Annotated in this window: 47 protein-coding genes and 1 riboswitch (2 of these 48 cut by a window edge); of the genes, 17 read left to right on the top strand and 30 right to left on the bottom strand. The window is 71.1% G+C overall.

The features are described 5' to 3' along the window. On the bottom strand, positions 1-1,422 hold the 5' portion of the coding sequence (locus DEJ47_RS29250) for a cobalamin biosynthesis protein CobG (protein WP_223828540.1). Its footprint begins 114 nt before the window's first position; the window shows 1,422 of its 1,536 coding nt (coding positions 1-1,422); its start codon is at positions 1,420-1,422; the stop codon falls past the left edge of the window. A gap of 117 nt (positions 1,423-1,539) precedes the next feature. Beyond that, a riboswitch (cobalamin riboswitch) is annotated at positions 1,540-1,678 on the top strand. 33 nt (positions 1,679-1,711) lie between these two features. Here DEJ47_RS29250 and cobN point away from each other — a divergent pair. Further along, entirely contained in the window at positions 1,712-5,341 is a 3,630-nt protein-coding gene (gene cobN, locus DEJ47_RS29245; RefSeq protein ID WP_150173224.1) for a cobaltochelatase subunit CobN, read from the top strand. A 45-nt stretch (positions 5,342-5,386) separates the two neighbouring features. Here the strand turns inward: cobN and DEJ47_RS29240 are convergent, their stop codons facing one another. Further along, a complete protein-coding gene (locus DEJ47_RS29240; protein ID WP_150173222.1) occupies positions 5,387-6,643 on the bottom strand; it encodes an amidohydrolase in 1,257 nt (418 codons plus the stop codon). A 104-nt stretch (positions 6,644-6,747) separates the two neighbouring features. Here DEJ47_RS29240 and DEJ47_RS29235 point away from each other — a divergent pair, with 104 nt between their 5' ends. Further along, positions 6,748-7,404 carry a histidine phosphatase family protein gene (locus DEJ47_RS29235; RefSeq protein WP_150173219.1) on the top strand — a complete coding sequence of 219 codons (657 nt, stop codon included), beginning with the start codon at positions 6,748-6,750 and terminating at the stop codon, positions 7,402-7,404. Between the two features lies 1 nt (position 7,405). Here the strand turns inward: DEJ47_RS29235 and DEJ47_RS29230 are convergent, their stop codons facing one another. After that, entirely contained in the window at positions 7,406-7,603 is a 198-nt protein-coding gene (locus DEJ47_RS29230; RefSeq protein WP_150173217.1) for a hypothetical protein, read from the bottom strand. Between the two features lie 192 nt (positions 7,604-7,795). On the opposite strand from DEJ47_RS29230, the gene DEJ47_RS29225 reads away from it, so the two are divergent. Further along, positions 7,796-7,999 (top strand): hypothetical protein, encoded by a 204-nt coding sequence (locus DEJ47_RS29225; RefSeq protein ID WP_150173215.1) that lies wholly within the window; start codon positions 7,796-7,798, stop codon positions 7,997-7,999. Positions 8,000-8,091: 92 nt separating this feature from the next. Here DEJ47_RS29225 and DEJ47_RS29220 read toward each other — a convergent pair whose 3' ends face one another. The 5 genes from DEJ47_RS29220 to DEJ47_RS29200 form a co-directional block, all read right to left on the bottom strand. Further along, entirely contained in the window at positions 8,092-8,289 is a 198-nt protein-coding gene (locus DEJ47_RS29220; protein ID WP_150173213.1) for a hypothetical protein, read from the bottom strand. 145 nt (positions 8,290-8,434) lie between these two features. Next, positions 8,435-9,613, bottom strand: a complete 1,179-nt coding sequence (locus DEJ47_RS29215) for a spore photoproduct lyase family protein (protein WP_150173211.1) — start codon at positions 9,611-9,613, stop codon at positions 8,435-8,437. 35 nt (positions 9,614-9,648) lie between these two features. After that, entirely contained in the window at positions 9,649-10,002 is a 354-nt protein-coding gene (locus tag DEJ47_RS29210) for a DUF3140 domain-containing protein (protein ID WP_150173209.1), read from the bottom strand. Continuing rightward, positions 9,999-10,226 (bottom strand): DUF2945 domain-containing protein, encoded by a 228-nt coding sequence (locus tag DEJ47_RS29205; RefSeq protein WP_150173207.1) that lies wholly within the window; start codon positions 10,224-10,226, stop codon positions 9,999-10,001. Before DEJ47_RS29205 ends, DEJ47_RS29210 begins: the two co-directional genes overlap by 4 nt. A gap of 109 nt (positions 10,227-10,335) precedes the next feature. Continuing rightward, entirely contained in the window at positions 10,336-11,340 is a 1,005-nt protein-coding gene (locus tag DEJ47_RS29200; RefSeq protein ID WP_150173205.1) for a LacI family DNA-binding transcriptional regulator, read from the bottom strand. Between the two features lie 206 nt (positions 11,341-11,546). Here DEJ47_RS29200 and DEJ47_RS29195 point away from each other — a divergent pair, with 206 nt between their 5' ends. Beyond that, positions 11,547-12,491, top strand: a complete 945-nt coding sequence (locus DEJ47_RS29195) for a carbon-nitrogen hydrolase (RefSeq protein WP_150173203.1) — start codon at positions 11,547-11,549, stop codon at positions 12,489-12,491. Between the two features lie 135 nt (positions 12,492-12,626). Here the strand turns inward: DEJ47_RS29195 and tsaD are convergent, their stop codons facing one another. Continuing rightward, positions 12,627-13,715: a tRNA (adenosine(37)-N6)-threonylcarbamoyltransferase complex transferase subunit TsaD gene (gene tsaD, locus DEJ47_RS29190; RefSeq protein WP_150173201.1), complete on the bottom strand. Its 1,089-nt coding sequence runs from the start codon at positions 13,713-13,715 to the stop codon at positions 12,627-12,629. Between the two features lie 61 nt (positions 13,716-13,776). Beyond that, positions 13,777-14,694 carry an alpha/beta fold hydrolase gene (locus tag DEJ47_RS29185; protein WP_223828539.1) on the bottom strand — a complete coding sequence of 306 codons (918 nt, stop codon included), beginning with the start codon at positions 14,692-14,694 and terminating at the stop codon, positions 13,777-13,779. A gap of 174 nt (positions 14,695-14,868) precedes the next feature. Here DEJ47_RS29185 and DEJ47_RS29180 point away from each other — a divergent pair, with 174 nt between their 5' ends. Next, the gene (locus DEJ47_RS29180) at positions 14,869-17,217 is read left to right on the top strand and encodes a PIG-L family deacetylase (RefSeq protein ID WP_150173196.1); all 2,349 of its coding nucleotides are present in this window, start codon (positions 14,869-14,871) and stop codon (positions 17,215-17,217) included. Further along, entirely contained in the window at positions 17,172-18,296 is a 1,125-nt protein-coding gene (locus DEJ47_RS29175; RefSeq protein ID WP_150173194.1) for an acyltransferase family protein, read from the top strand. The genes DEJ47_RS29180 and DEJ47_RS29175 overlap by 46 nt, the downstream gene beginning before the upstream one ends. A 19-nt stretch (positions 18,297-18,315) precedes the next feature. Here the strand turns inward: DEJ47_RS29175 and DEJ47_RS29170 are convergent, their stop codons facing one another. Next, positions 18,316-18,981 (bottom strand): TetR/AcrR family transcriptional regulator, encoded by a 666-nt coding sequence (locus DEJ47_RS29170; RefSeq protein ID WP_150173192.1) that lies wholly within the window; start codon positions 18,979-18,981, stop codon positions 18,316-18,318. A 70-nt stretch (positions 18,982-19,051) separates the two neighbouring features. Here DEJ47_RS29170 and DEJ47_RS29165 point away from each other — a divergent pair, with 70 nt between their 5' ends. After that, positions 19,052-20,626 (top strand): monooxygenase, encoded by a 1,575-nt coding sequence (locus tag DEJ47_RS29165; protein ID WP_150173190.1) that lies wholly within the window; start codon positions 19,052-19,054, stop codon positions 20,624-20,626. Here DEJ47_RS29165 and DEJ47_RS29160 read toward each other — a convergent pair whose 3' ends face one another. Further along, complete coding sequence (locus DEJ47_RS29160) at positions 20,627-21,112, bottom strand: carboxymuconolactone decarboxylase family protein (RefSeq protein WP_150173188.1); 486 nt, start codon at positions 21,110-21,112, stop codon at positions 20,627-20,629. 203 nt (positions 21,113-21,315) lie between these two features. Here DEJ47_RS29160 and DEJ47_RS29155 point away from each other — a divergent pair, with 203 nt between their 5' ends. Next, on the top strand, positions 21,316-22,311 hold the full coding sequence (locus DEJ47_RS29155) for an RNA polymerase sigma-70 factor (protein WP_150173186.1): 996 nt from the start codon (positions 21,316-21,318) through the stop codon (positions 22,309-22,311). A gap of 344 nt (positions 22,312-22,655) precedes the next feature. Here DEJ47_RS29155 and DEJ47_RS29150 read toward each other — a convergent pair whose 3' ends face one another. Genes DEJ47_RS29150 through DEJ47_RS29135 form a run of 4 tightly spaced genes read right to left on the bottom strand, consistent with a single transcriptional unit; the run spans position 22,656 to position 31,665 of the window. Next, a complete protein-coding gene (locus tag DEJ47_RS29150) occupies positions 22,656-25,424 on the bottom strand; it encodes a pPIWI_RE module domain-containing protein (protein ID WP_190415624.1) in 2,769 nt (922 codons plus the stop codon). Between the two features lie 31 nt (positions 25,425-25,455). Next, entirely contained in the window at positions 25,456-28,968 is a 3,513-nt protein-coding gene (locus DEJ47_RS29145; protein WP_150173184.1) for a hypothetical protein, read from the bottom strand. Next, positions 28,961-30,046 (bottom strand): hypothetical protein, encoded by a 1,086-nt coding sequence (locus tag DEJ47_RS29140; protein ID WP_150173182.1) that lies wholly within the window; start codon positions 30,044-30,046, stop codon positions 28,961-28,963. Before DEJ47_RS29140 ends, DEJ47_RS29145 begins: the two co-directional genes overlap by 8 nt. A 56-nt stretch (positions 30,047-30,102) precedes the next feature. Beyond that, the gene (locus tag DEJ47_RS29135; RefSeq protein ID WP_150173180.1) at positions 30,103-31,665 is read right to left on the bottom strand and encodes a PD-(D/E)XK nuclease family protein; all 1,563 of its coding nucleotides are present in this window, start codon (positions 31,663-31,665) and stop codon (positions 30,103-30,105) included. Positions 31,666-31,704: 39 nt separating this feature from the next. Here DEJ47_RS29135 and DEJ47_RS29130 point away from each other — a divergent pair, with 39 nt between their 5' ends. Continuing rightward, the gene (locus DEJ47_RS29130) at positions 31,705-32,607 is read left to right on the top strand and encodes a serine/threonine protein kinase (RefSeq protein WP_150173178.1); all 903 of its coding nucleotides are present in this window, start codon (positions 31,705-31,707) and stop codon (positions 32,605-32,607) included. 30 nt (positions 32,608-32,637) lie between these two features. Here the strand turns inward: DEJ47_RS29130 and DEJ47_RS29125 are convergent, their stop codons facing one another. Then, complete coding sequence (locus tag DEJ47_RS29125) at positions 32,638-35,385, bottom strand: tetratricopeptide repeat protein (protein ID WP_190415622.1); 2,748 nt, start codon at positions 35,383-35,385, stop codon at positions 32,638-32,640. A gap of 258 nt (positions 35,386-35,643) precedes the next feature. Here DEJ47_RS29125 and DEJ47_RS36635 point away from each other — a divergent pair, with 258 nt between their 5' ends. The 4 genes from DEJ47_RS36635 to DEJ47_RS36630 all read left to right on the top strand — a co-directional run bounded on the left by DEJ47_RS36635 (position 35,644) and on the right by DEJ47_RS36630 (position 37,934). Continuing rightward, on the top strand, positions 35,644-35,802 hold the full coding sequence (locus DEJ47_RS36635) for a hypothetical protein (protein WP_157854403.1): 159 nt from the start codon (positions 35,644-35,646) through the stop codon (positions 35,800-35,802). Positions 35,803-36,107: 305 nt separating this feature from the next. After that, positions 36,108-36,875 (top strand): hypothetical protein, encoded by a 768-nt coding sequence (locus tag DEJ47_RS29120; protein WP_150173175.1) that lies wholly within the window; start codon positions 36,108-36,110, stop codon positions 36,873-36,875. Positions 36,876-36,910: 35 nt separating this feature from the next. Continuing rightward, positions 36,911-37,147: a helix-turn-helix domain-containing protein gene (locus DEJ47_RS29115; RefSeq protein WP_150175926.1), complete on the top strand. Its 237-nt coding sequence runs from the start codon at positions 36,911-36,913 to the stop codon at positions 37,145-37,147. A 289-nt stretch (positions 37,148-37,436) separates the two neighbouring features. Then, positions 37,437-37,934: a hypothetical protein gene (locus DEJ47_RS36630; protein ID WP_190415620.1), complete on the top strand. Its 498-nt coding sequence runs from the start codon at positions 37,437-37,439 to the stop codon at positions 37,932-37,934. Positions 37,935-38,495: 561 nt separating this feature from the next. Here DEJ47_RS36630 and DEJ47_RS29105 read toward each other — a convergent pair. The 5 genes from DEJ47_RS29105 to DEJ47_RS29085 form a co-directional block, all read right to left on the bottom strand. Then, on the bottom strand, positions 38,496-38,888 hold the full coding sequence (locus DEJ47_RS29105; RefSeq protein ID WP_150173173.1) for a type II toxin-antitoxin system death-on-curing family toxin: 393 nt from the start codon (positions 38,886-38,888) through the stop codon (positions 38,496-38,498). Then, on the bottom strand, positions 38,885-39,079 hold the full coding sequence (locus DEJ47_RS29100; RefSeq protein ID WP_150173171.1) for a ribbon-helix-helix protein, CopG family: 195 nt from the start codon (positions 39,077-39,079) through the stop codon (positions 38,885-38,887). The genes DEJ47_RS29105 and DEJ47_RS29100 overlap by 4 nt, the downstream gene beginning before the upstream one ends. A 407-nt stretch (positions 39,080-39,486) precedes the next feature. Then, on the bottom strand, positions 39,487-40,860 hold the full coding sequence (locus DEJ47_RS29095; RefSeq protein WP_150173168.1) for a class I SAM-dependent RNA methyltransferase: 1,374 nt from the start codon (positions 40,858-40,860) through the stop codon (positions 39,487-39,489). Between the two features lie 108 nt (positions 40,861-40,968). Further along, on the bottom strand, positions 40,969-43,041 hold the full coding sequence (locus DEJ47_RS29090; RefSeq protein WP_150173166.1) for an APC family permease: 2,073 nt from the start codon (positions 43,039-43,041) through the stop codon (positions 40,969-40,971). A 60-nt stretch (positions 43,042-43,101) separates the two neighbouring features. Beyond that, positions 43,102-45,483: an MMPL family transporter gene (locus DEJ47_RS29085; RefSeq protein ID WP_150173164.1), complete on the bottom strand. Its 2,382-nt coding sequence runs from the start codon at positions 45,481-45,483 to the stop codon at positions 43,102-43,104. 243 nt (positions 45,484-45,726) lie between these two features. Here DEJ47_RS29085 and DEJ47_RS29080 point away from each other — a divergent pair, with 243 nt between their 5' ends. The 4 genes from DEJ47_RS29080 to DEJ47_RS29065 all read left to right on the top strand — a co-directional run bounded on the left by DEJ47_RS29080 (position 45,727) and on the right by DEJ47_RS29065 (position 47,828). Continuing rightward, positions 45,727-46,056: an ArsR/SmtB family transcription factor gene (locus DEJ47_RS29080; RefSeq protein ID WP_150173162.1), complete on the top strand. Its 330-nt coding sequence runs from the start codon at positions 45,727-45,729 to the stop codon at positions 46,054-46,056. Then, positions 46,056-46,295 carry a hypothetical protein gene (locus DEJ47_RS29075; RefSeq protein WP_150173160.1) on the top strand — a complete coding sequence of 80 codons (240 nt, stop codon included), beginning with the start codon at positions 46,056-46,058 and terminating at the stop codon, positions 46,293-46,295. The genes DEJ47_RS29080 and DEJ47_RS29075 overlap by 1 nt, the downstream gene beginning before the upstream one ends. 187 nt (positions 46,296-46,482) lie before the next feature. Next, positions 46,483-47,151 (top strand): potassium channel family protein, encoded by a 669-nt coding sequence (locus tag DEJ47_RS29070; RefSeq protein WP_150173158.1) that lies wholly within the window; start codon positions 46,483-46,485, stop codon positions 47,149-47,151. Then, positions 47,151-47,828 (top strand): potassium channel family protein, encoded by a 678-nt coding sequence (locus tag DEJ47_RS29065; protein WP_150173156.1) that lies wholly within the window; start codon positions 47,151-47,153, stop codon positions 47,826-47,828. Before DEJ47_RS29070 ends, DEJ47_RS29065 begins: the two co-directional genes overlap by 1 nt. Before the next feature lie 153 nt (positions 47,829-47,981). Here the strand turns inward: DEJ47_RS29065 and DEJ47_RS29060 are convergent, their stop codons facing one another. From DEJ47_RS29060 to DEJ47_RS37450, 8 genes are all read right to left on the bottom strand, one after another. Beyond that, complete coding sequence (locus DEJ47_RS29060) at positions 47,982-48,743, bottom strand: DUF3159 domain-containing protein (protein ID WP_150173153.1); 762 nt, start codon at positions 48,741-48,743, stop codon at positions 47,982-47,984. A gap of 3 nt (positions 48,744-48,746) precedes the next feature. Next, positions 48,747-49,145, bottom strand: a complete 399-nt coding sequence (locus tag DEJ47_RS29055) for an OB-fold nucleic acid binding domain-containing protein (protein WP_150173151.1) — start codon at positions 49,143-49,145, stop codon at positions 48,747-48,749. Positions 49,146-49,287: 142 nt separating this feature from the next. Then, entirely contained in the window at positions 49,288-49,971 is a 684-nt protein-coding gene (locus DEJ47_RS29050) for a response regulator (RefSeq protein ID WP_150173149.1), read from the bottom strand. A 53-nt stretch (positions 49,972-50,024) separates the two neighbouring features. Further along, positions 50,025-52,571 carry a sensor histidine kinase gene (locus tag DEJ47_RS29045; RefSeq protein ID WP_150173148.1) on the bottom strand — a complete coding sequence of 849 codons (2,547 nt, stop codon included), beginning with the start codon at positions 52,569-52,571 and terminating at the stop codon, positions 50,025-50,027. A 153-nt stretch (positions 52,572-52,724) separates the two neighbouring features. Beyond that, the gene (locus DEJ47_RS29040) at positions 52,725-53,426 is read right to left on the bottom strand and encodes an ABC transporter ATP-binding protein (RefSeq protein ID WP_150173146.1); all 702 of its coding nucleotides are present in this window, start codon (positions 53,424-53,426) and stop codon (positions 52,725-52,727) included. Between the two features lie 107 nt (positions 53,427-53,533). After that, on the bottom strand, positions 53,534-54,466 hold the full coding sequence (locus tag DEJ47_RS29035) for an ABC transporter ATP-binding protein (protein ID WP_150173144.1): 933 nt from the start codon (positions 54,464-54,466) through the stop codon (positions 53,534-53,536). Continuing rightward, positions 54,456-57,221: a hypothetical protein gene (locus DEJ47_RS29030; RefSeq protein WP_150173142.1), complete on the bottom strand. Its 2,766-nt coding sequence runs from the start codon at positions 57,219-57,221 to the stop codon at positions 54,456-54,458. Before DEJ47_RS29030 ends, DEJ47_RS29035 begins: the two co-directional genes overlap by 11 nt. Beyond that, positions 57,218-57,671, bottom strand: partial view of an FtsX-like permease family protein gene (locus DEJ47_RS37450; RefSeq protein WP_263398908.1) — the final stretch only. It continues 2,798 nt past the right edge of the window; the window shows 454 of its 3,252 coding nt (coding positions 2,799-3,252); its start codon lies beyond the right edge, outside the window; it ends in the stop codon at positions 57,218-57,220. The genes DEJ47_RS29030 and DEJ47_RS37450 overlap by 4 nt, the downstream gene beginning before the upstream one ends.

Genomic DNA, 57,671 nt, shown 5'->3' with positions numbered 1-57,671 from the left:
GCCGTCCCGGGTGGCGAGGACGTCGACCCAGTCGCCGCGCGGGTGCCCGCACCGCCGTTCGCAGCCGGACCAGTGGACGGGCAGCGAGCCGTGGCCGGGCACGGCGTCCGCGCGGACGTCGGCGAGGGACTTGGCGCACCCGGGGCGACCGGTGCAGGCGCCGACGCCGAGCCAGGGCGAGCCGGGGTCGGCGAGGAGCCCGGCACGGTCCAGCGCGGCCAGCCGCTCCCGGGCGGCTCCCTCGTCGCCGAAGCCGGGAATCACGAAGCCGCGCCACGGGGTGACGCGGAGCTCGTCCGCGGGAAGCGGGAGCAGGGCCCGCCATTGCGCAACGGTGACGCGCCCGAGCGGGGCGTACACGGAGACGGCCCGCCCGATGACACCGGGCGGCGGACCCCCCGGCCCCGCGGCCCCCGCCGCGACAGCCCCGACACCGAGCGCCGCCGAACCCCCACCCGCACCACCGGACACCGTCGAGTCACCGGACGCCCCCGGACCAGCGAGCACCGCCGGACCACCCGGACCACGGGGCACCGCCCCGCCACCCGAGCCACCGGACGCCACCGGGGCACCAAAGGCCACCGGACCACCGGACACCGCCGTGCCGTCGAAAGCCACCGGACCACCCGGACCACCGGATGCCCCCGGACCACCGGACACCGCCAGACCCCCCGGCCCCTCGCCCTCCGGCCCGATCCGTGCGGCGTCAACCCTCGCCGCCTCCAGCGCCCCGCCCAGGTCGACGGTCTGCCCGGTCGGGAGTTCGGTCACGCGCCACGCCCCGTTCCCCGCGGCGTCCGCCGCCGCGAGGAACGCCTTCGCCGCGGCGAGCGCCGCGCGCGGGGCGTCGGCCGCGGCGACCCGGAACGACACGCTGCCCATCCCGACCACCGCCGTCCCGCCCGATTCTGCGATCAAGGTCACATCGCCGCCGAGGCCCGCCACGTCTCCCCGTCCGTCGTCCAGGGCGAACAGGAAGCGGCCGGAAAGTCGGGGCGTCCAGTCCTCCGCGCAGAGGAGTCCGTCCAGCTCACGGGCCCACAACTGGACGTCGGCGTGGCCGGTTCCGTCCGTTCCCGCGAGGGGGGACGCCACCACGTTCCGGACGCGTTCGTGGCGCTCGGAGGGGAGCAGGCCCGCGTCCGCGAGCAGCGCGGAGAGTTCGCCGGCGCACGCGTCGCCGAGGCCGCGCAGCTCGATGTTGCCGCGGGAGGTGACGCTGAGGTTGCCGTCGGCCAGACGCTCCGCCGCGGCCTCCAGAGCCAGCACCTGACGGGACGTCAAGATGCCTCCGGGCAGGCGGAGTCGGGCCAGGAGGCCGTCGTCGGCGCGGTGCAGGCGGAGGGCTCCGGGGCAGGCGTCGCCCCGGTCACGTATGAGGGATTCGCCCTGATCTGGGGATGGTGCTGGGGTGGGCGGCATGGCGGCGAGCATACCCACGCGGATCCGGCCGGTCCTCTCCCGAGACAGGTCGTCCTGGCAGGTGGCCGCACCGCCGACCGCGGGCAGGACTTACTATGCAGGCGGCGGACCGCCAGGTCCGTCGACGCCAGCGACGGCGTGGGTCCAACAGGACCCGAGGGAGGAAGCCCGGTGCGAATCCGGCGCGGTCCCGCCACTGTGAGCCCCACCCGCGTGGGGCGAGCCAGGAACTCCTGCCGTCCATACGACCACCCGGGGCGCGGACACCCCGAGGAAGGCCTGCGCCCGCATGCTTCTGCTGTTGTCGACCTCCGACACCGACCTGCTCAGCGCCCGCGCGGCGGGAGGCCCGGTCGACTACCGGTTCGCCAACCCGTCCCGCCTCGACCTCGCGGAGCTGCCCGCCCTGCTCGACGGCGTCGACCTCGTCGTCGTACGTCTCCTCGGCGGCGTCCGCGCCTGGCAGGACGGCCTCGACCAGCTCATCGCCACCGGCCTCCCCGTGGTCGTGCTCACCGGCGAACAGGCACCCGACGCCCAGCTCATGGCCTCCTCGACCGTGCCCGTCGGCATCGCCGCCGAGGCGCACGCGTACCTCGCGCACGGCGGCCCCGCGAACCTGGACCAGCTGGCCCGCTTCCTCTCCGACACCGTGCTGCTCACCGGCCACGGCTTCGAGCCGCCCGCGGCCGCCCCGTCATGGGGCCCGCTGGAGCGCACCGCCCGCACCGGCGTCGACGGCCCGACGGTCGCCGTGCTCTACTACCGCGCCCACCACATGAGCGGCAACACCGCGTTCGTGGACGCGCTGTGCGGGGCGATCGAGGACGCGGGCGCCCGCGCGCTGCCGCTGTACGTGGCCTCGCTGCGCGCCCCGGAGCCCGAGCTGATCGACGAGCTGCGCGCCGCCGACACCATCGTGACCACCGTCCTCGCGGCGGGCGGCACCAAGCCCGCCGAGGCCTCCGCGGGCGGCGACGACGAGTCGTGGGACGCGGGCGCGCTGACCGGCCTCGACGTGCCGATCCTCCAGGCGCTGTGCCTGACCGGGTCGCGCTCCGCCTGGGAGGAGAACGACGAGGGCGTCTCGCCGCTGGACGCCGCGAGCCAGATCGCGGTGCCGGAGTTCGACGGCCGCCTCATCACCGTCCCCTTCTCCTTCAAGGAGATCGACGAGGACGGCCTTCCGGCATACGTCGCCGACGCCGAGCGCGCGGCCCGCGTCGCCGGGATCGCCGTACGCCACGCACGCCTCAGGCACATCCCGGCCGCCGACAAGCGCCTCGCCCTGGTGCTCTCCGCGTACCCGACGAAGCACTCCCGCATCGGCAACGCGGTCGGCCTCGACACCCCGGCGTCCGCCGTGCGGCTGCTGCGCAGGCTGCGCGCCGAGGGGTACGACTTCGGCCCCGAGGCCGACATCCCCGGCCTGGTCTCCGGCGACGGCGACGAGCTGATCCGCGCGCTCATCGACGCGGGCGGCCACGACCAGGACTGGCTCACCGAGGAGCAGCTCGCCGCCAACCCGGTGCGCATCCCGGCCGCCGACTACAAGCGGTGGTACGCGACGCTGCCGCAGGAGCTGCGCGACTCGGTCGAGGAGCACTGGGGGCCGCCGCCCGGTGAGATGTTCCTCGACCGCTCCCGCGTGGGCGACGGCGGCGACCCGGAGGGCGACATCGTGCTCGCCGCGCTGCGCCGCGGGAACCTGCTCATTCTCATCCAGCCGCCCCGTGGCTTCGGCGAGAACCCCATCGCGATCTACCACGACCCGGATCTGCCGCCGTCACACCACTACTTGGCCGCGTACCGGTGGATCGCGGCGCCCGCGGCCGACAACGGCTTCGGCGCGGACGCGATGATCCACCTCGGCAAGCACGGCAACCTGGAGTGGCTGCCCGGCAAGAACGCGGGCCTCTCGGCGGCCTGCGGGCCCGACGCCGCGCTCGGGGACCTGCCGCTCATCTACCCCTTCCTGGTCAACGACCCGGGCGAGGGCACGCAGGCCAAGCGCCGCGTCCACGCCACGCTCATCGACCACCTGGTACCGCCGATGGCGCGCGCCGACTCCTACGGCGACATCGCGCGGCTGGAGCAGCTCCTCGACGAGTACGCGCAGATCAGCTCCATGGACCCGGCGAAGCTCCCGGCGATCCGCGCGCAGATCTGGACGCTCATCCAGGCCGCGAAGCTCGACCACGACCTGGGCCTGGAGCAGCGCCCGGACGACGACGGCTTCGACGACTTCCTGCTCCACGTCGACGGCTGGCTCTGCGAGATCAAGGACATGCAGATCCGTGACGGTCTGCACGTCCTCGGCAACCCGCCGGCCGGTGCCGACCGCGTCAACCTCGTCCTCGCGGTGCTGCGCGCCCGCCAGATCTGGGGCGGCACGACCGCGCTGCCGGGTCTGCGCGAGGCGCTGGGCCTGGATGAGTCGGCGGCCACGCGCGTGACGGCCGACGAGGCGGAGGCCACGGCCCGCGCGCTGGTCCAGGCGATGGACGACGCGGGCTGGGACCCGGCTGCCGCGGCCTCGGTGGCCGCGGACCACGGCGAACAGGTCGCCGCCATCCTGGAGTTCGCGGCCCGCGAGGTCGTGCCGCGCCTCGCGGCGACCACCGCCGAGCTCGACCACGCCGTGCACGCCCTGAACGGCGGCTTCGTCCCGGCGGGCCCGTCGGGCTCCCCGCTGCGCGGTCTGGTCAACGTCCTGCCGACCGGCCGCAACTTCTACTCGGTCGACCCGAAGGCCGTCCCCTCCCGCCTGGCGTGGGAGACGGGCCAGGCGCTGGCCGACTCTCTCCTGGAGCGGTACAAGCAGGACAACGACGGCGCGTACCCGACCTCCGTGGGCCTGTCCCTGTGGGGCACGAGCGCGATGCGCACCGCGGGCGACGACGTCGCCGAGGCGATGGCGCTGCTCGGCGTCCGCCCGGTCTGGGACGACGCGTCGCGCCGCGTCACCGGCCTGGAGGCCATCCCGTACGAGGAGCTCGGCCGCCCCCGCATCGACGTGACGCTGCGCATCTCGGGCTTCTTCCGCGACGCGTTCCCGCACACGATCGGCCTGCTCGACGACGCGGTGCGGCTCGCCGCCTCCCTGGACGAGCCCGCCGACCGCAACTACGTCCGCGCCCACGCCCAGGCCGACCTCGCCGAACACGGCGACGAGCGCCGGGCCACCACGCGCATCTTCGGGTCGCGCCCGGGTACGTACGGCGCGGGTCTGCTCCAGCTCATCGATTCCCGCGACTGGCGCACCGACGCGGACCTCGCCGAGGTCTACACGGTGTGGGGCGGTTACGCGTACGGCCGCGGCCTCGAAGGGCGCCCGGCCCGCGCCGAGATGGAGACCGCGTACAAGCGCATCGCGGTGGCCGCGAAGAACACGGACACCCGCGAGCACGACATCGCGGACTCCGACGACTACTTCCAGTACCACGGCGGCATGGTGGCGACCGTGCGCGCGCTGCGGGGCACGGCCCCGGAGGCGTACATCGGCGACTCGACCCGCCCCGAGACGGTCCGCACGCGCACGCTGGTCGAGGAGACCAGCCGCGTGTTCCGGGCCCGCGTGGTCAACCCGAAGTGGATCGAGGCGATGCGTCGCCACGGTTACAAGGGCGCCTTCGAACTCGCCGCCACCGTGGACTACTTGTTCGGGTACGACGCCACGACGGGCGTCGTCGCCGACTGGATGTACGACAAGCTCACCGAGACGTACGTCCTCGATCCGACGAACCGCCAGTTCCTGCGGGAGAACAACCCCTGGGCGCTGCACGGCATCGCGGAGCGCCTCCTGGAGGCGGAGTCGCGCGGCATGTGGGCGAAGCCCGACCCGGCGGTGCTCGAAGCGCTGCGGCAGGCGTACCTGGAGACCGAGGGCAACCTGGAGGACGGTGGTGACGAGGGCTGAGCCCCCGTCACCTCCAGCCCCCTGTCGGCCTGTTGCGGCCGGCCGTCACTGCGGCGGCCGGCCGCCCAGCCATGCCAGCGCGCCCACGGTCAGCGCGGTGACCCCGGTGGTGAGGGTCGGCTCGATCAGCGGCGCGAAGAACGGCGAGTGGTTGGACGGGATGTCCCGTTCGAAGGTCCCCGCCTTCTGTGCCGCCGCGACCTCCGCGGGGTCGGCGCCGCCGAACAGCCAGTAGCAGAGGGGCACTTCGCGGTCGGCGGAGGTCGCGAAGTACCCGACGTCCTCGCTGCCGGTGACCGGCCCGGGGTCGAAGACCCGGTCCTCCCCGATCACCGCGCCGACGGCCGCCATCGTCCTCGCCACGGCGTCGGCGTCGTTGTCGAGCACGGGGAACGTGTCGATCTCCGTGATCTCGGGCTCGCGCTCCGCGCCCGCCGTGACCGCCTCGCCCTTGACGATGCGCTCGACGGCTGCGAGGACCTTCGCACGGACCTCGGGCGTGTACGACCGGATGTTGATCTTCAGCTCGGCCTCGTCGGGAATGATGTTGTCCTTGGTGCCCGCCTGGAGCGAGCCGACGGTCACCACGGCCGTCTCGGCGCCCGAGATCTCCCGGGACACGACCGTCTGCAGCCGCATCACGGTCGCGGCGGCCATCACCACGGGATCGATCGACGACTCGGGCCGCGAACCGTGCGCCCCCTTGCCGAACATCCGCACGCGCAGGGAGTCGGTCGCCGCGAAGGCGGGACCGGGGTGCGCACCGATCATCCCGGCGGGCAGCGGCCCGACGTGCTGCCCGAGCACGACGTCCGGGACGCCGAACCGCGCGTAGAAACCGTCCCGGACCATCGCCTGCGCGCCCTTCGCGACCTCCTCCGCGGGCTGGAAGACGCCGACGATCCGGCCCGACCAGTCGGCGCGGGCGTCCGCGAGCAGCTTCAGCGCGCCCAGCAGGCAGGTGACGTGCATGTCGTGCCCGCACGCGTGCATCACCCCGTCATGCACGGACGCGTACGGCAGGCCGGTGCGCTCGGTCACGGGCAGCCCGTCGAAGTCGGCGCGCAGCAGGACGGTCGGCCCCGTGCCGTTCTCCAGGACGGCGACCACGCCGGTACGCCCGACGCCGGTCGTGACCTCGTAGCCGTACGACTCCGCACGGCGGGCGACCTCGGCGGCGGTGCGGTGCTCGGCGAAGGACAGTTCGGGGTGGGCGTGCAGGTCGCGGTAGAGGGCGGCGAGATCGTCCCTGATGGCGTCGAGGCCCAGCAGGGCGGAAGGCTTCCGTTCGGCGGCGGACATGTCACGCTCCTCTTCTGTGGTGTCCCGCCACCTTACGTACGGTTTCGTGGGGTCTGTTCGGGGCGGGTGGAACCGGCACGGAACGCGGAGGCGTCCCGGCCCTCATGATCACTCCCACCGCCGGTACGGCTGCCGCCGACGTGACGTCCGCCCGTTACCTCTACCTCACCCGGCACGGCGAGGCCACGCCCGACGAGAGCGGCCTCACGCCGGGAGGCCGCAGACAGGCCGCCCTGCTCGGCGAGCGGCTCCGCGACATCCCGTTCGCGGCGGTCCACCACGGCCCGCTCCCCCGGGCGGAACAGACCGCGACCCTGATATCCGACGCACTGGACGGCGACGTCCCGCTGATCCGCTCGGCCCCTGCCGGCGACTACCTCCCCTACATTCCGCACAAGGAGGAACTGCCCCCGGAGACGGCCGACGCGACCCTGGAGCGCCTGGCCCGATTCCCCGACGCGGAACGCGAGAACGGCCCCGCACTCGCCGCCGAGGCACTGTCCCGCTTCACCGGCCCCGTCCCCGGCGGCACCCCCCGCCACGAACTCCTCGTCACCCACAACTTCCTGACCGCCTGGCTGGTCCGCGCCGCACTCGAAGCTCCGCCGGCACACTGGCTCGGCCTGAACCACTGCAACGCGGCCTTGACGGTCATCCGTTACGCGCCGGGCCGCCCCGCAGCGCTGGTGCTCTACAACGACATGGGCCACCTGCCCGAAGATCTGCGCTGGACCGGCTTCCCGCCGGAGCTCCGCGCCTGATTCACCGTCCCAGTACGGGTGGCAGGCCGATGTTGTTGATCAGTGGCCCCTCGACCGAGACCCCTTCGTTGACGACGGTGTCGGCGACGGGGAGCGGCAGGGGCAGCGGCCCCGGATTCGCGGGTCCGGTGACCGCCGGGGCCGGTCCCATACCAGCGGCGAGGGCGACGAGAGCGAGAGCCAGGGCGTATCGGAACATACAGAAGCCTTACGGATTAAGGGGATTGGGTCATTCGGGCGATGGGCGGCGACAACCCGTTCGTATGATCGTCGGTGACGATCGGTGACTTCTTGAGTGTGCCCGGGTTACATCCGGTGAGCGGGCCGTGACCGACGGCCCGTACGCGCACGCTCCAAGGAGGCCGCAGTGAACGGCAATTGGGTGCAGAAAATGTCCCGCTGGACTCTGGTCGCCGCCGCGGCCGCCGCGCCGGCCGTCCTGTGCCCGGGCACGGCACACGCCGACGAGACGCACGAGAACTCGCACAACGCGCCCGTGGTCGCGCTGATCAACACCGGCCAGATCGACGACCCGATGGAGGACGTGCTGGAGCACACCCTCCTCTTCGGCGACGGATACCGCTGGGGCGGCTGAGCACCTGAAGCGCCGTGCGACGAGCAAGCGTTGAGCCGGAGGGGGCCGGGGGCGGCCCGTGCGGACCGCCCCGCCCCTCCCCCTTCAGACCGTCACGGAGCGAGGCACGCCGCGCCCGGCACCTCCGTGGGAACGCCGGGGCTCGCCGGGTCGATGAGACCCGTGACGTCACCGGTCGCCTGGGTCAGGCAGTCGACGGTTGCGAGGGGATCCGGCACGGCACTGGCGGGCACCGCGAGGACCCCCAGCAGCATGACGGCACCGAGGATGACGGCGGCGGAGCGGCGCATGTGAACTCTCTTTCCTGTGAGCTGAGTTGTCTCCGGCTCGACGTGCAACGCGAGCCGACCGGTGACTCCCCAGCCCTCCGTACCGATACGCCCCATATCACCCGTACGTGAAAGAAGTAACGATCCTCCTCGCCCCCGGGGATCGTCAGAAGGCATACCGGACGCGCAGCCACGGCGCGTGCTCCGCCAGGAGCTGGTGGAGGCGCGCGAGGGCCTGCCGCTTGATGTCCTGGGAGTAGCGGACGTTGAGGGCGCCGTTCTGCGACCGCTTGGTCTCCTGCGCGTCCGGCTGCCAGAGGAGCTCCTCGGCCTTGGGGTGCCAGCCCAGGTTGACCTCGTGGAGCCCCGCGTTGTGGGTGAGCATGATGATCTCCGCGGCCGCCTGCTCCTTCACGCGGGCGGGCAGGACGTCGTCGAGGTGGACGAGCAGCTCGGCCCAGTCCCGCTGCCATCCGGGGCGCAGCACGACGGGCGAGAGGTTGAAGTGGACCTCGTACCCCGCGTCGAGGAAGTCGGCGGCCGCGGCGATCCGGTCGGCGACCGGGCTGGTGCGGATGTCGAGGAGCCGCGCGTCGCCGGGAGGCATGACGGAGAACCGCACCCGCGTACGCCCCTGGGGGTCGAGCGCGAGCAGGTCGGGGTTGACGAACTTGGTCGCGAAGGACGCCTTGGCGGTCGGCATGGAGCGGAACGCGGCGACGAGGTCGGCCGTGTTGTCGCTGACCAGGGCGTCGACGGAACAGTCCCCGTTCTCGCCGATGTCGTAGACCCACGCCCGCGGGTCGCACTGGTTGGGCTCGGTCTTCGGCCCCTGGGCCCGCACGTGGCGCCGGACGTGCGCGACGATCGCCTCGATGTTGGTGAACAGCGTGATGGGGTTGGCGAAGCCCTTGCGGCGGGGGACGTAGCAGTAGGCGCAGGCCATCGCGCACCCGTTGGAGGGGCCGGGGGCGATCCAGTCGGCGGAGCGGCCGTTGGGGCGGGTCGCGAGCTTGTGCTTGACGCCGAGGACGAGCGTCTCGTTCTTGATCCGGACCCACCGGCCGATGTTGCCGTCGTTGCCGTGCAGGGAGGGGATGCGCCAGTGCCCGTCGACCTCGGTCACCCGCACGTCCGGCGAGAGCCGGCTCATGATCTGCTGACCGCGCGGGGAGTCGAGGGCGGCGGGCTCGGCGTAGACCTCGCGCACGTCGAGCATGCGGCTGGCTTCGGGGGTGTCGCGGAAGGGGGTGCGGCGAACCGGTGCGGGTGCGGCGCCCTCGGGGAGGGTCTCCGACCACCCGAAAAGGGCCTGCTGCTCGGGCTCTCCGGAACCGGCACTCATGGTTTTCCCTGCTCGCTCCGCACCTCTGCGACCGCCTACGCCACCGGGTCGTGCCCCCAGTTCATGAGGGAGTACCTCCACCGTGTCTCCGTGACGTCGCCGCTGGGCCGCTGCTTCAGATGGCGGTGCACGTACCCCACGACCTTACGCATGTGTGCGATGTCGCTGTCCGTGAGATCGGTCTTCTTCTTCTCCAGCAGCTCGATGATGCGGCGCCCGGACGCGTGCCCGACGCTCTCGCCGCCGCCGTCCGACTGCCCCACGCTCTTCGATTTGTCGGTGGCCAGCCAGTCCTTGAGCGCGCGAGGCGTCATGTTGACGGCGTCCTTGAACTCCTTGTAGGTGTCGTCACGCTGTTTCCGAAGGTCGCCACCGCCGTCGCCGCTCAAGAGCCGCCGCCCCTCTTGCGCAGGGCCCCTGGCTTGTGGACGGCGTTGCGGCCGGACTTGTCGCTGGTGACTTCGTACTGGGGCTCGTCCTTGGATGCGTCGACGCTCCGCCCCGCGGCCTCCGTACGCTCCGTGATCTTCTTCTTCACCTTGCCCGGCACGGTCTGCCCATGACTCTTCCAGGAGACCTGGTCACCCTTTTTGAGCTTCTTTTCCTGGGCCACGTCAACACGCTCCTCGGCGACTCGCTCGCTCGGCGCCGCCCCGCGTCGGGCGACGTACCCACTGTCCCGCCGTTCACGTAAGGGTGCATTCCGGGCGGCGCGGCTCGCGTCAGCCGGCCGGGCCGAGCGTGGAGGCGCGGGCCTCCAGGGCCCACCGGTGGGTGCGGACCGTCGCCGGGTCCGTGCGGCTCGCGAGGATGTCGCAGAGGAGTTCCGCGCAGGCGTGCCCGTACGCAGAGGGGCGCAGGTCGACGGCGGTGACGGGCGGGGCCGCACCGCGGACGGCGGCTCCGTCCACGCAGGCGGCCACGGAGAAATCACGGCCGACGGCACGGCCCCGGGCGGCGGCCGCGTGCAGCACGCCCGGCGCCGCCCCGTCCGGGGCGCAGATCACCGCGTCGATCTCCGGCGCCTGGGCGAGCAGCGCGAGCGTGGCCTCCTCCGCCTCGCGGGGTGTCGCGGCGAAGGAGACTGTGCGCACCTCCACCGGCACGTCGTGCGTACGCCCCCAGGCGCCGGCCGTGCTGTGCAGCGCCGCCGCCCACGCGGAGGTGTCGGCGGGCGCGAGGAGGGCGGGGCGGCGGGCGCCGCGGGCGTGCACGTGGTCAAGGAGCGCGGTCAGGGAGGCGGAGTTGTCGCAGATGACCGCGCCGGTGGGGGCGGGGGCCGACCCGAGGTAGCGCTCACCGGTGACCACGGGGATGCCCGCGCCGAGGAGCCCGGGCACGGCGGGGTCGCCTATCTCGGGGTCGATGACGAGGAGACCGTCGACGCGTGAGGCGAGCGGTTCGTGCGTGCCGGTGGCGGGCGCGAGCAGGACGACGTCGAACCCTTCCTCCTGGGCGCGGGCGACGGCCCCGAAGGCGAGGTTCATGTAGTAGTCGAGGCGCGTCGCCGTCTGGGGCAGGTGCAGCCCGATGGCGCCGGTGCTGGCGCGGCGGAGCCTGCGCGCGGCGCTGTTCGGCCGGTAGCCGAGGCGAGCGGCGACTTCCCTGACGTGCTCGCGGGTCGCCTCGGCGACGCGGCCCGCGCCCTGCAGGGCGTCGGAGGCGGTGCTCTTGGAGACCCCGGCGGCGCGGGCGACGTCGAGGAGGGTGACGGTACGGGCATTCACGTGGCCGAAGTGTAGACGTACGCGATCAACAGGGAGCGACTCTTGCCGGAACGTTCCGGCTCGGTCTACATTCAGCCGTGCCGGAACGTTCCGGCAGCCCGCTCGCGGCGTCCGTCCGTGGCGGGCGCCGGCCGCGTGCGGCTGCGACATCACCCCGCTCCGCGCGCCCCTGCCCCCGACCCGCACTCCCCCCCCTGGAAGTCGTCATGCGTCTGATCACCGCGTACAACCCGCCCGCGTCCCCCACCAGGACCCGGCCCGCCGAACGGTCCCCCCTCCGCGTGGCCGCCGTGCAGCAGCGCTGGCACCGCGACCCCGACGAGCACCGCGCCGCCCTGCGCGAGGGCATCCGTCTCGCCGCGGCGGAGGGCGCGCGGGTGGTGTGCCTCCAGGAGCTGACGCTTTCGCCGTACTTCGCGGTCGTACGCAAGGCCGACCACCCGGCACCGGCCGCGCCCGAGGAGCTGCTCACCGGCCCGACGTTCACGTTCGCCGCGGAGGCGGCACGCGAGTACGGGGTGTACGTGCACGCCTCGCTCTACGAGCGGGCCCCCGCGCCGGGCGGCGACGACGACGGGCTCGGCTACAACACGGCGATCCTCGTCGCCCCGGACGGCAGCCTCGCCCAGCGCACCCGCAAGACGCACATCCCGGTCTCGGAGGGCTACTACGAGGACCACTGGTTCCGTCAGGGCCCGGCCGGCGACGACGCGTTCCCGCTGGTACGGGTCGACGACGCGAACCTCGGCCTGCCGACCTGCTGGGACCAGTGGTTCCCCGAGCTCGCCCGCGCCTACTCCCTCGCCGGAGCCGACGTCCTCGTCTACCCGACCGCCATCGGCTCCGAGCCCGGCCACCCCGGCTTCGACACGCAGCCGATCTGGCAGAAGGTCATCACCGGCAACGCGATCGCCAACGCGACCTTCATGGTGGTGCCGAACCGCATCGGCTCGGAGAACGGCCTCACGTTCTACGGGAGCTCATTCATCGTCGACCCCTACGGCCGGGTCCTCGCGCAGGCCCCGCGCGACGAGCCCGCCGTCCTGGTCGCCGACCTCGACCTCGACGCGCGCCGCGACTGGCTGGAACTCTTCCCGTTCCTGGCGACGCGCCGCCCGGACGCGTACGGGCCGCTGACGTCCACGAGCTGAACGCCCCGCCGTGCTTCGGGGGTGCGCACCCCTCGTGCAGGGGCGCACCCCCGAAGGCCTTCGCGCGGACGCTTCAGACGCGTTTCACGTACGACGGCAGACGGTTCCCGGAGACAGCACCCACGCCGACGCCCGTCAGGCGGCGCGGCGCGGTGAGCCCGGCAGCGGGGTGAGCGAGGCGTATTCGAGCGGTGCCGACGGGTCGATCGACACGTTCAGCGGCGCGGGCTCGGCGCCGGAGCGGAGCAGCAGATCGCCGACGGCGGCGATCATCGCGCCGTTGTCGGTGCACAACGTCATGGGCGGCACGCGCAGCTCGACCCCGGCGGCCGCGCACCGCTCCTCGGCGAGCCCGCGGACCCGGGAGTTCGCCGCCACGCCACCGACGACGACCAGCGTCTGCACGTCGTACGCACGGCAGGCCGCCAGCGCCTTGCGGGTCAGTACGTCGGCGACGGCCTCCTGCAGCGCGGCGGCCCCGTCGGCCACGGAGAGCTGCTCGCCCCGCAGGCGGTGTCGCTCGACCCAGCGGGCCGCGGCGGTCTTGAGGCCGGAGAAGGAGAAGGCGTACGGGTCGTCGCCGGGCCGGGTCAGCGGCCGCGGGAACGTGACGGCCCGCGGATCCCCGTCCCGTGCCGCGCGGTCGATCGCGGGCCCGCCCGGGTAGGGCAGACCGAGGATCCGGGCGACCTTGTCGAAGCACTCCCCCGCCGCGTCGTCGAGCGTGTCCCCGAGGTGCAGGATCGGTTCGCGCACGAGGTCCCGGACCAGGAGCAGCGAGGTGTGTCCGCCCGAGACGATGAGCACGACGCACGGTTCGGGCAGCGGGCCGTGCTCCAGGGTGTCGGCGGCGACGTGCCCGGCCAGGTGGTGCACTCCGTACAGCGGGACCCCTGCCGAGTAGGCCAGGGTCCTGGCGCCCGCGAGTCCCACCTGCAGGGCGCCGGAGAGGCCGGGTCCGGTGGTGACGGCGACCGCGTCGATCTGCGCCAGGCGCAGTCCTGCCTGGTCGAGGGCCCGCCGCACGACGGGACGGAAGGCGTGCAGGTGCGCGCGGGCGGCGATCTCGGGCACGACGCCGCCGTACCGCGCGTGCTCGTCCATGCTCGACGCGACCACGTGCGCGAGCAGCTCTCCGTCCCGGACGATCCCCGCACCGGTCTCGTCGCACGACGACTCGATGCCCAGCACCACTGATTTGCCCACGGCACGCCCTTTCTGCATGGCTTACGCACTTGCAATATATGTGCAACAGGACGGCCGGGTCAGATCAGACAGAACGACCTCAGGCGAGAGGCGCGTCCCGCACGAAGCGCCGCAGACAAGCCCGCACGGCATCGGGCCGCTCCAGCCACGGTTCGTGACCGGCGCCCTCGACCCGGGTCAGCCGGAGCCCGAGGGAGCGGGCGAGGTCTTCGAGCGCCGACAAGGGCCGCGGGTCGTCGCACCCGCCCAGCAGTTCCGCCCGCGCGGGCAGCCGCTCGCGCAGCTCGTCCACATGCCCGTCGAGGGGGTCCGCACGCCCCGCCGCGCCCAGCTCACGGTTCATCCTCCAGTTGACGGGCCGCCGACGACGGGCATCACGCGCAGCCCACTGCCGACCGCGCCCGGCATCGGAGTGGTCGGTGAACCAGGCGAGGGTGAGCAGCTCGACCTCCTGCTCCTCGCTGCGGCGCGGCAACTCCTCCAGTACGCGGAGCCGCTCCCGCTGCGCGTCGGTCATACGGCGCTCCCGCTCGGCCCGGTACCCGGTGCGCCAGTCCCCGAGGAACGGTCCGCACATCAGCAGCACCGCGGCCACCCGGTCCGGGTGCGCGAGACAGAACCGGGCGGCGAGCTCGGCGCCGTAGGAGTGCCCGACGAGCACGGCCCGCGGCGCGTCCCACGCGTCGAGGAGCTCGGCGAGATCACCGACGTGCCGGGCGAGCGCATGGCGCCCCCGCCACACCGACCGCCCGGCCCCGCGCTGGTCGTACCGGTACACGGGCGCGAGGTCCGCGACCATCCCGGCGACGTCGCCGAGGTAGTCGGGGAGCCCGGGGCCGCCGTGGAGCAACACGACGGGCGGCCTCCGCCCACCGTTCTCGCCCGCACCGTTCCCACCCGCGCCGTCCGGCAGCGCCGCGGTCCTGGTCCAGTGCACCTGGGCCCCGTCACCGAGTGACGTGAGACCCACCCGCGAGGACAGGCGCAGGACACCCACAGAACACCTCCAGGACATCCCCGGAACACCCGTGAGGAAGATCACTGAGGACAACCCCCCACTTCCACGCGTCATCTTCCCCAGTGATCAAGGAGTTCACGAGTCCACGAGTCCACGCCGGCAGCGCACGAGCCGAGTGGCCGGTACGCCAGACGCAGATAGGCAAGACCACCCATGCCCCCCGAGAAGCGCCTTCTCCCGCGCACGCGCGCCACCCGTCGCAACGTCCTCGCGGCCACCGTGCTGGGCGCCATGACGCCCGTGGGAGTCGGCATAGGCCTGGCCGTCCGCTCGAACGGTGAGGGTGGCGAAGCGCCCGCAGTGCCGCATCAGGCACCGGACCTGAGCAAGGCCGCCCCGACGGGTACGTGGGCGGCGTCCGGGCCGCAGCCGCAGACCACGGAAGCGGTCGTGCAGATCGTCGCGCACCCCGACGACGACCTGTTCTTCATCAACCCGGAGGTCGGGCAGTCGCTGCGCAGCGGCAGGCCGCTGACCACGATCTACCTGACGTCCGGCGAGTCCAACGGCGTCAACGGCCCGCGGGCGGGCGCGCGTACGGGCACGGGCGCAGCTTCGGGTTCGGGCAGGGGCGTAGGCATGGGCGCGAGCCAGACCCGCCGCCCGACGCGCGACAAGCACAAATATGCCAAGGCGCGGCAGAACGGCATTCGCGCCGCGTACGCGGAGATGGTCACCGGACGTCCGGGGCACCCCTGGCGGCGCACCGTGATTGCGACGGCGGGCGGTGGGCAGGCGGAGCTCGACACGTTGCAGGGCTACCCCCACATCCAGCTGGTGTGGACGCTGCTGCACGAGGCGGGCAGCATCACCGGCGACCGCCCGCACAGCCTGCACGGACTGTGGGAGGGCCGGATCGGCGCGCTCGGCTCGCAGCTGGCGTACGGCGGCCCGGTCACCCGCGACTTCTCGTACACGAAGGAACAGCTCATCCAGACCCTGACCGGCTACCTCAAGCGGTTCCGGCCCACGCAGGTCCGGATGCAGAACCCGACGCCGGGCCGTCTCGACCGCAACCTCAGGTGTTCCGACCACCAGGACCACCGTTTCGGCGCCCGCTTCGTGCAGCAGGCCCTCGCCCGGTACGCCGCCTCCGGTTCGCGTCCCCACTTCACCGTGCAGACCTACATGGGCTACTTCAACGGCGGCCTCCCCCAGGCCCTGGACCCCGCTTCCGGCGCGTCGAAGGCCCGCACTCTCGCCACGTACTCCTGGAGCGACGACGCCACCCGGGACTCCTGCGAGGACCCGGCGGGCTGCGGTGACCTGAAGGTCGCCGCGAGCCCCAAGCCCCGCTGGTCGCACAGCATCCACCACGCCGGCGACACCGGCGCGGACTGGCTGCTCGCGGGCAAGGACGACAGCCTGTGGGCTTTCGCCGTGCTGGACGGACGTATCGCGTACTGGCACCGTCCGGGCGGGGAGACCGGGAAGGGCAGCGACGGCGGGAACAGCGGGAAGTGGAACGCGAGCCGCTGGAAGGGCCCGGTGTTCCAGCCGGAGACCGGCGTCGACACAGGCGTACGCCCCACCGCTCTCCCCGACGGACGGATAGCCGTCTTCGGCACCCGGACCCTGTTCGGCGACGGATCGGCGGCCGGCTACGGCAAGGAAGTCGGGTACGTCATCCAGTCGGCCCCGGGAGAGCCCTTCGGGCCCTGGCAGTCCCTCGGCACCCCCGAGCTGTCCGACGAGATCGGCACGAACGACATCAGCTCCCCCGCGGTCGTCGTGGACCGCGACGGCGCGATGTCGGTCTTCCTGCGCGACAGCACCCACCAGCTGACGACACGCGCCCAGCAGCCGGACGGTACGTGGACGCCCTGGCGCGCCCTGGGCGGCAAGGCGGTCCACAGCGACCCGGTCGCGGCGACGGACCGCGCCGGACGGGCGTACGTCCTCGCCGCCACCCCGCACACCGTCCTGGCCTGGATCCAGGACGAGCCGGGAGCGGAGGTGCGCGGCCCGCTGGCCACCGGCCTCCCGGCCACCACGTTGCCGCTGACCGTCCGCAGGGACGACGACGGCGTCCGGGTCTTCTACCGCGCCCCGAACTCCGGCAACGTCTGTTCGGCCCGCCTGCACGCCGACGCCCTCACCGCCGCCTCCTCTTCCTCCTCGGGGCCGGGCCGCGTACGCCGTTCGTCCACGGCCCACACGTCGACGTCCGTCACGGACCTGGGCGGGGCGGGCGGCTACGGACCCGTGAGCGCCACGTCCGGCGACCGGGGTGACGTCCTGCTGGCGGCCCGGACCGCCACGGGCGATGTCGCCACGGCGTGGGGCACGTCGGGCAGGGCGAGAACCCGTCCGCAGTGGAACCACACGGGCGTACTCCTCGCGGGCGCCCCGTCGAGCGCCGCCCTGTCGTCGGGCGGCGTGGTCCTCACGATGCTCGGCCTGGACAGCCGCCTGTACTGGACCCATGCCACGCGTGGAGGAGGTCGCCTGGCTCCTTGGCAGCCGGTGGGGTCCCCGACGGAGGGAAGGTCGAGGGCGTGATGCGCGTACGGATGCCGGGCACGACGAAGCCGCAGGATCCGCCCCGGACACAGAACGCACCGGGCAGCCAGGACATCGCCCGGGACCCGTTCTTCGACAACGCGAAGTTCTTGTTGATCGTGCTGGTCGCCCTGGGCCACTCCTGGGAACAGATCGTGTCCGGCACGCACGCGCTCCAGTCCGTGCACACCTTGATCTACACGTTCCACATGCCGGCGTTCATCCTGCTGTGCGGCTACTTCTCGCAACGCTTCACAGGCACGCCCACCCAGGTACGCCGCCTGATCGAGAGCGTCCTGCTCCCCTACCTGTTCTTCGAGCTGGCGTACGCGGCGACGAACAGCGCGGTGCGGGACGAGCCCTTCGCGTACACCCCCACGGAACCGACGTACCTCTGCTGGTTCCTGGTAGCCCTGTTCCTCTGGCGCCTGAGCGCCCCGGTATGGCGAGCGATCCGCTGCCCGGTGCCCATAGCGGCGGGACTCTCCCTCACCGCGGGCCTGACGACCATGTCCTACGACCTGGCGCTCCCCCGCGTACTGATGTTCCTGCCCTGGTTCGTGCTCGGCCTGACCCTGCGCCCGGAACACTTCGCCCTCCTCCGCACACGCACGGCCCGCCGCTGCGCGATCCTCACTCTTCTCTGCGCGGGAGCGGCGTCATACCTATGGCTCCCGGCCCCCGACGAGCACTGGCTCTCCATGGACGCGGGCCACACCGACCTGGACGTGTCCTGGCCCCGGTACCTGGCGATCCGCATCGGCATCTTCATGCTGAGCGCGACCCTGGTAGCGGCATTCTTCGCCTGCGTCCCCCGCCGCCGCACCGCCTTCACGGCCCTCGGCGCCGCGACGATGTACCCGTACCTCCTCCACGGCCTCCTGATCCGCGCGGGTGAGGCGGCGGGCCTGTACCCACACCTGAAGGACCTCGGCGCACCGGGCCAGCTCCTCCTCACGGCCGGAGTCATCGCAACGGTGTTCCTGCTGTCGACTCCGCCGGTGCGGAGGGTGTTCCGGCCGGTGGTGGAGCCTCGGTTGCCGCGTGCGGTCGTACCGCCGGGCGAGCGCTCACGGTAGCTCCGGCGCAGAACCCTCATCAGGCGCCGCACCGCAGCCGACGCAGCCCCTCGACGTGGACGTCCAACGCGAATTCGAAGTGGGCGTCGAAGTCTGTGCTGGTGAGCACGGGCACTGTGGCCGTGAGATGCGGATACGGGCCGGCCAGGACAGCGCTCCGCAGGCGGTCCGCCTCGTCCGGCGCACCGTCCTCGCGCGGCATGGTGGCGGCCTGCTCTTCCAGCGTGTGGCCCAGGGTGAAGTTGACCAGGGTCATGAGTGCGCGGGCGGCGTCCTCGTCCTTGAATCCGGCCTCGCGGAACACGCCGAGGACGGATTCGGCGAAGGCCAGCGTGTGGGGGCCGACCGAGTGGGTGCCGCCGAAGACTCTGGCGCCGTCACGGCGCGCAAGGAGCACCCGGCGCATCGCACGGGCGAGTGCTCGCAGGCGCCCTTCCCAGTCCTCCGACCCGGTTGAAGCCTGAACGTCACCGAGCATGCGTTCGGCCATGGCGGTCAGCAGGTCCTGTTTGGTCGTGAAGTGGCGGTAGAGCGCCCCGGCCTGGACGCCCAGCCTGTCGGCCAGCCTGCGCATCGTGAGCGCTTCGAGACCGACGTCGTCCAGCAGCTCGAGGGCGGTCTCGACGGTTTTCGCACGGTCGAGCCGCGGCGGCCGGCCCCTGCTCGGGATTGACGGAGAGCTCATGCCCCCAACTATAGTGAACATCGTTCACGTGAACACTGTTCACTAATGGCTCACCACAGAGGGAGCAGTCATGAACCCCGATGAACCCGATGTCATCGTCGTAGGCGCAGGCCCGACCGGCCTCATGCTCGGATGTGAACTCGCCCTGGCCGGCACGCGGGTGCGGATCGTGGAGCGTCGCACGGAAGCGACGCGGAACTCCCGCGCCCTCACGCTGCATCCGCGCAGCCTGGAGCTGCTGGACATGCGAGGTCTCCTGCCCCGCTTCCTGTCGTGGGGGAAGACCCTGCCGGGCTGGCACTTCGCCAATCTGCCCACCCGGCTCGACTTCGGCGCGTTGGACAGCGGGCACGGCTACACGCTGTTCCTGGCCCAGGCGCGCACGGAAGCCCTGCTGGAGGAGCGGGCCCGCGAACTGGGTGTGCGGATCGACCGCGGGCACGAGGTCCTGGGGCTGACACAGGACGACACGGGCGTGTCGGTCGAACTCCGTGCCGCGGACGGACAGATCACCACACCCCGCACGCAATACGTCGTCGGATGCGACGGCGGTCGCAGCGCCGTGCGACAGGCCGTCGGCATCGGCTTCCCCGGCACCGACGAGACGCTCACCGGCGTACTCGGCGACTTCGCCGTGGTCGACGCCGCCCCCGAGACCCTGGAAGCAGCACGGTCACACGGCGTCATGGTCGTACCACTGGAGCCGGGGCTCACCCGCTTCGTCTGCATCGACCCCGAGCGCATGCGCGTCCCCGCCGCCGAACCGGTGACGCTGGAGGAGTTCCGGGACGCCCTGACGCGCCTCTGCGGCCACGACTGCGGCATCGCCGAACCGCGGTGGCTCTCACGCTTCGGCAACGCCACCCGCCTGGCCGAGGGCTACCGCAACGGTCGCGTGCTGCTGGCCGGCGACGCCGCCCACATCCATTTCCCGGCGGGCGGGCAGGGACTGAACACGGGCCTGCAGGACGCCATGAACCTCGGCTGGAAGCTCGCCGCCGAGATCAACGGCTGGGCCCCCGCGGGCCTGCTGGACAGCTACGAGGACGAACGACGCCCGATCGGACGGACAGTCACCCGGAACACCACCGTCCAACAGCTCTTGGCCGAACTCCCCTTGGTCCCCCAGTACGAAAACGCCGCGACGGCCCTGCGCACCCTGTTCGACGAATTGCTCGGCATCAAGGACGTCAACCGTCTCCTCGCCGACCGCGTCTCGGCACTGAGCACGGCATACACATCACCACACCAAGGCGCCCACCCCCTGACGGGCAGCCGCATGCCGGACATCGAACTGACCACACCAACCACGGAGAACACACGCGTACACGAACTCCTCACACCGGCCCGCTTCGTCCTGATCTCAGTCGCGGAACACGACACCGGCCAGACCCGACCGCCCGCCGGGGACCGCGACGACCGGCCCCCACACCTCATCGCGGCAACCGCGACGAACGCCCCGGCACGGGCCTCCCACCCCAACCTGCACGGAGTGACGGAGATCCTGGTACGCCCGGACGGCCACATCGCGTGGGCCACACAGACCACCGACGCGACCACCCGCCGGGCCGAACGCATCGAGGCCCTGACGGGCTGGGCCGGGAGTCCAGCGCGCATACGGTCCGGCGGGTGGCGTCGACGGTGATCAGCCGGCGATGGTGGCGAGGTTGCCGGGCTCGTAGGCGCCGCCCACGTTGTCGAGGATCACCCCGAGCCGGTTGGTCGCGTTGATCATGGCGATCAGGGCGACCAGCGCGATGGCCTGGTCCTCGTCGTAGTGCTTGCGGACCTGGTCCCAGGTCTCGTCGGACACGCCCTCGCGGCCGTCACCGATGCGAGTGCCCTCCTCGGCGAGAGCCAACGCGGCCCGCTCGGCCTCGGTGAAGACATTCGAGTGCCGCCAGGCGGCGACGAGATTCAGTCGGGTCGCGGTCTCGCCGGCGGCCGCGGCGTCCTTGCCGTGGATGTCGACGCAGAAGCCGCAGCCGTTGATCTGACTGGCGCGCAGCTGCACCAGCTCCTGGGTGGGCTTGGGCAGCGCCGACTCGTGGATCACCTGGCTGACGGCGAATATCCGCTTGCCGATCTTGGCGCCGGTCTCGTTCGCGAACAGACTCATACGGGGTTCCATGACAACGTCCTCACTCGTGGAATCGTGTGCCGCCCGGATCATCCGCGCGACGCCTTGACGCCCATAAGTCACCGCCCGCCCGGCCCCTGTGACACCAGGGCGATGTGACCCAGGCCACCGACCCTCCGTGTCACAGGACGGCCCCGAGCGGCGACTTGTGCCTGAACGAACCAGGCACGCGACAGCAACGAACAGGAGCCACGGTGCACGAGGGCGATCAGCAGAAGACCGAAGCGCCCGGCGGGCGCGGCCCCGGCCCGCACACCGACACCGCGGACCCCGCGGCCACCGACGCCACGGACCCCGCGACCGAGGCATTCATCACCCATCGCAACCTGCTCTTCACCGTCGCCTACGAGATGCTCGCCTCCGCCTCCGATGCCGAGGACGTCCTCCAGGAGACCTGGCTGCGCTGGGCGCACATCGACCAGGACACGGTCCGGGACCCGCGCGCCCTCCTGGTGCGCATCGCCACGCGCCAGGCCATGACCCGCTTGCGCACGTTGCGTCGCCGCAAGGAGTCCTACGTCGGCCCGTGGCTGCCCGAACCCCTGCTCACCTCGCCCGATGTCGCCGAGGACGTCGAGCTGGCCGACAGCGTCTCCATGGCGATGCTGCTCGTACTGGAGACGCTCACGCCGACCGAGCGGGCCGTGTTCGTCCTGCGTGACGTATTCGATCTCAGCTACGACGACATCGCACAGGCCGTCGAGAAGACCCCCGCCGCGGTCCGGCAGATCGCGCACCGTGCGCGGGCCCACGTGGCGGCGCGCCGACCACGCGAGGCCGTCACACCGGCCCAGTCACGTGAGGCGCTGGCAGCATTCCAACAGGCGGTCGAGACAGGCGACTTGCAACGCCTGCTCGACATGATCGCCCCGGACGTCGTGCTGCTGACCGACGGAGGCGGAGTCGTACGGGCCGCACTGGAGCCCGTCGTGGGCGCCGAACCGGTGCTCAGCGTACTGAGCAGACTCACCTCGGCGACCTTCCAGGCGACCTTCCACCCGGCCCAGGTCAACGGCCACCCGGCGTTGATCCTCCGCACGGATGCCGCCGAGAACGACGCGGAGAACGACTCCGAGATCGACTCGGTCCTGGCACTCCACCTCGAAGCCGGCCTCATCACCGGGATCTACGCCGTACGCAACCCCGAGAAACTGTCACGCATCGACCGGGAGACAGCAGTGGACCGCTGACCCCGAGCCGAGCCACGCCGGGTGACCGTGCCCATCCGAGACCAGGTGCCCTTGGCGGCAGGCTCCAAATCGCCACACACTCCACATGGTGAGTCATCGGAAACCTGTCACCCGGGTGAGCTCAGAGAAAACCACAGGTCAGGTCCGTCCGTCGTCTCCGTCTTGGGGACACCAGGTGCGAAGAGCGTCAAACGAGCGTCACGGCGCACGCCCGGTGATCCGGGCAAGGAGTGCACCAGACGCCTTCCCCGTAGGCAGGTTCAGGCTTCGGCGCTCACACGAGGGAAGCATTGATCCTTATCAGCGTCGATCGTTTGGGACGCCCCATTCAGGCGGCACCTCGCTCAGGAAACGGATGACGTACTCCCCGCCGACTTCGTTCCAGCCACCGGAAGCACGTACTCACCGGCGAGACGCGCCCAGTGCAGCGGGAGAGGCCGGGCAAGCGGCGGGTAGTCGTCGTGGTAACGCAGCTGGTGCGCGAGCGTCGCCCACTCCGCCGGCCGGTCGGGCGGGTCACCCGCACGCCCCGAGTCCGTCAGCGCCTTCTCCGACAGACAGCCGAGCACGGTGATCTCCAGTTGTCCGGGGTTCCACGCGGTCTTCCCTGGCGCTGTCCGGCCCTGTGCCGTGGGCACCAGCTTCATGAGCCCCTTCGGTAGTTTCGCCACCGTGTGCGGCTTCGAGGCCGTACTCGCGAAGACACGGCCCTCCGTATCTGCCGTCCCCCACACACCCTCGGCGAAGCCGACCCCGTCCTCGGTGTCGTGGGCGTACCACTCCGCCACTTCACCCCGGGCGTTGCCGTCCCGTACGAGTAGCACCCGCAGGTCGTGGCCGTAGAGCGTGTGCCGCTGTGCGGGTTCGGCCCCGAAGCCGAGCGTGTCGCGGTCCAGTGCACCGTTGCGCAGGCCAGGCCAGCACTGGCGCAGATTACCGGCGTCCGCCAGCAGCAGCGTCGGCCGGTCACGGAGCTGGAAGAGCAGTGCCCGGATCTGCCGTTCGGTCTCCCGCTGCCTGTCCTGCTCCACTCCCGGACGGGCAGCGGGCCGGGATCCTCCCGGGGCTGGCGAGTCATCGACGAGCTTACCCGTGCCGGTCTCCTTCCCGCCGCCCGCCGCCGGTTCCCGTGCCTGGGAGAGCATCAGCAACAGCTTCGGATACGGCACCCATTCGGCTCGTTCTGCGTCCCACCCCTCGATGACGCCCGGTCCGTCCCCGGGGCGCACCCGCACCGCCACCAGCCGGTGGACGGGGCATCGCGTGGGCCCCCTCCTGGTGTGGCGTACGAGCCAGAGCGCCGCGTACTGGAGGTCGCCCGGAATGCCGGCTCCCACCCGATGGGCGGGCGGGCTGATTGCGCCCAGCTGCCGGAAGGCGTCCAGCCAGGTCCACCTGGCCCGGTGTTCCAGAGCGCTGTCCGTGTCGTCGGGCGAGTTCACGAACTGGGTCAGCCGTCCCTGCCGTGCCCAGGCGATGCGCAACGCGTGCTTGGGGTCGGAGTCCGGGACGGCGGCGAAGCGCTCCTTGCCGGCGATCTCCGTGATCACGACTCCGGCCCCGCCGAGGAGTGGGTCCGCCCGGTCCGCCACGAGCCCGCAGCGCCCTTCGATGGCCTCGGCCAGCCGGACGGCCTTGAGGCGCCCGCGGGCACGGGTGGTCGGCAGGGCGTCGGCCAAGGGTCCCGCGGGCCGGGCCCGGACGCGGATGTCGACCCCCTCGCACTGCCACTGCCAGGTCTCCCCGTCGGCCGACGGCACTTGCTGCCCGGCGGGCAGACCAATGAGCTTGGGCAGCTCGGCGAGCAGCGCCGCACGGGTTTCCGGGGACTGCCAGAAGACGTCGATCTCCAGAGGGCGGCCGTTCAGTGCGCGGGTCAGCGCCGCCCGCCGTTGCAGAGCCAGCTGGGCGTCGCGGACGCCCGGGACGCGTCCGGCGCCGGAACGGGGCAGCAGGGAGGGCGTGTTGCTCCGTGAGACGCGCGTGAGGTCGGGGGCCCGGGTCAGCAGGGGGCGCAGCCCTTCCTCGACCCAGGCGTCCAGATCCGCCCGCTCCCGTGGCATCAGCCCGGGTCCGACCTCGTGCGGACCGATTGACGGGTGGTAGACGATGCCGGCGGCCACGTCCCCGGAACCGTTGATCCACCGTTCGGGGTCGGCGAAGAGCGCTTCGGGCGGGGGATAGTTGCGCACGATGTCCAGCTCGGGCAGGAGCGGTGCGGGGCTGTGCCGGCGCCAGGCCAGTTCCTTCGACCGCCGGTCGTAGCCCAGCGTGTTCACCATCAGCCGGTGGCCCCGGTCCGGCCCTTCCGGCCACGGCAGTGGAGCGTCGAGCAGGACGGTCGTACCGCCGAGCTGGTGGGGGCGTACATCCAGTCGGGTGGCCCACCGGCGTACCTGGGTGGACACATGGACGCGGAACCGCGGGGCGAACGGCACAGTGTGGACGGTGATGGTGAGGCAGGCCGAGTAGTACCAGGTCTGCCGTCGGCGCTCGTATCGCTGAGGCGGCCAGGAGACAAGTCGCGCGCCGTCACCCGAGCTCTCGACGCGGAAGTGGAGTGTGGCGCCGCCCGTGCGGAACGTCCGGGCGGCCAGCCGGAAGGCGATCCACTCGGGCAGCAGGCTGTAGAGCCGCGCGGCGGGTTCGGCGGTTCCGCCCGCCGAGAGCACGCTCTCGGCGAGGTCGACCGGTTCCGTCTCCCAGTGGGGCAGACGTACCGTCTCGGCCGGGTCACCGGAGCGGAGCCTCTCCTCGAGATCGGCGCCCTCCGAGTCGTCGTCCTCCCGGTGCATGCCCGCCGCCCAAGCTCCTACCACCGGGGCCAGCACCTCCGGCGGGACGGCTTCCCGCGCGTAGAGCCACGGCAGACGGCCATCCGTCCCGGCGTTGCGACCAGTCGCGATGACGCCTGGCGCCATCGCTTGGAGCAGGGAGTTGAGCCTGCGCACGGGGAGACGGTGAGGGTGGACGGAGTTCCTGTCCGCCTCGGCATGCATCCCGGTGAGCTCGGCGTGCAGGTCCTCGCCGAGCCGCAGCACTTTCATCTCCTCCCGCCAGGGTCCGTGGAGCGGGTCGGGTTCGTAGGCCGCGACGCGAATGTGGTGGTACACGGAATTACCTCCTGAGACAGAGGTTCGGCGCTTACGGGTGGGTGGGTACGGCGGCGGCGAGCAGGCGGGTGAGCATGCTGCGCAGTGGCGCGTACAGGGCGCGGACGATGAACTGCTTTTCCGCGGTCGTCGTGGCGCCGTCGAAATACGGGTCCAGGACGGCGAGGACGCTGTGCAGCAGACTGGATTCGGGAGTGTCAGGCCGCGCCGGTACGGCGCTGCGGTTGGGGGCGAAGGCGGCGTCGACGAAGACCACCCGGGCCGGTACGCCGCCGCGTACCAGTCGCCCGATCACCTGCCACAACAGGACCAGCATGTCCCAGGTGACCTGTTCCCGTACATCGTCGTCGAGGCGGCTCCACGCCATCGAACGGGCGAGTACCTGGTACCAGTACGAACGGGCGAGGCGGCGGAACTCCTCCGCTCCCTCCTCGACGGTGGGTTTTCCCTGTACCAGGGTGGCGAAGTCACCCCCGGTGACGGCGCGGACGACCCAGTCGTTGACAGCGTTGACGGCCAGGTGGAGGTCCTCTGGGTGCGGATGGGGCCGTGCCAGGAAGTAGACCGTGCCGATGGCCGCCTCGTCGCCCTCGTTGAGGATGTTGTGGCCGCGTTCCAGCGCGAGCAGGGGCGCCACCAGGATGTCCGCCTTGAGGTCCTTCAGGTGCTCGACGTCGCCCCGGCGCAGTGATCGGGCGTGGTAGGCGGACGGCGCTTCGTCCTCCGCAGTGACCTCCTCGTCGTCCGACACCAGGCACAGCACCTTGTTGCGCCAACGGACGTTGAGGTTGTGCAGTGTGTCGGCCACCACACGCGCCTCGGCATAGCTGCCGACCAGCAGAAGGATCTGGTCGCGCCCGGGAGGAAGAGAGAGCAACTCTTGCTGGAGCGGACCACCTTCAGTGACCTCGTACTCGTCTCCGGCCTCACCTAGATAGCACGCGATGCGGCGCAACTTCTCCGGGCGGTCGTCCGGATCAGTTCCCGACATGCGCAGCTTCTCGTCGCCATCGTCGATGAACTCGAAGCGCATGGAGCTCTCGTTGGCGATGCGTTCGGTCACCTCGGTCGGCGGTTCGATGACCACACCGACCGGGACGCAGACGTGGTAGCGGCTGGACGCGCCCGCCCAGCTGCTGCCTGACATGAGCAGCAAGTGGGCGCCGGGCCTGCCGTCGACGGAGGTGAGATCGGGGATGGCGCGCAGCAGCTCACGTCCGACGCCGCTGCACCGGAAGAAGGTCAGTTCGCCACTGCGGACTCCGCCCTTGTCCTCACCCGGGACCCGGAACTGGAAGCCGAGCACATTGCCCATCGGCGCCTCAGGCACCATCGGGCCGTAGTCGAGCGGTCGGCGGTACATCGTGTTGAAGCCCAGGCTGAGGGCGGCCTCGACGCGGGGCCACATGGCGTTGATCATGGCGAGCCGTGGTTCCAGGGCGCTGAGCAACAGTGTGAACTCGAAGCGCTCCGCGAGTTGCTTTCGCCATTCCTCGGGAGTCTGGGGCGGAGGCTTGGGCTTCCTGCGGCGCCGGCGCTTCTTCTCCTGTTCCTCCTCCTCACGCCGCCACTCGTCGTACGCCTCTTGGTACTTCCGCTGCCGGGCAGCCATGTACTTCGGGTCGATGGCAAAGACCTCGTCCATGACCTCGGTGAGGCGGCGCCGGGTGTTCTCCGGGTTTCCGGTGTGGAGCAGTTCGTTGAGGAGGGCGGTCAGGTGGCTGAAGTCCTGCTCCGTCCTGCGGTGACGGTCGCCGAAGGGGTTGTCCCGGAACGCGTCGAGCAGTTTCCCGAGAGCCTCGCGGGGGGCGTGATGAGGGTGGTCCGGACCGCTGTCGTCGGGGAGTTCGTAGCGTTCGTCGAGGAGCCCCAGCTGGAGCGTCCAGGCGCTGAAGTAGCCCGTCCGCACCCACTTGCGCAGCTCGTACCCGGCGACGAGCATCGCGTACAGGCGGTCGGTGGCCGCGCCCGCGGTGTTGAGGGCGGCGGCGAAGGTCTCGACGTCCCGTTCGGAGAGCTGGGTGCGTCCGCCGGCCGCGAGTTCCCGGATCTTGTGCCGGCTCAGCTGGTCGATGAGGCCCTTGTCCTCGTCGCTGGCGAGGACCACGGCGGGTGCGAAAGTCCGGTCGAGCTGCATCTGGACACGGTCGGCCTCGTCGATGATCACGAGGTCACTACGGCGGCAGGCGAGTTCGAGGAAGCGGATGCGCTCGCCGTTCTGAGGGCGGGGCGGCGAGGCGTCGATCAGCCCGGCCGGCGTGGCTACCCAGATCAGGGCGCCGACCAGGGTCCGAGCTCCGTGGTGACGGGGACAGGCGGACCAGTACGGGCAGCTCGTCGCCCCCTTCTGCCACTCGGAGTATCGTCCGTCGCTCGGGTCACGCCGCAAGGTCGAGGGGGGTCGGAGCCGGGAGCAGGGTGCCTCACCGTAGGCGAGTGGTTCGGTCGTCGACGTGGCGCCCTGCCGTCTGACGTTGAGCAGGCAGGACGTGCCGAGGTAGGCGAAGGCGGGGTCGTCGTGGGCGAGCAGTCGGTGCTCGCCCCGGCCCGCCAGCCGACGGTGCAACCGCTGGGCGTGCCGCTCACGGCCCGAGGAGCCGAGCACGGGTGCGGCGGCGCCGTCCGTGTAGAGGTCGTAAAGCCGGACGAGCTTCAGCACTTCCGCGACATCGGTGACGACGATGGTGGTGCGCTTGCCCAGCTTGGCGAGATGGACGGCGATGATGTCGCGCAGTGTGCTCTTCCCGGCGCCGACAATGCCGAGCAGGTGCTGGATGCCATCGACCGTGAAGGCGAAGTCCTCGTCCCTCCTCGCCTTGTGGAAGGTTCCGTTCTGCTTGGTGGACAGGTCGAAGGACCGTAGCCGCTCCAGCCACCGTGGTGCCCGGCCCTTGCCGGAGCGAGCGTGTTGGGCGTCCATCTCCGCCGCCGTGCGCTCCAGGTCCTCCCTGGTGAAGATCAAGGGCTCGCCGCCGCCGGCCGGTTCCATGTCCATGTCGTGGGCGACGAGGGGGATACGGGGGACCGGTGGCAGGTCGACGACGGCCATGGTGCGACTGACGGGGAAGGCGTGCGGACCCTGACCCGCGACCGGCAGGCGCCTGCCCGCCAGCGGCGGTGCGGCACGCAGCAGTTGCTCGTAGACGGAGAAGCGGTCGCTGGCGACGGAGAGGTCGCGGCGGTCAGCGGGTGTCTCGGCGTCCGGTACGTCGTAGGCGCGCACCCTGGGGTCGAACTTCTGGTAGGTGTCCAGCGCCTCAAGCCAGGTACGGCTCCGGCGCAGCGTCCACAGCGAGTACCTGGCGATACGCAGGGTCCTCGCCGCATCGGATGGCAGCGGTGCCCGGTGCGCCTCGGCGAACCCGTAACCGCTGAACAGCACCCAGGCGCTGCCCGCGGGGCTGCCCGGCATCATCTTCTGCTGGAGGTACAGGCCGAGTTCGACCTGGCAGAGGGCTTCCAGCGCGGGCTGGGGCACGGAGGACCCCAGAAATGCTTTGAGCGCGTTGAACACGTCGGTCAAGGGCGGGGTGATGCTACGCATCGTCCTTCTCCTCTCGCCGGGCCTGTCCCAGGTCGGGCACGTGGTCCATGGGGGTGGTGAGCACCAGCCGGTCCCGCAGGAGCGCGGGAAGGGCGTCGGTAAAGGCCTGCCGGTAGCCCTCCCGTCCGGCGAGCGCGTCGGGGACTACGACGAGGGTGCGGTCCGCGAGGGGCGTGTGGTCGGTGAGATGGGCTGCGAGAAGCGCCGGCTGCAGGCGGTCGTACACCTGGATGTCCACGATGCGGGGGCCGGTGTCCCTGAGCCGGTAGGCGGGCAGAAGACCGGGCAGGGTCTCGTATGCGACTCCGGCGCGCTCCAATGCCTCCCGGGCGGCTTCGTCGGTGCGGTGCGGCAGTACGAGGTACCACCGCAGCGAGCGCTGCAGGATCCACGCCTGGTCCGGCTCACGTATGAGCCGCGGAGGGGCGTCGCGCGGGCAGTCCTCCCCCTCGCACCAGACTTCCGCGCCGGTGCCAGACGATCCGGGTACGGGCATGGCACTGTCCCGGGGCAGCGCGGGGAGCCTGCACGAGGGGCAGTACAGGAAGTCTCCGTCGACGAGCATGAACTCGGGCAACGGACCGTAGAGGTTCCTGACCCGGCTCCAGACCGCCCTGTTCCAACCCGGCGCGAAGCGGTCCTGCTGGTGGACGACCGGGTGACGCGCCAGGAACGCCCGGCACTGCCGGTAGCGCTCCTCCGTTCCACTTCGAGCGTGCAGGTCCCCGAGGAGCGCGCGGGCGTGGCCCGCCACGCCTCCGTCCGGTCCGTGCGAGGCCACCTCGAGACACGACCGGGTCGGCATCCGGCCGACCCGGTGCACCAGCGTGGTGCCCGGCGAGACCAGGGAGGAGGGGACCGCGAAGAGTGGATCGTCGGACGGCCTGGTCCGGCACCACTCCCACAGCTCCGGAAGACTCCTCGGCGGCGCCTCCCCCGCATCGAGGCAGCGCATCACCGTGTGGTCCAGCGCCCGCTGGGCGAGGCCGGGATAGGGCAGGGTGAAGGAGCGGAGCCCTTGGACCTCGGAGAGAGCCGCCACCATGCGGGCGAGTTCGCCGAAGAGGTCGCTGCCCACGCCCCCGGACGCCTTGCCGGCGTCCGGCCGATCGGCTCGGCCGGCCGACCCCGCCCTCATGCCGCGGCCTCGCTGACGGACGACGCCGTGCACCAGCGGGCCACTTCGCACCGCTCGCAGGAGCGACCGGGCCGGGCCGCGTACTGGTCGTCCCCGTGCCAGTCGGCCACCATCGCCCGTAGTACCTTCTCGGCGGTGACCCGATTGGTCGGGGCGAAGGGATCGATGATCTCCAGGTCGGCGCCGCCAGGGCGCAGCACCTCCAGCTCGACCCGCGCGCGGAACGGATCACCGCCCAGGTCACCGCGGGCGATCAGCACGACGGCCAGGGCCAACTGCGGATAACGCTCCAGCAGGGGGCGGTCGGACCGCCGATCGGTGACGGAGGTCTTGGTCTCGCGCCACACCCATGACCCGGCATCCCGGTAGAGCAGGTCGGGCGCGGCCAGGACCACCACGTTGGCGACTGTGTCGTGCCGCACCACCCGGGGCTCGGTCCGCACATCCGTACCGTCCCCGACGTACCGCAACGGGCAGACCGCGGCGTGCCGCCGCAACAGCAGGGCGCCGAGTGAGCGTTCGCGTGCGGGCAGGTCGAATCCCTCCGGTACCCACTCCTCGGGAACCTCGACCGTGCAGGGCCGAGGCGATCCGTGGGCGTGCCGCTCGGCGAGGTAGGCGTGCAGCGCCCGGCCGCGCTCGGCTGTCACCTCGCGTTCGACGGAGTCCGCCGTGGGCAGGTGCAGCCGGCGCATGTGGTCACGCGCCGGGCAAGCTCGGTAGGCCCGCCCGTTGGTGACCGACCAGGTGCGGCGGGGCCGGTCGTGCGCCTCGATGCCCAGCAGTCCGGGCGCTGTGCGCAGGGCCGGGCACACCGACAGGTAGGGGCATCCGCCACAGGCGGACCCCGGGCGGTATTCCCGTCCGTCCAGTACCCCGGCCAGGGCGGCGGGGCCGTGTTCGCGGTACCGGACGCGCGCCTCTTCCCGGCTTCCCGCGAAGAGTTCCCGCGTACCTCCGTCGAAGAGCGCGAACTCCACGATCCGTACGTGCTCCGGCGGAGGTCCGGGGGTGCCCTCGGCGAGCACCAGGGCGACGGCCGCGGTGAACCCCTCGGGCGACAGGTCCCGCAGGCGGTGCACGGGCAGACGAAGTTCGCGGTAGGCACCGTCCGGGGAGGCCAGGCAGCGGCCCCACACGGTGAGGCGGTACTCCTGGGCGTCACGCGGGTCGGGACCGGACGGTCGGTAGCGGTACGTCCACGGCTCGGGCACCTCGTGCAGGGGGCGTTCCGGGTCAAGGGGGAAAGCCGCCTCGTACATCTTCACGCCGTGCTCCGACCAGGTCCGCAGACCGTCGTGCAGAGGCCCGGTACGTGTCCGGGGCGGGCGGCCGGCAGGCCCCGAACGGATGTCGCAGGCGGCCATGAAGGGACCCAGGGTGAAATGCTCCAGCCGCTCACGGCGGCGCGGTACGGGGTCGGCGGTGTGGTAACCGCGGGTCTTGAGAGCGTCGGCGGCGGGGCATCGGAATTCTCCCCCCTTGAACATTCCGGCGGATACCGTGATGACTTCGGATGTGCGGGTCACCCCGTCGGGGGGCAGCCATGGCTGCGACATTTCATACTCCATTTCCGTAGGGAGGAAGGGTGGACGGCCATGAGGGAAATCGAGGAGATCGGCGATGTGGAGGAGCGCTACGAAGTGCTGAACATGGTCGGCGACGGCGGCCAGGGCGACCTTTTCCTCGGGCGCGACCGCAGCAGCGGGCAGAAGGTGGCGTTGAAGCTGCAGAAAGCCCGGGACCTCGGACCCGAGAGCGATTTCCACTGGGCCAGCGATGAACTCCTCAAAGAGGGATCACGCATGATGATGCTGACGGGAATCCAGGCGATTCCCGAAGTCATCGCCACGGGGACACACCGGCGACGCCGGTGCCTGGTCATGGAATTTGTCGAAGGGCACCAACTGCAGAAGGTCCTGTCGGCAGCCCTGCCCGTTAAGGATCCTGGGACCGTTGCGGCCGTCATCGGCCAACTGTGCGAAATTCTGGCAGAGGTCCACGACCGGGATCTGGTGCACTGCGATCTCAAGCCCGAGAACGTCATCGTGCAGCCGGACGGCCGTCTCCGGCTCATTGACATGGGCCACGCGGTCGTGGCGGATCAGGGGACGGAATACGCACGCGGCACGCGCGGCTGGGCCTCCCCCGAGCAGTCCGATGCGTGCCCGTCAGGTCTGACGCGACAAGCGGACATCTTCGCACTCGGCTGCATCCTGCTGGAGATGACCGTGATGCGCCTGCCCTACGGCGGGCAGGACGAGCGGGCGGAAGAGGGCACCCCGGTGCTGCCGGCCGACCGGCTCGCCAAACTACCCCCGGAGTACGCCTCCCTGGCGCTGTGGATGGTCCGGTGGAAGGCGGCGGAGCGCCCCGCGGATGTCCGTGAAGTGTTCGATCGGCTCCGCTGCCACCTACCCCAGGTCGACTCGCGACGGCCATCGAAGCCCCTGCGCCCGGACCCGACCGAGTACTACCGCACGCATCCGCCCCGGCTATGACGGTGAGCCGACGGCCACCGTCCGGGCGGGTCACCTCAGCCCTTCCAGCCGCTCCCGGACCTCCCGCACCCCCTCACCGCCCATCAGCTCACGCAGCACGATGGCTCTCTCCAACTCCCGCACCGCCCCGTCGGTGTCGTCGGCGGACACCAGGACATCAGCGAAAAGCATCCGTACCTTCTCCTCGTTGGGCCAGTTCTCCTGTTCGCGGTAGATTTCGGAGGCCTGCCGGTACAGGGTGATGGCCTCGTCCCGTTCGGCACGGGCCAGGTGCACCTTGGCCAGGGTGAACAACACATCGGCCAGGCCGCTGCGCTCCGTCGTGCGCTTCACCACGCCCAGGGCATCGGCGCACCGACGGAGCGCCTGCTCGTGCTCGCCCCGGTCGAAGTCGATCGCGCCGAGGACGTTCAGAACAGCCGCTTCCCCGACCCGGTCGGATAGCTCCCGGCACAACTCCAGTGCGCGGCCGAGCGCTTCCTCCGCTCCCGTCCGGTCGCCCTGCTTGCGCAGGGTGAGCCCGAGCCGGTGCAGCGTATGGGCCAGACTCAGCCGGCCTTCCGTGCTGTGGTCTTCCTCGCTGAGCCGGACGGCCCTGCGCAGGTTGCCCACAGCCAAGTCGTACTCACCGAGCCGCCAGTGGGTGCCTGCCAGCGACCGGTAGACCATGGCGCAATCGACCGGGCGGGCGACGGTTTCCGCCGCCTCGGCGGCGTACCGGAGGTTCTGCCGCGCATCATCGAGCAGGCGGCGGCGCCACTGGTAGATGACCAGGGCCATCGGAAGCAGCCATGTGTACTGGTCGATACGCCGATTGATCGCCAAGTGAACGCCTCGCTGGACGGTGGCGTACTCCTCGTCCAGGAACGCCATCGCCTCCGCGAGGTCCGCGGGGTCGATGACCCTGACCGCTCCGGGTTCGCCGGTGGGCAGGGTGCGTTCACGGTCGAGCACCCGGTCACAGGCGCGGACGTTGTGCAGCTGGTGTGCCAGCACCTGTCGTACGGTCGCCCGCTCGATCTTCGCGTTCTCTCCGTCCGGCACCGGCCGCACGTGCCGAAGGGCGAAGGCCCGCACGAGGTCGTGCAGCCCGTAGCGGTCGCCGTGATGTTCCACCAGGTTCGCCGCCACGAGGTCCACCAGGGCCCGGTCGGTACGCGTCCCTTCGTCTACTGCCCGTCCCAGATCCATCACCGCCTCCCAGGAAGCGCTGGGCCCGGGGTGGACGGCGAGCTGCCACAGCAGCAGCCGGGCCTCCTTATTCAGCACGCGCACGGAGCAGTTGAGCGCGGCGCGGACCGACAGTTCGTGCTCGGGCAGATCCAGGGTGTCCAGCTTCGTCCGCTCCAGCTCCTTCTCCATCTCCCGCACCAGGGCAGGGAGGGTGTGCAGCGGACGCGCACCGACCTCCAGGAGCCGGGCCACCACCACGAGGGCCAACGGCAGCCGCCCGCAGAGGTGTACCAGCTTGCTGAAGGGCACGGCGTGCTTGGCCCGGTCCTCGGCCGACACTTTCTCCTGGAGTACCTCCAAGGCGTCCGCCTCGTGCAGCGGCTCCATCTTGCGGAATAGCACCCTTCTCTCCGACCGCAGCCGCAGGAGGTCGTTACGACTGGTGACGATCACGGCGCAGGTACCGTCTCCGGGAAGCAGCGGCAGCACCTGCTGGGCACTGAGCGCGTCGTCGAGGACGATGAGCACCGACCGGTGGGCCAGCGCCGACCGCAGCGCGTTGCTCTTGCTCTCCGTTCCGGTCACCGTGGTGTAGGGAGGCAGCGCGGCCAGAAAGCCATCCAGGATTTCGTCCGGTTCAGCGGGCCGCACGTCTCCGTCGGTGAATCCGTTCAGTTCGCCGCGCAGCACCCCGTCGGGAAACCGCTCCCGCAGCCGACCGGCGAGGTTCTCGGCCACCGTGGTCTTCCCGACGCCCGCCATGCCGCTGATCAGGACCAGCGCCATATTGCCGGCGTCCTGTTCCTCGCACACGGCCTCGAAGAGGTCGCCAATCAGCTCGTCCTGCCCGATCGGCTTGCGCCTGCCGCCGGGCAACTGGTCGGGAACGGGGGGCAGGAGCACCCCGCCCGGCCGACGGCCCTCTCCCCGGACCTGGTCAATGGCGCTCTGTACATCGACGTCCGCTTTTCCGTTGCGCTTCTCCCACTTCTTGATAAGCCGCTCGAATCGGGACTCCGGCATGTCTGCGTGGGCGAGCAGATAGAACCGGAAGATCTGGGGCAGTTCCGGCGCGCGCTCGAACCATTTCTCCGTCTCCTCGCGCAGCCATTTGACCTCCCTGGACTTGTAGGCTGCGTCCAGCCGTGCGTGCACGGCGGCCATCAACTCGGCCCGTAGCTCCTCCCGACGCAAGTGCAAGCCGGTCTCGGACAGTCCGTGCAGCGGTTCGTCCTCGCCGTCCCACTCCTCCAAGGCCGCGCCGAGCAGCTCGAACTGCGCTTTGCAGGTCAGTCCCTCCGCCTGCTTCACCTTTTCGCGAAAACGGAGCAGGTCGACGTCTCCCACCGGCACGCGGAGCGTGCAGTAACCCGACTTGCCGCTATGGGGCACGGACTCCTGGCCCAGCCGCTTCCGCAGGTCGGCGACGACACGGTCGACCCGGCCCCTGACATCCTCGTCACCCTCCCAGAGGGCCTCGGCTATCTCCTTCCTGTTACACCGGCAGCCTGGCGAGGTCACCAGGAGGGCGAACAGGGCCGCCACCTTCGACCCTTCGACCACCCTCCTGCCGCCGTCCCCCTCGGCTCGCACCGGGCCCAGCACGTACCCCTCCATCGCCCTCCCCCTCACCGCGCCGCAGTCAGCGATCCGGCTCCTCGCCGGCGCTCCTTCATCTGTGCGCCGCGCTGTGCCGCTTCACACGCGCTTGCTTCTTCACGCCCCCCGGGGACTCAGTTATCCCTCAGTTCTCGCTCTACGGCCCCACTTCGCCCCCGGGCACGATGGCACCAGCCGCTCGCAGAAGCACGAAACGGCGGCCTTAGCCATCCATCGACTCATCAGAGAGGAACCACGAACCCGATGAACAGCCGTCAGCGCAACCGCCGGGCAGCGCGTCTACGCCAGTCCCCCGACTGGCCGCCGAGCCGCCGTCGGCGGGCGGCCGTCCGGACCGAAGACACCACCCCGGCGACCCCGCCCACCGAGGCGCCGGACACCTCGTCCTCCGAGACCGCCTGAGCGCAACAGTTCGTGGGTGCCCGTTCTGTACGGGCACCCACCAGCCTCGCGAACTTCGTCACCGGCGAGCTCGCGGCCTGGCTGCCGCGCTTGTTACACGCTCGTGGTCAAAGGCGGCGTTACCTGGTCGAGAAGACCACTACGGCATGCTCACGCATCAAAGTGAGGCTGGTGGGACTCGTCATCCGCTTGACGCGGATATGAGGCGGTACGTCCCCACCACAGGACCCACCTCGTCCAGCATCTCGGTATCTCCAGCACCTCCGGACTCAGATTCTCGCAGTCCGAAGAGAGGACATTTCCTGATGTATCCACCGCGCAGCAGTGCGTTCGCCTCGGTGAGGCGGCACTTCGACGATCCCCGGACCAGTGAGGCGGTCTTCGTGCTCGTCCCCACGGACGCCGACGAGGCTGATCCGGTCCGGCTGACCGCCGCCGAGACGCACGAGGCCTTGTACGGCCCGGGCTCCGACTCGCAGTTCGTCACCATGGTCTGGAAGGAGGTCATCCGCACGGCGCAGAGCGACCTGACTCCAGACAGCACGGGGAAACTCCTGGCGCTCTGGCTGGCCCTGCCCCGGTTGACCGGGACGGTCCACCGGGTCTGCACGCGCCTGCGGGCCGACCGGTCGGACGTGGAGGCCGAGATGGTCCTGGCTCTCCTGGAGAAGCTGGCGGATCGGGACGGCGCGAGCTGTCTCACCGACTCCTCCCTGCTGCACGCGGCGCGCGCCAGGGCGTGGCATCTCGCCCGGGAAGGGCTGCGGGAGCTTCCCTCCACCCATATCGAACGCATCACCGAGGAGCACGCTCTCAATGCGTCCGGCGAGGAGGCGAACGCTCCGGCGGCGGAGAGCCTGGACGTACGGGTCGACCGTCCGGACGGCCCGGACGGGCTGTGCGCACCCCTGCGTTTCCGGGTGCGCCCGGAGTACCTGCGCCGACAGGGAATCTTCATCGACACCGATGACGGGGCGCAGGACCGCTCGGCGGGTCACAGCCCCGGGAAGAGGCGACGGCCCGGGCGCCGCGCGGACACCCGGCCGGTCCGCCCTGCGGGGAGGCGAGGGTGAAGGGCCCGGCAGAGGGCCGCCTCAGTTTCACGGAGATGTTCGATCTGCCCGTCGCAGTGGACCTGCGCACGGCGGCCCGAGCACTCGGAATCGGCTCGACGACCGCGTACCGGCTGATCCGCGAGGACGAGTTCCCCTGCCCCGTCCTCCGCATCGGACGTAGGTACAGGATTCCGACCAACGAGCTGATGCGCGCCCTGGGGATCGAGGACCGCACGCTGTACAGCGTGGAACCGGAAGAGGACACGGTCGATCCGAGCGTCGGCTTCTGACGGTAACCACCCTGCGGATCCGTGGCATCGGCCACGGAGCCGCACGGCCCTGCCTCCTACGACGGGCCGTTCGCCTCCGACATGCGCCGCACGGTTCTCCACGGCTGCTCGGCAATTGGAGGACGAAAGGATGCCCTCCTTCTTCGCTGAGCAGTTCGGCGGCTGACAGCCCGCGCGCGTCGGCCAGTTCGTGAACCCGCCGGCGATCACGGACCCGAGCTACGGCGAGCACGCCCGTCAACCCTGAACCTGTCGGTGAGCCGTCGACGCCCGCTTCGGGGCCCGCGTCATGATCGCCACACCCGGCCGGAGCGCGGATCTGAACGGCCCGGCGGCACAGCCCTACGCACCGCTCGCCACGACCGCCTTCGAGGGGATGACCCCGAAGGTCCTCGTCGTCGTGGGCACGAAGGACTCGCACCCACGCAATCTTCTCCGATCGGCAGGACTGGGAAGCGACGCCTACACGGCGTCTCCCGCACCGAAGACCAGGTTGGACAACTTCGACGACGCGGAGCACGGGCTAAGCGGCATCCCGGCCTTCGCCGCTGCCGAGGCCACCGTGGAGAACCCCGACCGCGTCACCGCCGCACGCGCCCTCGTCCGGGCGCACCTGCGCGCCCGAGTTGTGCCCGCAGGAACCGGACTGATACCGGGCTGCCGCGGTCTGCGCATCAGCTCCCACTGCTCCCGGTCCCGCTTCGTGAAGCCGTCGGGCGGGACGTCGTGCCCTGGCGCCTTAAGTTCCAGGAAGCCGATGATGCGCCCCGATGTCTCCACCGCGTAGTCCGGACGCACCCGGGCCTCGGGCAAAGGAGACTCAGGATGAAGACGAGGACTCAGCTTCCCGCGCGCCCCGAATGCTTCCACCAGCTTCGCCACCGGCAGGATGATGGACGCCTCCGTGTCGCTGACCCGCAGACGCTCCCTGCACTCGGATCCAAAGTCCGCCACGAGAGCCCGCATCCATTCCTCCGGCACCTTGTCCCCCTCAAGCTGTGGACGTGGACGGTGGATACCGCAGACACAGCTTGTTGGAGGCGAGAGGACCGGCTCAGTGCGCACGGAGGGCGCGCGAGGGGCACAGACAGCGCGTTCCGTGACCGCTGGGAAAGCAGGGGCGGGTGTTGGTTGGGAAGAGACCGCTGTAGCCAATGCGGACCTGGTCTGCCGCCCAAACGGGGAAGGCGCGTGAGACGCCATCCTTGCACCGAGCGGACCCGCTGCCCCGTCTCGCGAAAACATACGAATCCACCCGCCGAACGAACGGGTCAGTTTCCGGTCGGACTGCCAGGTGCCAGAAGCGCTCCCTGAACCTCATTCCGTCCCGTACCCACGACGTCGGACGTCAGGAAACGGGGAACCAGGCCGACAGACACTTGGCAATAGCCGGTACATCTATGTTGTCCTGCGCGACTTCCTCAACGAACGGGCCGGCCACGGAGACGGGTGGCGGGGCGGTACTGGCGCTGACGCCGTTGAACCGCAGGAAGACACGCATGGCAAGCCAGGCGGTGCGCTTGTTGCCGTCGATCAGCGCATGATTGCGAGCGACGGAGTGCAGCAGTGCCGCCGCCTTCTCGTGCAGCGTGGGATACAGCTCGGCCCCGAACACGTTCGTCCGGGGCCGTTCGATCGCTGACACCAAAAGTCCCATGTCACGCACACTGTGCTCGGTATCGTTGACCGTGCGAGCGATGGCCAGCATCTCGTCGATCTGGATGTAGCGCACTTGGGTCACTTCAGGTAGTCCAGGATCCCTGCATCGCTGCCCATCAGCTCGACCAGGACATCATCAACCTTCAGCTCGGCCCGGTGCTGAGCGTCACTGATGGCCTCGATGGCAAGTTCCTGCTTGCTGCGCCCCTCCCGACGAGCCCGCTCAGTGAGCTTCGCGTCAAGGTCTTCGGGGAGCCGGAGTGTCATCGCCATACCCGAATGATACCGGACTGGTATCTGGGTGGCGAGGTGATACCAGCTTTCAAGACCTTGGACCATGACGCCATCCTTCGTGGTCCGGTCGGACCGCGGTCTCGGTTCCGATGTACGTGCGACGAGGTAGCAGCACGCTCCGCCGCTGGCGAGGTGCAGTCCCCCGAGCCGGAATCCTTGCCCGCGCCGACGGCCCCGGTACTGCGACCCAGGGCCGGAGAGGTCCGAGATCGAGGCTTCCGCTATCCGAGCGTCAAAAATTTCGCATTACGCATGCCCCGTCGCTGCGAGACCTACGCCGACCCTTGAACCCGCAGCGCAGAGCGTCCTGTACAAGCGAACCTCAATCGAGGCATTCCGCGAGCGAAAACAAGTCGAGCTGACCACCTGAAATGGAAAACGTCAGGTCAGCGGCCCTTATCAACAGGCTCAAGGATCGCCACGCACTCCACATGATGCGTCATCGGAAACAAATCAAACGCCCGAAGCGTCCGCACCCGATACCCGCCCTCCCGGAAGTACCCGAGGTCCCGCGCCAGCGCAGCCGGATCGCAGGCCACATACGCGATACGTCGCGCGCCCAGCCCCACCAAGTGCTTCACCGTCTGCTTGCCCGCGCCCGCGCGCGGCGGGTCCAGGACGATCAGGTCGGCCTCCGTGATGCCCGTGCGCGGGAGGACCGACTCGACCTTGCCCTGTTCGATGCGGACGCGGTCGAAGCCCGCGAGGTTGTGGCGGGCGTCCTCCACCGCGCGCTTGCCGGACTCGATGCCCAGCACCGCACCCTTCTCGCCGACTCGGTCGGCCAACGCGCCTGCGAAGAGGCCCACGCCGCAGTAGAGGTCCAGGGCCGTGTCGCCCTTGCGCGGGGTGAGGCCCTGCATGACCGCCAGCATCAGCGTGTCCGCCGCCTTCGGGTGGACCTGCCAGAAGCCGCCGCTGCCCACCCGGTACGTGCGGCCGTCGGCGCGTTCGCGGACGAAGGGGCGGCCGTGGACCCGGTGGATACCGCCGTCCTTCTCGCCGACCCGCATCACCGACACCGGCTTGTCCAGTTCGACGATCGGCAGGCGCGCGCCCGGCTTCGGGGCCAGGATCACCTGGCGGTCCTGAGAGCCCGACGCCGCGATCGCCTCGATCGACGCCATGCCCGACCAGTCGCGCTGCTCGATGCCGAGCTCGGAGACGCCGTCCGCCGCGATCATGCAGTGCTCGATCGGCTCGACCTCGTGGGAGCGGTGGCGGCGCAGGCCCGCGTTGCCGTCCGCGTCCACCGCGTACTGCACGCGCGTGCGCCACGACGGGACCTCGCCTGCCGGGAGCTTGTCGCCCTCCGCCGGCATGACCGTGCCGTCCCAGCCCGCCTCCTCGGGGGTGAGCCCGGCGAGGCGCTGGAGCTGTTCGGCGATGACCTCGCCCTTGAGGCGGCGCTGCGCGCCCGGCTTCGCGTGCTGCCAGTCGCAGCCGCCGCAGCGGCCGGGGCCCGCGTAGGGGCAGGGGGCCTCCACGCGGTCCTTGGAGGGCTCCAGCACGGAGACCGCGTCCGCGCGGAGGAAGCGTGCGCCCTCCTCGCCCTCCGTCACGCGGGCGATCACGGTCTCGCCGGGCAGCGTGTGCCGTACGAAGAGGACCTGGCCCTCGTCCGTGCGGGCGATGCAGTGGCCGCCGTGCGCGACGGGGCCGATCTCGACCTCGTACTCCTTGCCGACCAGAGAGACGGCCGGCTCGGCGGCGTCCGCCTGCGCGTTCCCCGCCTGCGTTTTCTTCGGTTCTGCCTGCATGGCGGGGTGACTCCACTACGTACGGGGATGACATGGGAACGGCCGGACTACAGCCCACCAGTCTACGTGGGTGTCGTCCGGCCGCTCGCCACGGAGGCAGAGGGCGGGTCAGGCCTTCTTGCTCGGTTCCTTCTTGTTCTGTTCCTTCGCGCGCCTCGGCTGCTTCTCCACCGGGCCCCTGCGCACCGCACCCGGCGCGTTCCACTCCGAACGCCTGCGGGCCCGCTTCTTCGCGGCCTCGGAGGAGTCCAGCTGGTAGGGGACGGAGGTGACCATGACTCCCGGAGTGAAGAGGAGGCGGCCCTTGAGGCGCAGGGCGCTCTGGTTGTGGAGCAGGTGCTCGTACCAGTGGCCCACGACGTACTCGGGGATGATCACGCTGACCACGTCGCGCGGGCTCTCCCTGCGCAGGTTCTTGACGTACTCGATGATCGGGCGGGTGATCTCGCGGTACGGCGAGTCGAGGACCTTCAGGGGGACCGTGATGCCGCGGCGCTCCCACTCCTCCTTGAGCGCCTTCGTCTCCGCCGGGTCGACGTTGATGCTGAGCGCCTCCAAGGTGTGCGAGCGCATCAGCTTCGCGTACGCCAGCGCGCGCAGCGTCGGGCGGTGGATCTTGGAGACGAGGACGATCGAGTGGACCCGTGAGGGGCGCACGCTGTCGTCGTTCGGGGTCTCCGGGGCGGCGATCTCCTCGGCCACGCGGTCGTAGTGGCGGCGGATCGCCGTCATCGTCACGTAGAAGATGCACATGCCGAGCAGCGCGACCCACGCTCCGTGCGTGAACTTGGTGACGAGGACGACCACCAGGACGAGACCCGTGAAGAACGCGCCGAACGTGTTGATCGCGCGCGAGCGGATCATGTGGCGGCGCTTCGTCTGGTCCTTCTCCCTCGCCAGGTGGCGGTTCCAGTGCCGGACCATGCCGATCTGGCTGAGCGTGAAGGAGACGAACACGCCGACGATGTAGAGCTGGATGAGGCGGGTCGAGTCCGCGCCGTAGATGACGACGAGGAGCGCGGCCGCGCCCGCGAGCAGCACGATGCCGTTGGAGAACGCGAGGCGGTCGCCGCGGGTGTGCAGCTGGCGCGGCAGGTAGCGGTCCTGGGCGAGGATCGAGCCGAGCAACGGGAAGCCGTTGTACGCGGTGTTGGCCGCGAGGAACAGGACCAGCGCGGTGGCGGCCGCCAGGATCATGAAGAGGATGCTGCCGTGGCCGAAGACCGCCTCGGCGACCTGGGAGATCACGGGGTTCTGGACGTAGTCGCTGCCGACGGGCACGCCGTTGTGGATCAGGTCGTGCGCGGGCTTCTCCGCCATGTGCACGTTGGTCGCCATGGCGAGGCCGATGATGCCGCAGAACATGGTGACGGCCAGGCCGCCCATGAGGGCGAGCGTCGTCGCCGCGTTCTTCGACTTCGGCTTGCGGAAGGCCGGGACGCCGTTGCTGATCGCCTCGACGCCGGTGAGGGCCGCACAGCCCGAGGAGAAGGCCCGCAGGAGCAGGAAGACGAGGGCGAAGCCCGCGAGGCCCTGGTGCTCGGGCTTGATCTCGTAGTCGGCGGTGGGCGAGTTCATGGTGTCGCCGAGGACGATGCTACGGAACGCACCCCACGCGATCATGATGAAGACACCGGCAACGAACACGTACGTCGGGATGGCGAAGAGCTTCCCCGACTCCTTCACGCCCCGCAGGTTCATCAGGGTGAGGAGGACGATGACGGCCACCGCGCAGAGCACCTTGTGCTCGACCACGAACGGCACCGCGGACCCGAGGTTCTCGATGCCCGACGAGATCGACACGGCCACTGTCAGGACGTAGTCGACGAGGAGGGCGCTCGCCACGGTGAGGCCGGCTCTCGGGCCGAGGTTGGTGTTGGCGACCTCGTAGTCGCCGCCACCGCTCGGGTACTCGCGCACGTTCTGGCGGTAGGACGCCACCACGGTGAACATCAGCACGACGACCGCTACGGCGATCCAGGGGCTGAAGTGGTAGGCCGACACACCCGCGATGGAGAGGACCAGGAGGACCTCTCCCGGCGCGTACGCCACAGACGAGAGCGGGTCGGACGCGAAGACGGGGAGTGCGATGCGCTTCGGCAGGAGCGTTTCTCCGAGCCGGTCACTGCGCAGTGCGCGCCCGATGAGGATGCGTTTGGGCACGTCGGTCAGTTTGGACACGGAGAGGATCGTAAGCGTTCGAATGGGGGCGCGCCCACCCACCACCCCCAACTGCTCCGCTTATCTGCCTTGTGCGATCCTGCGCCCCTCCGGATGGGCGGGATGCGCCGCGGAGTGCGCTCCGGGGCGCTCGGACGGGGGCTCAGGGACTCGTGCCCGGTCCGCGTGTCCGCCGCGCGCCTCCGCCGCCCTCGCCTCCGCCACCCGCGCCTCCGCCCGCCGTATCGCCCCCGACGGCCACCACGTCGCGCGTCCGAGCAGGAGCAGCGCGGCCGGCAGGATCATGACGCGGATCACGAACGCGTCGAGCAGGACGGCCACCGCGAGGACGAGGCCCATCTGCTTCATCTCCAGGATGTGCAGCATCACGAAGCTCGCGAAGACGGTGACCATGACGATCGCGGCGCTGGTGACGACCTTGGCGGACGACGTGATGCCGTCGATGACGGCCTTCCGCGTGGGCACGCCGTTCAGGGCCGCTTCGCGGATCCGGCTGACGACGAAGACCTGGTAGTCCATCGAGAGGCCGAAGAGGATCACGAAGAGGAAGAGCGGTACGCGCGACGAGATGCCGCCGAGCGAGACGAAGGAGAGCAGTTCCTCGGCCCAGTCGCCCTGGAAGACGAGGACGAGCACGCCGAGCGCGGAGCCGACGGAGAGCAGGTTGAGGACGACGCCGAGCAGTCCGAGGACGACCGAGCGGAACGCGAAGACCGTCGTCACGAAGGTCATCAGGAGGAGGAAGCCGAGGACAAGCGGCAGCTTGTCGTTCTGGTGTCCCACGTAGTCGACGCCGCGCGGCACCTCGCCGGTGACGGCCGTCTCCACTCCGGGCAGCTCGCCGACGGTCGCGGGCAGATAGGTCTGGCGGAGGTGGTCGAGTGAGTCTTCAGCCTTCTTCGAGTACGTGGGGTGCGGAACGTTGAGTTCCAGTGTCGTGGTCCTCCGGTCCTCCGAGAAGCGGAGGTGCGGACCACCGGAGGAGTCCGAGGAGCCCCCGCCAGCCCCGCCGCTCCCGCCCCCGGCGCGTGCGAAGAGCGGGTCCGCCTCCGCCCTGCGCTCCAGCGCCCCCAGCGCCTCCCGTACGGCACCGGCCTGCGAGGCCTCCGCCCGTACCACGACCACATGTCGCACCCGCTGCTCCGGGAAGGCCTCGAGCAGCCTGTCGTACCCCCGCATCGCCGGGATCTCGCGCGAGAAGCTGTCCCGCGCCGGGTTCTTGAGGTTCATGTCCAGCGCGGGGAGCGCGAGCCCCAGCATCACGAGGACCGAGAGACCGAGCGTGAGCGCGGGGCGCTTGCGGGCCGGGGCCAGCAGGAGGTTCCAGGCGCGGCCCGGCTTCTTCTCGCCGTACGCGCCGCGCGTCCGGACCGGCTTCCCCCGTGCCACGCGCTTCGCCGCGCGCCGCTCCGCCCGGCGGCCGAGCTGGACCAGGAGCGCGGGCAGCACCGTCACCGAGCTGACCATCGCCACGGCGACGACCAGGATGGTGCCGGTCGCGAGCGAGTCGAAGATGACGTCGCGGGCCAGGTAGAGGGCGGTGGTGGAGACGATCACCGCGAGCCCGGAGACGACGATCGCGCGTCCCGCCGTCGCAGCGGCGGCCTCGACCAGCGCCTCCGAGGTGAGCCGGCCGCCCGCGCGGGCCCGCTCCTCCCGCTCCCGCTTGAGGTAGAAGAGTGTGTAGTCGACGCCGACCGCCATGCCGATGAGCAGGATCATGCTCATCCCGACACCCGTGTCGGGCAGCAGGTGCGACGCCACCATCGCCAGGCCCATCGTCGCCATGATGGAGGTGATGGCGAGCAGCAGCGGTACGCCGACCATGACGACCGAGCCGAAGACCACGGCCAGCGTGATCAGCGTGATGGGCAGCGTGATCGCCTCGGAGAACTTCAGGTCCTTGTCGCGCTGGTCGTCGACGCCCTTGCTCACGGAGGCGTCGCCGGTCTCCTCGATGGCGAGGCCCGGGTGGGCCTTCGCGGCCTCGGCCGTCTGCTCCTGGAGCGGTGGCACCCTCTTCTGGTCGTCCTGCTCGGTCCCGGTCAGCTCGACCGGGATCCGCAGGACGCGTCCGTCGGCGGAGGCCACGGGCGCCTTCACCGCGGCGACCTCGGGCAGGGACTTCATCCGCGCGGTGATGTCCTTCACCGCGGCGTCGGCGGCCGCCCTGTCCAGCGGACCCGGCTCGCCGATCGAGCCCGACGCGTCACGGATCAGCACGTGTTCCGTGGACCGCAGCGGGATGCCGCCCTCGGTCGCCAGCGCCTCGGCCCGCCCCGCCTCGCCGACGCGGAAGTCCTCCGCCGTCGCGCTGTTCATGCCCGCGACGATCCCGCCCCCCAGACACAGCACCACGAACACCAGCCAGCCGATGACCGCCCGCCCCGGATGCAGCGCGCTCCACCGGGCCACGCGCACCGTGACCGATCGCTTTCTCATGCCTTCCCCCACCCCTGTCGATGCGCCTCGATGCACCTGTGATGCACCTGCGATGCGCGTGCACCATGGACGCACCTTGACGCTTCATGTGTAAGTCGAGACTGACAGGTGAAGGAGCGAGCCGTCAACTGTCATGCCCGCACGCACCGGAGCCCGTTTCGAGGGAATTGACAGTGGATCCCGCCATGCGTAAGCCTTGGCTGACAGGTTTGACGGGTTTCGGGACCAGCGCGAAGGCGGACCATGGACAGCGAAGAGCTGCTCGCCTTCCTCTCCGCCGTCGGCCACGCCCAGCGGATCCGGATCATCACCGAGCTCGCCGCGGGACAGCTGTACGTCAGCGAACTGGCCCGGCGGCTCGGCGTCTCCCGCCCCCTGCTCTACATGCACCTCGAACGCCTGGAGAAGGCCGGTCTCGTCGTCGGCCGCCTGGAACTCTCCGATGACGGCAAGGCGCTCAAGTACTTCGAACTGGCGCCGTTCGACGTGCGGTTGAACGTGGATACGATCCTCGCGGCCGTCCGGCAGGATGCGTCGGACGAGGCCGGCCAGCCATCACCAGAGGGGTCTTAATGGACGACGTGATCATTCCGGTCGCCTTCTTCCTGATACTCGCCGGCGCGATCGTCGCCGTCGCGTACTTCCAGACGCAGCGCAACCGCGAGCGCGACCGGCAGTACGCCGAGGCCATGCACGAGTACCGCGAGGCCGTCGAGCGCGCCAGGTCCGAGCAGGAGTCGACCCGCCTCCAGCTCGTCGAACTCGGCCACCGCCTGCAGAACGTGGAGACCCTGCTGCGGAGCGTGGACTGAGCTCTCACCTCCGCCGGGCCTCCTCGCGTCTCCCTGAGTGAGTGCGCGGGACCCGTTGCGGCTTAAGCTCGTCTCCTGGCAACGCCGCACGCTGTTGCCCCGTGGTTGCCGGCACAGTGACAGAAAAGAGTGAGCAGGATGTTTTCGCAGGTCAGCGGGATGACCAGGAGTGCGGGGTAAAGGACAGGTGCACATCGTCATCATGGGCTGCGGGAGAGTCGGCTCCGCTCTCGCCCAGAACCTGGAACAACAGGGGCACACGGTCGCCGTCGTCGACCAGGACCCCACGGCTTTCCGCCGTCTCGGCGCCGGGTTCGGCGGCCGCCGCGTGACCGGCGTCGGCTTCGACCAGGACACCCTGCGCGAGGCCGGCATCGAGGAGGCGGGCGCCTTCGCCGCCGTCTCCAGCGGCGACAACTCGAACATCATCGCCGCCCGCGTGGCCCGCGAGATGTTCGGCATCGAGAACGTCGCGGCCCGCATCTACGACCCGCGCCGCGCCGAGGTCTACCAGCGCCTCGGCATCCCCACGGTCGCCACGGTCCGCTGGACCGCCGACCAGATGCTGCGCAGGCTGCTGCCGTCCGGCGCCGAGCCGCTGTGGCGCGACCCCACCGGTGGGGTGCAGCTCGCCGAGGTGCACGCGTCGCCCGCGTGGATCGGACACAAGATCAGCCAGCTCCAGGAGGAGACAGGTGTACGCGTCGCCTTCCTCACCCGGCTGGGCGAGGCGGTCCTGCCGACCTCGCAGACGGTCCTGCAGGAAGGCGATCTGGTGCACGTCATGATGCGCACCGACCAGGTCGACAAGGTCGAAGCGGCGTTCGCCGAAGGCCCCGAGGAGGGCGGTCACTGATGAGGGTCGCCATTGCCGGAGCCGGCGCGGTGGGACGTTCCATCGCCGGTGAGCTCCTGGAGAACGGCCACGAGGTCCTTCTCGTCGACAAGGCGCCGACGGCCATCTCGGTCGAGCGTGTCCCGCAGGCCGAGTGGCTGCTCGCCGACGCCTGCGAGATCACCTCGCTCGACGAGGCCGCGCTGCAGCGCTGCAACGTCGTGATCGCCGCGACCGGCGACGACAAGGTCAACCTCGTCGTCTCGCTGCTCGCCAAGACGGAGTACGGCGTCCCGCGGGTCGTCGCCCGCGTCAACAACCCGAAGAACGAGTGGCTCTTCAACGAGTCCTGGGGTGTCGACGTCGCGGTCTCCACGCCGCGCCTGATGTCCGCGCTCGTCGAGGAGGCGGTGAGCGTCGGTGACCTCGTCCGGCTGCTCCGCTTCAGCCACGGCGACGCGAACCTCGTCGAGCTGACGCTGCCGCCCGAGTCCGCCCTCGCGGGCACGCAGGTCGGCGACGTGCAGTGGCCCGAGGACACGTCGCTGGTCACAATCATCCGCGGTACGCGCGTCCTCGCGCCGACCGCGGACGACTCCCTCGAAGCGGGGGACGAGCTTCTCTTCGTCGCGGCGCAGGCTCGCGAGGAGCAGCTGGAGGATCTGCTTTCGGTGCGGCGTTCGGATGCGGTGGGCTGAGGCGGAGGGCTGAGGCCGCCCCGGCGAACCGTATGACGAGGGGGGCACCCGGAACGTTCCGGGTGCCCCCCTCGTCTTTGTTCGGCTACGGCGCCGCCGTGGCTGGGCGCGCAGTTCCCCGCGCCCCTGGAGCGGCCCCTTCGGGGCGCTCCGTCACGCCTCTCGGCGTTCCCGCTCGCGTTCCGCCTTGCGCTGCTCCTCGGCCTTCTCCGCCGCTTCCATCTCCGCGAAGACGTCGATCGGCGGCGGGGCCTTGGCCAGGAAGACCCAGGTCAAGTAGACGGCGAGGAGGAACGGGGGGATCTTCAGGGCGATGAGGACCCAGCCGAACTGCGTGGTGTCCGCCCACCAGTACAGCGGGAAGAGGATCGCGCACTTGGCGAGCAGGATCAGTCCCCAGGCCCAGCTGGCCTTCGCGTACGCCTTCTTGCGGCCCGGGTTGCGGGTGCGCCAGGAGAGGTTCTCCTTGAAGACCGGGCCCAGGATGAGGCCGATCAGCGGGACGCCCGCGATGGTCGTGATCATGTACGCGAGGGCGAGGCCGAGGGTGTAGAGCATGCCCGGCAGGTAGAAGTCCTTGGCGTTGCCGGTCATCATCGCGAAGACCACGCCGAAGGCGACCCCGAACACACCGCTGAAGGCGTGCTTGACGGTGTCCTTCATGACCAGGCGGACCGCCACGAGCACCAAGGACACCGCGAGGGCCGCGATGGCCGACATGTGCAGGTCCTTGTTGATCGTGAAGATGGTCACGAAGAGGAGCCCGGGAAGGACGGTCTCCACCATGCCCCGCACGCCGCCGAAGGCTTCGAAGAGCGCTGCCTCGGTCACGGCCCGGGAGTCCGCGTCCTGCCCCCCGTTCCCGTGGTCCGTCGGCGCGTTCCCGTGCTCCGTCGGCTTGTCGAGGGACGTCACCGGCTACTCCCGTCCGAGGGGTCTGAGTTCATACTTCGGGTTGAAGAGGACCCGGCGGCCCCGGCTCTCCGAGATCCGGCCGGATGCGATCAGTCTGCGCCCCGGTTCGATTCCCACGATGGAGCGCCTGCCGAGCCACACCACGTCCAGCGCCGCCGAACCGTCGAACAGCTCCGCCTCCAGGGCGGGAACCCCGGCGCGTGGCCGCAGAGTGACCGTGCGCAAGGTACCAGTAACGGTGACTATCTGGCGGTCACGGCAGTCGCCGATGCGGACGCAGCCCGCTGTCTCGGCGTCCTCCCGCAGCTCCTCCGACTCCAGATCCTCCTGGGAGGAGGAGAGCCGGTCGAGCATGCGCCGGAAACGGCCCGCCGGCTTGTCGGAACCAGAAACAGCACTCATACAGGAAGCGTACCGGGGGGCGCCGACACAGCGGAAAGGGGTGCGCTCATCTGTGCCTGTCTCCGCTCAGTACCCGCTGCGGCCTCCGTCGAAGCGCTCGATCCGGTCACCTTCCGCGAGGACCACTTCGGATCACTTCGGATCACTTCTCGAACCGGTATCCCATTCCCGGCTCGGTGATGAAGTGCCGCGGGTGCGCGGGGTCCGTCTCCAGCTTGCGGCGCAGCTGGGCCATGTAGACGCGCAGGTAGTTCGTCTCCGTCCCGTAGGAGGGCCCCCAGACCTCCTGGAGCAGCTGCTTCTGGCTGACCAGGCGGCCGGTGTTGCGTACGAGCACCTCCAGGAGGTGCCACTCCGTGGGAGTGAGGCGTACGTCGCGGCCACCGCGGTTGACCTTCTTCGCGGCCAGGTCGACGGAGAAGTCGCCTGTGTCGACCATCGCGTCGTCGTCGCCCGTCCCGGTGGGCTCCGCCCTGCGCACCGCGGCGCGCAGCCGGGCGAGGAGCTCGTCCATGCCGAAGGGCTTGGTCACGTAGTCGTCGGCGCCCGCGTCGAGCGCCTCGACCTTCTCGTCCGAGCTGTGCCGGGCGGAGAGGACCAGGATGGGGACGCGCGTCCAGCCGCGCAGGCCCTTGATGACCTCCACACCGTCCATGTCGGGCAGACCGAGGTCGAGCACGATCACGTCGGGGTGGCGGGCCGCGGCGACCTGCAGCGCGGTGGCGCCGTCGGGGGCCGAGTCCACGTCGTACTTGCGCGCCTTCAGGTTGATCACGAGGGCGCGTACGATCTGCGGCTCGTCGTCGACCACGAGCACCCGGGTCATGCGTACCTGCCTTTCGGACTGCTGGTTCTGAGGAGGGGCCGCCTGGTTCCGGATCATGAGGTGACCTGGGACGACAGCTCGGGGCGTACCGGCGGACGTCCGGCAGCCGCCCGCAGGGTGAGGACCATGGTGAGGCCGCCGCCGGGGGTGTCCTCGGCGGCGAGCGTGCCGCCCATGGCCTCGACGAAGCCGCGGGCGACGGCGAGACCGAGGCCCACGCCGGCACCTCGCGGAGCGTCACCGTAGCGCTGGAAGGGCGCGAAGATGCGGTCTTTGGCGCTGTCGGGCACGCCGGGCCCCCGGTCGACGACGCGGATCTCGACGCGCTCGCCGAGGGCGCTCGCGGAGACCTTGACGGGCGTTTCGTCGGGGGCGTACTTCACGGCGTTCTCGACGATGTTGGCGACCGCCCGCTCCAGGAGGCCCTTGTCGACGGCGACCATGGGCAGCGTCTCCGGGATGTCCAGTTCCGCGCTGCCGTCGGGGACGCCGCCGAGCGCCATGGGGACGACCTCGTCGAGGTCGACCTCGCGGATCAGCGGGGTGACGGTGCCGGTCTGCAGCCGGGACATGTCGAGGAGATTGCCGACGAGGTGTTCCAGGCGGTCGGCGCCCGCCTCGATGCCTTCGAGGAGTTCCGCCTCGTCCTCGTCGGACCACTCGACGTCGTCGGAGCGCAGGGAGGACACGGCGGCCTTGATGCCCGCGAGCGGGGTGCGCAGGTCGTGGCTGACGGCGGCGAGCAGGGCGGTGCGGATGCGGTTGCCCTCGGCGAGGGTGCGGGCCTGGTCGGCCTCGGACTGCAGGCGCTGGCGGTCCAGGACGACGGCGGCCTGCGCGGCGAACGCGGCGAGGACGCGGCGGTCCTCGGCGGGCAGGACCCGCCCCGAGAGGGCGAGCGCCATGTGGTCGCCGACGGGCATGTCCACGTCGGCGTCCTCGGGGCGTTCCAGCGGGCGTCCGTCGCCGACGCTGCCCGCGCAGGTCCAGGGGTCGGTGTCGCCGGCGCGTTCCAGGAGGGCGACGGACTCCATCGCGAAGGTCTCGCGGACGCGTTCGAGGAGGGCTTCCAGGCTGGTCTCGCCGCGCAGCACGCTGCCGGCGAGGAAGGAGAGTATCTCGGCCTCGGCGCGCAGCCGGGCGGCCTGGTGGGTGCGGCGGGCCGCGAGGTCCACGACGGACGCCACGGACACGGCGACGCCGACGAACACGGCGATGGCCACGATGTTCTTGTTGTTGGAGACCGTCCACAGGTGGAGCGGCGGCGTGAAGTAGTAGTTGAGGAGCAGTGAGCCGACGGCCGCCGACGCGAGCGCCGGGATCAGGCCGCCGACCAGGGCGGCGGCGACCGTGAGGGTCAGGAACAGCAGCATGTCGTTGGCGAGGCCGAGGTCCGCGTCGACGTGGGTGAGCAGCAGCGTCAGGAGCGTGGGCCCGGCGACGCCGACGAGCCAGCCCCAGATGACGCGGGACCTGCCGAGGCGGGCGCCGCGGGCGACGGGCAGGCCGCGTCCCTTGGCGACCTCGCCGTGCGTGACGATGTGCACGTCCAGGTCGGGTCCCGAGTCGCGGGCGACGGTCGCGCCGACGCCGGGCCCGAAGACGTACTGCCAGGTCTTGCGGCGCGAGGAGCCGAGGACGATCTGGGTGGCGTTGACGCCACGGGCGAAGTCGAGGAGGGCGGCCGGTATGTCGTCGCCTATGACGTGGTGGAAGGTGCCGCCGAGGTCTTCGACGAGGGTGCGCTGGACGGCGAGTTCCTTGGGGGACGCGCCGGTCAGGCCGTCACTGCGGGCGATGTAGACGGCGAGGATCTCGCTGCCGGAGCCCTTGGCGGCCATGCGGGACGCGCGGCGGATCAGGGTGCGGCCCTCGGGGCCGCCGGTCAGGCCGACGACGATGCGTTCGCGGGCCTGCCAGGTGGAGCGGATGTTGTGCTCGCCGCGGTACTGCTGGAGGTACTCGTCGACGCGGTCGGCGACCCAGAGCAGCGCGAGCTCGCGCAGGGCCGTGAGGTTGCCGGGCCGGAAGTAGTTGGAGAGGGACGCGTCGATGCGGTCGGACTTGTAGATGTTGCCGTGCGCCATGCGGCGGCGCAGCGCCTGGGGCGACATGTCGACCAGTTCGATCTGGTCGGCGCGGCGCACCACCTCGTCCGGCACCGTCTCCTTCTGCCGCACGCCGGTGATCGACTCGACGACGTCGCCGAGCGACTCCAGGTGCTGGATGTTGACGGTGGAGACGACGTCGATGCCGGCGGCGAGGAGTTCCTCGACGTCCTGCCAGCGCTTGGCGTTGCGGGAGCCGGGGACGTTGGTGTGGGCGAGTTCGTCGACGAGGGCGACCGCGGGGGCGCGCTCCAGGACGGCGTCGACGTCCATCTCGGTGAACACGGTGCCGCGGTACTCCAGGTCCCTGCGGGTCACCTGTTCCAGGCCGTGCAGCATCACCTCGGTGCGCGGCCGGTCGTGGTGCTCCACGAAGGCGACCACGCAGTCGGTGCCGCGCTCGATGCGGCGGTGGGCCTCGGAGAGCATGGCGTACGTCTTGCCGACGCCCGGTGCCGCACCGAGGTAGATCCGAAGCTTGCCGCGTGCCATGGCCTCATTGTCTTCCCGAAACTGCTGTGTACGCAGCGTCGACCTTACGGCCAATAATTCCGGCAATACGGACGAGGGGGTGCGGGGGCGCGGTCCTTGACACAACCCTGATGGGTCGGTGCGGGGCGGCGGTGGCGCCGGTGGAGTGCCTGCTCAGGGCGTGACGATCTCGCCGTCGCGGAGTTCGAGGACCCGGTCGGCCAGGTCGAGGAGTGCCGCGTCGTGGGTGGCGACGAGGGCGGTGACGCCCTCGCTGCGGACGACGGCGCGCAACAGCTCCATCACGGCGAGCCCGGTCTCGGCGTCCAGCTGTCCGGTGGGTTCGTCGGCGATCAGGAGGGCGGGTCTGTTGGCGAGGGCACGGGCGATGGCGACGCGCTGCTGCTGCCCTCCCGAGAGCTCACCGGGGCGCTGCGCGGCGTGGTCCGCGAGTCCGACGAGGGCCAGGAGGAGGGCGACGCGCTCTTCACGCGCGCGTGGGTCGGTTTTGCGGAGCCGCAGCGGGACGCCGACGTTCTCGGCCGCGGTGAGGATGGGGATGAGTCCGAAGGACTGGAAGATGAAGCCCAGCCGGTCGCGGCGCAGCTCCAGGAGGCCGCTCTCACCGAGACCCGCGAGTTCGACGCCGTCCACCGCGATCTTGCCGTGGTCCGGGCCGTCCAGTCCGCCGACGAGGTTGAGCAGAGTCGTCTTGCCCGACCCGGAGCGTCCCTTCAGCGCGACGAGCTCGCCGCGCGGGACGGTGAAGGAGACACCGCGCAGGGCGTGGACGGCCGCCGCGCCGGAGCCGTACGTCCGGTGGAGATCCTCGACGACGACCATGTCGCCGGTATCCCCCGTGCCCACCGCTGCCATCGCCCGCTCCCCCGTTCCGCCCCCCGGTGCACGGGGGCCGGGCGTCAGTATCACCACCCGGTGCCCGGCACGCCTATACCCGTATCAGCGCGGATTGCCCGCGTGCGTCAGGACCTCCCGGAGGACTCGGCCGCGGGCCGGTCCCTGTCCGGCCAGACCCCCACATGCCCCGGCTCCGCCGTCAGCCGAACGCGCCCCCGCAGCCCGTACCTCTCGACGTACTCCCCCGGCAGTTGCAGCCGCCCCGCCCTGTCCAGCACCGTGAACTCCTCGCCGTCGCCGCCCTGCTCGCGCAGTGTCTCCGTGGACGTGCGTCCGTCACGGATGCGCACCGTGCGCCGCACCTGGTCCGAGACGAGCGGGTCGTGCGTCACGATCAGGACCGTCGCGCCGAGCTCCTCGTTGGCGTGCCGCAACGCCGCGAAGACGTCCTCGCCGCTCGCCGTGTCCAGCTCTCCCGTGGGCTCGTCGGCGAGCAGGACGCGCGGGGAGTTGGCGGTGGCGACCGCTACGGCCACCCGCTGCTGCTCGCCGCCGGAGAGCTCGTCGGGCCGCCGGTCGCGGCAGTGCGCCACACCGAGTACGCCGAGCAGTTCGGCCGCCCGCTCCTGTCGCGTACGACGGGGCACGCGCGTGTACTTCATCGGCAGCGCCACGTTCTCCAGGGCGGTCAGATGGGGCAGCAGGTTGCGGCCGGTCTGCTGCCAGACGAAGCCCACCGTGCTCCTGCGGTAGCCGAGCCGCTCGCGGCGCCCCATGGTGAGCAGGTCGTGTCCCGCGACCCTCGCGCGGCCCGCGGTGGGCAGGTCGAGCCCCGAGAGGATCGACAGGAGCGTGGACTTGCCGGACCCCGATGCGCCGACCAGGGCCACGCACTCGCCCTCGGAGACGACCAGGTCGAGGCCTTGGAGGGCCTGCACCTCGACCGCCTCGGTGCGGTAGACACGGACGAGGTTGTCGCAGACGACCAGGCCCTCGTCGGCCGCGGGGCGCCCCGCGGCGCGGGCCCGCGCCTCCAGTGCGGCCAGATCAGTGGTCATCCGCTCTCCCCAGTCGCAGGACGGCGCCGAGCCCCCTGCGCCGCCCGAGCCACGTCTCCACGCCCACCGCGGCGGCGGCCAGGAGACAGAGTCCCGCGGCCAGGACCGCGGTGAACAGTACGTCGACGTGCCGGACGGGCGCCGTGGGCCCGCCGGTGAACTCCCGCAGGTCCAGGGCGGGTCCGAGCAGCGAGGGCAGCGCAAGGCCGAGCGCGACGCCGCCCGCGACCGCGGCGAGCACCAGCGGCAGGAGTTGCAGCAGGTGCAGCGCGGACGCGGCGCGCCCGCCGAGGCCGAGGGTGCGCAGATAGGCGGTGGTGCGCCCGCGCGCGGGCGCGGAGAGGAGCAGTTCGAGGACGAGGGCGACGAGTGCGAGGAGCACGGCGAGCGCCGTGCAGGCGGTGTGCGCCACGGCCACGGCGGCGATCAGCCGGTCGTCGTCGGCGTCCGCCTGCTCCTCGGCGCGGATACGGAGCTCCCCGCCGGCCGCACCGGGGGCGGCTCGCGGTACGAGGGAACGCAACGCCTCGGTGTCCATGCGGGCGCCGTACAGCAGGAGCGCGGACTCCTCGAACTCGGCGGCCTTGAAGGCCCGCAGGTCCCTGTTGTCGGCGACAAGGAGGTGCTGCCGGGACGTGGTGGCGCCGCGCACGGGTCCGAGCGCGGGGTCGCGCGCCACGTCCTGCGGCAGCGTCCCGACGATCCGCAGCCGTGTCTCCTTGCCGAGCCGCGTGAAGGTGAGCAGGTCACCGGTGTGCCCCTCGGAGGCGAGTACGCGGATGTCGCGTCCGCTTCCGCCCCGGGTGAGTCCGGCGTCGTGCAGCGCACGGGCGGCGGACGAACCCGGAGCCGCCGCGCGGAGCTTCGCGCCGTCCACGCCGACCAGGCTGGAGATCCCGTACCGTCCCCCGTCCCGCCCGCTCACCGGATCGACGCGCAACTGCCGCACGGTCACCGTTGTCCGCACTCCACGCGCGCGTGCAAGACGCTCCGCCGTACCGGGGTAGCGCTCGGCGCCCAGGAAGGAGGCGTCCGCACCCGCCCGCCATGCGGCCGCGGTGTGCCGTCCCTCCACGAGCGTCCCCAGAACGAGCCCTCCGAAGACGGCACCCGCGAGGGTCACCACCAGGACGAGCAGCGCGAGCCCGCGCGCGGGAGCCTCCTTGGCGGCGCGGGACAGCGCGACGAGCGCCACGGCGCCCCGTCCCCGCGCCGACCACCGCGCCACCGCACGTACGGGCCAGGGATAGCACCGCACGAGGACCGCGACCGTCGCGAGCCCCAGCAGCACGGGCACCGCGGCGAGCAGCGGGTCAGGACCCGCCGCACCCTCCGTGCCCCGCGCCCGCAGCGCGAGGACACCGCCGAGGGCGAGCAGCAGCACCAGCGCCTCCACCACCAGCCTGCGCCCGCCACCGCGCGGCGCCCCTCCCCTCAGCACGGCGCGGTCCCGCACGGCGAACCACGTCAGGGCGGGCAGCAGCAGCCAGCAGACGGCCGCGACGGCGAGCCCTCGGCCGTACGCGGGAGAACTCCCCGGCACCGCGGCGGCGGCCGCGCAGCCGAGGGCGGCGCCGAGCACCGCGGCGGGCGCGCTCTCCACGGCGCGCCCCAGGGCGAGCGCGGTGCCCGACGCCCCACGGGCCCGCCGCAGCCGGTCCCCGTCGAGCCGTCGGCGTACGACGAGCAGTGAGGTCACGATGACGGCGGCGAGGCCCACGCCGAGCAGGGACGCCGGCGCGAAGGACATCACGACGTTCGCCTCCCGCCACCGGCCGCGGAACTCCTCGAAGGCCCCGGTCAGTTCGGTGTCGCTCTCCAGTTCGGAGGCGGGATGGGTGCCGAGGACGCACCATTTGCCGCCGTACGTCTCGACGTCGCAGAAGGCTTCCTTGGCGGCGATCGGATAGCGGACCATGAGCCGCTGGAAGTCCCGCGCGCCGCTGTCCCCCACGAACCGGACGGCCTCGTCGCCCCGCAGGTCGAGGCGCATGTTCCACTCGACGGTGAGCTCGGCGTCCGCCTGGTTCTGCAGGATCTCGGCGGCGCGGGGTGCGATGAGCGCGCCGAAGTCCGGGGCGGTCCCGGCGGGGCCGGGCAGAGGGCGGGACAGGAGGGGTTTCTCGCTCCAGAGACGCTCGTGCGCGCGCTCGCCGTGGCCCCGCGGTCCTCCGTCGCCGCCCTCCGCGCGGTAGACCCCTACGAGCCGCCCCACGGCCTGCACGTTCGTCAGGGCGCCACCCCGCAGGTCGATCCGCTGCCCGACGCGCAGCCGGAGTGCGTCCCGCGTCCGCTCGGACACGGCGAGCTCCACGACCTGCCCTCGCGCGCGGGGTGCCCGCCCGGCGACGTACGCGCCCCGTCCGGGGGCGTCGGAGGCGTACACCAGGGACAGCGAGGCGCCGCCCGCCACGTCCGCGTCCACGGTGGGCAGCGCGATCCGGGTGGAGTCGAGGACGAGGCTGCCGCGCAGGGCGGCGGGCACGGCGTTCTCGATGACGGCGCCGTAGCGCGCGAGATCCGCCCCGAGATCGCTCTCGTCACCGGGAGGTGGGTCCTCCGGATCGATCCGAGCACTGTGCACGACGCCGGGCGCGGCCCGCTGCACCTGTGCGAACCGCCCCGCCAGCGCCTCCCCGCCGAGCCGCTCGACCACCCCGGGTCCCCCGGCGGCCACGGCGACGAGCACCCCGACCAACACCCCGAGCCCCACGACGAACACCCCCCACCGCCCCCACGCCTCCCGGCCCCTCACACCCCCTCCCCCGCCCGCAGCACCCGCGCCAGATCCACCCGTCCGAGGACCCGCGCCGCCACCGTCACGACCCCGCAGATCACCGCCGCGGTCACCCCCGCCGTCGCCGTCACCCGCACCCACGGCACCGACTCCACGAGTCCCGGGAAGACCGGGTCCCCCTCCGCGTCGACCGTCACCACCGGCATGATCAGCAGCGCCAGGGCGGCGCCCAGCGCCGTGCCGAGCAGCGTCGCCACGGCGGCCAGCGCCAGTTGCTCGGTCCACAGGTAGGCCGCGAGCTGCCCGCGGCGCACCCCGAGCGCCCGCAGCAGCCCGAACTCCCGTTCCCTGGACCGCGCGGAGACCACCGTGTGCAGGGTGAACGCGATGACGGCGAAGGCGGGCGCAAGGACCAGGCACAGGACGAGCGCCCCGCGCGCCCCGCGCCGGAGGGGATCGGCGGCCAGT

This window comes from Streptomyces venezuelae (genome assembly GCF_008642355.1).
Lineage (GTDB): Bacteria > Actinomycetota > Actinomycetes > Streptomycetales > Streptomycetaceae > Streptomyces > Streptomyces venezuelae_B.
Note: the sequence above shows the minus strand (reverse complement) of the source record. Positions and strands in the feature narration are given on the sequence as shown.

Coding starts and splice junctions, on each gene's coding strand:
- cobN (WP_150173224.1), top strand. CDS start 1,712: ATGCTTCTGCTGTTGTCGACCTCCGACACCGACCTGCTCAGCGCCCGC.
- DEJ47_RS29240 (WP_150173222.1), bottom strand. CDS start 6,643: ATGTCCGCCGCCGAACGGAAGCCTTCCGCCCTGCTGGGCCTCGACGCC.
- DEJ47_RS29235 (WP_150173219.1), top strand. CDS start 6,748: ATGATCACTCCCACCGCCGGTACGGCTGCCGCCGACGTGACGTCCGCC.
- DEJ47_RS29230 (WP_150173217.1), bottom strand. CDS start 7,603: ATGTTCCGATACGCCCTGGCTCTCGCTCTCGTCGCCCTCGCCGCTGGT.
- DEJ47_RS29225 (WP_150173215.1), top strand. CDS start 7,796: ATGTCCCGCTGGACTCTGGTCGCCGCCGCGGCCGCCGCGCCGGCCGTC.
- DEJ47_RS29220 (WP_150173213.1), bottom strand. CDS start 8,289: ATGCGCCGCTCCGCCGCCGTCATCCTCGGTGCCGTCATGCTGCTGGGG.
- DEJ47_RS29215 (WP_150173211.1), bottom strand. CDS start 9,613: ATGAGTGCCGGTTCCGGAGAGCCCGAGCAGCAGGCCCTTTTCGGGTGG.
- DEJ47_RS29195 (WP_150173203.1), top strand. CDS start 11,547: ATGCGTCTGATCACCGCGTACAACCCGCCCGCGTCCCCCACCAGGACC.
- tsaD (WP_150173201.1), bottom strand. CDS start 13,715: ATGCAGAAAGGGCGTGCCGTGGGCAAATCAGTGGTGCTGGGCATCGAG.
- DEJ47_RS29180 (WP_150173196.1), top strand. CDS start 14,869: ATGCCCCCCGAGAAGCGCCTTCTCCCGCGCACGCGCGCCACCCGTCGC.
- DEJ47_RS29170 (WP_150173192.1), bottom strand. CDS start 18,981: ATGAGCTCTCCGTCAATCCCGAGCAGGGGCCGGCCGCCGCGGCTCGAC.
- DEJ47_RS29165 (WP_150173190.1), top strand. CDS start 19,052: ATGAACCCCGATGAACCCGATGTCATCGTCGTAGGCGCAGGCCCGACC.
- DEJ47_RS29160 (WP_150173188.1), bottom strand. CDS start 21,112: ATGGAACCCCGTATGAGTCTGTTCGCGAACGAGACCGGCGCCAAGATC.
- DEJ47_RS29145 (WP_150173184.1), bottom strand. CDS start 28,968: ATGCGTAGCATCACCCCGCCCTTGACCGACGTGTTCAACGCGCTCAAA.
- DEJ47_RS29135 (WP_150173180.1), bottom strand. CDS start 31,665: ATGTCGCAGCCATGGCTGCCCCCCGACGGGGTGACCCGCACATCCGAA.
- DEJ47_RS29130 (WP_150173178.1), top strand. CDS start 31,705: ATGAGGGAAATCGAGGAGATCGGCGATGTGGAGGAGCGCTACGAAGTG.
- DEJ47_RS36635 (WP_157854403.1), top strand. CDS start 35,644: ATGAACAGCCGTCAGCGCAACCGCCGGGCAGCGCGTCTACGCCAGTCC.
- DEJ47_RS29120 (WP_150173175.1), top strand. CDS start 36,108: ATGTATCCACCGCGCAGCAGTGCGTTCGCCTCGGTGAGGCGGCACTTC.
- DEJ47_RS29115 (WP_150175926.1), top strand. CDS start 36,911: ATGTTCGATCTGCCCGTCGCAGTGGACCTGCGCACGGCGGCCCGAGCA.
- DEJ47_RS36630 (WP_190415620.1), top strand. CDS start 37,437: ATGATCGCCACACCCGGCCGGAGCGCGGATCTGAACGGCCCGGCGGCA.
- DEJ47_RS29100 (WP_150173171.1), bottom strand. CDS start 39,079: ATGGCGATGACACTCCGGCTCCCCGAAGACCTTGACGCGAAGCTCACT.
- DEJ47_RS29095 (WP_150173168.1), bottom strand. CDS start 40,860: ATGCAGGCAGAACCGAAGAAAACGCAGGCGGGGAACGCGCAGGCGGAC.
- DEJ47_RS29085 (WP_150173164.1), bottom strand. CDS start 45,483: ATGAGAAAGCGATCGGTCACGGTGCGCGTGGCCCGGTGGAGCGCGCTG.
- DEJ47_RS29080 (WP_150173162.1), top strand. CDS start 45,727: ATGGACAGCGAAGAGCTGCTCGCCTTCCTCTCCGCCGTCGGCCACGCC.
- DEJ47_RS29075 (WP_150173160.1), top strand. CDS start 46,056: ATGGACGACGTGATCATTCCGGTCGCCTTCTTCCTGATACTCGCCGGC.
- DEJ47_RS29065 (WP_150173156.1), top strand. CDS start 47,151: ATGAGGGTCGCCATTGCCGGAGCCGGCGCGGTGGGACGTTCCATCGCC.
- DEJ47_RS29055 (WP_150173151.1), bottom strand. CDS start 49,145: ATGAGTGCTGTTTCTGGTTCCGACAAGCCGGCGGGCCGTTTCCGGCGC.
- DEJ47_RS29050 (WP_150173149.1), bottom strand. CDS start 49,971: ATGACCCGGGTGCTCGTGGTCGACGACGAGCCGCAGATCGTACGCGCC.
- DEJ47_RS29045 (WP_150173148.1), bottom strand. CDS start 52,571: ATGGCACGCGGCAAGCTTCGGATCTACCTCGGTGCGGCACCGGGCGTC.
- DEJ47_RS29040 (WP_150173146.1), bottom strand. CDS start 53,426: ATGGCAGCGGTGGGCACGGGGGATACCGGCGACATGGTCGTCGTCGAG.
- DEJ47_RS29035 (WP_150173144.1), bottom strand. CDS start 54,466: ATGACCACTGATCTGGCCGCACTGGAGGCGCGGGCCCGCGCCGCGGGG.